The organism is Chitinophaga filiformis (assembly GCF_021646545.1).
Classification (GTDB): domain Bacteria; phylum Bacteroidota; class Bacteroidia; order Chitinophagales; family Chitinophagaceae; genus Chitinophaga; species Chitinophaga filiformis_A.
Genome location: NZ_JAKIRP010000021.1, coordinates 1 through 57671, shown reverse-complemented (window position 1 = coordinate 57671; position 57671 = coordinate 1). Strand labels below are relative to the sequence as shown.

Annotated in this window: 34 protein-coding genes (1 of these 34 running past the window's edge); 14 read left to right on the top strand and 20 right to left on the bottom strand. The window is 47.6% G+C overall.

Annotation, left to right across the window (positions count from 1 at the left end; genetic code table 11):
- The 8 genes from L3C95_RS31990 to L3C95_RS31955 form a co-directional block, all read right to left on the bottom strand.
- A protein-coding gene (locus L3C95_RS31990; protein WP_236394756.1) for a hypothetical protein crosses the window boundary here: on the bottom strand, window positions 1–768 show its 5' portion. Its footprint begins 912 nt before the window's first position; the window shows 768 of its 1680 coding nt (coding positions 1–768); the start codon lies at window positions 766–768; its stop codon lies off the left edge, out of view.
- A 15-nt stretch (window positions 769–783) separates the two neighbouring features.
- Window positions 784–1512, bottom strand: coding sequence for a TolC family protein (locus tag L3C95_RS31985; protein WP_236394754.1), 729 nt, complete (start codon window positions 1510–1512; stop codon window positions 784–786).
- 6 nt (window positions 1513–1518) lie between these two features.
- Entirely contained in the window at window positions 1519–2961 is a 1443-nt protein-coding gene (locus tag L3C95_RS31980; RefSeq protein ID WP_236394752.1) for an O-antigen ligase family protein, read from the bottom strand.
- Window positions 2942–3100 carry a hypothetical protein gene (locus L3C95_RS31975; RefSeq protein ID WP_236394750.1) on the bottom strand — a complete coding sequence of 53 codons (159 nt, stop codon included), beginning with the start codon at window positions 3098–3100 and terminating at the stop codon, window positions 2942–2944. The genes L3C95_RS31980 and L3C95_RS31975 overlap by 20 nt, the downstream gene beginning before the upstream one ends.
- The gene (locus L3C95_RS31970) at window positions 3093–4184 is read right to left on the bottom strand and encodes an acyltransferase family protein (RefSeq protein ID WP_236394748.1); all 1092 of its coding nucleotides are present in this window, start codon (window positions 4182–4184) and stop codon (window positions 3093–3095) included. Before L3C95_RS31970 ends, L3C95_RS31975 begins: the two co-directional genes overlap by 8 nt.
- Before the next feature lie 19 nt (window positions 4185–4203).
- On the bottom strand, window positions 4204–6393 hold the full coding sequence (locus L3C95_RS31965; protein ID WP_236394746.1) for an exopolysaccharide transport family protein: 2190 nt from the start codon (window positions 6391–6393) through the stop codon (window positions 4204–4206).
- A gap of 78 nt (window positions 6394–6471) precedes the next feature.
- Window positions 6472–13467, bottom strand: coding sequence for a fibronectin type III domain-containing protein (locus L3C95_RS31960; RefSeq protein ID WP_236394744.1), 6996 nt, complete (start codon window positions 13465–13467; stop codon window positions 6472–6474).
- A gap of 362 nt (window positions 13468–13829) precedes the next feature.
- Window positions 13830–15020, bottom strand: a complete 1191-nt coding sequence (locus L3C95_RS31955; RefSeq protein WP_236394742.1) for a glycosyltransferase family 2 protein — start codon at window positions 15018–15020, stop codon at window positions 13830–13832.
- 486 nt (window positions 15021–15506) lie between these two features.
- Between L3C95_RS31955 and L3C95_RS31950 the strand changes: the two genes are divergently transcribed.
- The 8 genes from L3C95_RS31950 to L3C95_RS31915 all read left to right on the top strand — a co-directional run bounded on the left by L3C95_RS31950 (window position 15507) and on the right by L3C95_RS31915 (window position 24328).
- Complete coding sequence (locus tag L3C95_RS31950; protein ID WP_236394740.1) at window positions 15507–15899, top strand: response regulator; 393 nt, start codon at window positions 15507–15509, stop codon at window positions 15897–15899.
- A gap of 46 nt (window positions 15900–15945) precedes the next feature.
- Window positions 15946–17106, top strand: a complete 1161-nt coding sequence (locus L3C95_RS31945; RefSeq protein ID WP_236394738.1) for a sugar transferase — start codon at window positions 15946–15948, stop codon at window positions 17104–17106.
- Window positions 17106–18317, top strand: a complete 1212-nt coding sequence (locus L3C95_RS31940; protein WP_236394736.1) for a glycosyltransferase — start codon at window positions 17106–17108, stop codon at window positions 18315–18317. The genes L3C95_RS31945 and L3C95_RS31940 overlap by 1 nt, the downstream gene beginning before the upstream one ends.
- Window positions 18301–19224, top strand: a complete 924-nt coding sequence (locus tag L3C95_RS31935; protein WP_236394734.1) for a glycosyltransferase family 2 protein — start codon at window positions 18301–18303, stop codon at window positions 19222–19224. Before L3C95_RS31940 ends, L3C95_RS31935 begins: the two co-directional genes overlap by 17 nt.
- Window positions 19212–21113 (top strand): asparagine synthase (glutamine-hydrolyzing), encoded by a 1902-nt coding sequence (asnB, locus tag L3C95_RS31930; protein ID WP_236394732.1) that lies wholly within the window; start codon window positions 19212–19214, stop codon window positions 21111–21113. The genes L3C95_RS31935 and asnB overlap by 13 nt, the downstream gene beginning before the upstream one ends.
- Before the next feature lie 3 nt (window positions 21114–21116).
- The gene (locus tag L3C95_RS31925) at window positions 21117–22253 is read left to right on the top strand and encodes a glycosyltransferase family 4 protein (protein ID WP_236394730.1); all 1137 of its coding nucleotides are present in this window, start codon (window positions 21117–21119) and stop codon (window positions 22251–22253) included.
- Window positions 22254–22265: 12 nt separating this feature from the next.
- The gene (locus L3C95_RS31920; protein ID WP_236394727.1) at window positions 22266–23000 is read left to right on the top strand and encodes a class I SAM-dependent methyltransferase; all 735 of its coding nucleotides are present in this window, start codon (window positions 22266–22268) and stop codon (window positions 22998–23000) included.
- A 230-nt stretch (window positions 23001–23230) separates the two neighbouring features.
- Window positions 23231–24328, top strand: a complete 1098-nt coding sequence (locus L3C95_RS31915) for a hypothetical protein (protein ID WP_236394725.1) — start codon at window positions 23231–23233, stop codon at window positions 24326–24328.
- 56 nt (window positions 24329–24384) lie between these two features.
- On the opposite strand, the gene L3C95_RS31910 is transcribed toward L3C95_RS31915, so the two are convergent.
- Window positions 24385–25722, bottom strand: a complete 1338-nt coding sequence (locus tag L3C95_RS31910) for a lipopolysaccharide biosynthesis protein (protein WP_236394723.1) — start codon at window positions 25720–25722, stop codon at window positions 24385–24387.
- A 511-nt stretch (window positions 25723–26233) separates the two neighbouring features.
- On the opposite strand from L3C95_RS31910, the gene L3C95_RS31905 reads away from it, so the two are divergent.
- On the top strand, window positions 26234–30421 hold the full coding sequence (locus L3C95_RS31905) for a PKD domain-containing protein (RefSeq protein ID WP_236394722.1): 4188 nt from the start codon (window positions 26234–26236) through the stop codon (window positions 30419–30421).
- Between the two features lie 4 nt (window positions 30422–30425).
- Here L3C95_RS31905 and L3C95_RS35165 read toward each other — a convergent pair whose 3' ends face one another.
- On the bottom strand, window positions 30426–31055 hold the full coding sequence (locus tag L3C95_RS35165; protein ID WP_317207725.1) for an acyltransferase: 630 nt from the start codon (window positions 31053–31055) through the stop codon (window positions 30426–30428).
- A gap of 4 nt (window positions 31056–31059) precedes the next feature.
- Window positions 31060–32262, bottom strand: a complete 1203-nt coding sequence (locus L3C95_RS35160) for a glycosyltransferase (protein ID WP_236394720.1) — start codon at window positions 32260–32262, stop codon at window positions 31060–31062.
- A gap of 133 nt (window positions 32263–32395) precedes the next feature.
- On the opposite strand from L3C95_RS35160, the gene L3C95_RS31885 reads away from it, so the two are divergent.
- A complete protein-coding gene (locus L3C95_RS31885; RefSeq protein WP_236394718.1) occupies window positions 32396–33943 on the top strand; it encodes a bifunctional GNAT family N-acetyltransferase/carbon-nitrogen hydrolase family protein in 1548 nt (515 codons plus the stop codon).
- Window positions 33944–34283: 340 nt separating this feature from the next.
- The gene (locus tag L3C95_RS31880; protein ID WP_149698772.1) at window positions 34284–34577 is read left to right on the top strand and encodes an MTH1187 family thiamine-binding protein; all 294 of its coding nucleotides are present in this window, start codon (window positions 34284–34286) and stop codon (window positions 34575–34577) included.
- 6 nt (window positions 34578–34583) lie between these two features.
- Here the strand turns inward: L3C95_RS31880 and L3C95_RS31875 are convergent, their stop codons facing one another.
- The 3 genes from L3C95_RS31875 to L3C95_RS31865 all read right to left on the bottom strand — a co-directional run bounded on the left by L3C95_RS31875 (window position 34584) and on the right by L3C95_RS31865 (window position 38492).
- The gene (locus L3C95_RS31875) at window positions 34584–35870 is read right to left on the bottom strand and encodes a glycosyltransferase family 39 protein (RefSeq protein ID WP_236394716.1); all 1287 of its coding nucleotides are present in this window, start codon (window positions 35868–35870) and stop codon (window positions 34584–34586) included.
- A 54-nt stretch (window positions 35871–35924) separates the two neighbouring features.
- A complete protein-coding gene (locus L3C95_RS31870) occupies window positions 35925–37169 on the bottom strand; it encodes a YeiH family protein (RefSeq protein WP_236394714.1) in 1245 nt (414 codons plus the stop codon).
- A gap of 90 nt (window positions 37170–37259) precedes the next feature.
- Window positions 37260–38492 carry a nucleoside recognition domain-containing protein gene (locus L3C95_RS31865; protein WP_236394713.1) on the bottom strand — a complete coding sequence of 411 codons (1233 nt, stop codon included), beginning with the start codon at window positions 38490–38492 and terminating at the stop codon, window positions 37260–37262.
- A gap of 144 nt (window positions 38493–38636) precedes the next feature.
- On the opposite strand from L3C95_RS31865, the gene ychF reads away from it, so the two are divergent.
- Window positions 38637–39740 (top strand): redox-regulated ATPase YchF, encoded by a 1104-nt coding sequence (gene ychF, locus L3C95_RS31860; protein ID WP_236394711.1) that lies wholly within the window; start codon window positions 38637–38639, stop codon window positions 39738–39740.
- 597 nt (window positions 39741–40337) lie between these two features.
- Here the strand turns inward: ychF and L3C95_RS31855 are convergent.
- Window positions 40338–41351 carry a phosphotransferase enzyme family protein gene (locus L3C95_RS31855; RefSeq protein ID WP_236394709.1) on the bottom strand — a complete coding sequence of 338 codons (1014 nt, stop codon included), beginning with the start codon at window positions 41349–41351 and terminating at the stop codon, window positions 40338–40340.
- A gap of 100 nt (window positions 41352–41451) precedes the next feature.
- Here L3C95_RS31855 and L3C95_RS31850 point away from each other — a divergent pair, with 100 nt between their 5' ends.
- The gene (locus tag L3C95_RS31850) at window positions 41452–42756 is read left to right on the top strand and encodes a GH36-type glycosyl hydrolase domain-containing protein (RefSeq protein WP_236394707.1); all 1305 of its coding nucleotides are present in this window, start codon (window positions 41452–41454) and stop codon (window positions 42754–42756) included.
- A gap of 515 nt (window positions 42757–43271) precedes the next feature.
- Here L3C95_RS31850 and L3C95_RS31845 read toward each other — a convergent pair.
- Window positions 43272–46028: a TonB-dependent receptor gene (locus L3C95_RS31845; RefSeq protein WP_236394705.1), complete on the bottom strand. Its 2757-nt coding sequence runs from the start codon at window positions 46026–46028 to the stop codon at window positions 43272–43274.
- A gap of 353 nt (window positions 46029–46381) precedes the next feature.
- On the opposite strand from L3C95_RS31845, the gene L3C95_RS31840 reads away from it, so the two are divergent.
- Window positions 46382–50416: a SprB repeat-containing protein gene (locus tag L3C95_RS31840; protein ID WP_236394703.1), complete on the top strand. Its 4035-nt coding sequence runs from the start codon at window positions 46382–46384 to the stop codon at window positions 50414–50416.
- A 78-nt stretch (window positions 50417–50494) separates the two neighbouring features.
- On the opposite strand, the gene L3C95_RS31835 is transcribed toward L3C95_RS31840, so the two are convergent.
- The 4 genes from L3C95_RS31835 to L3C95_RS31820 all read right to left on the bottom strand — a co-directional run bounded on the left by L3C95_RS31835 (window position 50495) and on the right by L3C95_RS31820 (window position 56530).
- Window positions 50495–53617 (bottom strand): efflux RND transporter permease subunit, encoded by a 3123-nt coding sequence (locus L3C95_RS31835; protein ID WP_236394701.1) that lies wholly within the window; start codon window positions 53615–53617, stop codon window positions 50495–50497.
- A 14-nt stretch (window positions 53618–53631) separates the two neighbouring features.
- Complete coding sequence (locus L3C95_RS31830; protein WP_236394699.1) at window positions 53632–54711, bottom strand: efflux RND transporter periplasmic adaptor subunit; 1080 nt, start codon at window positions 54709–54711, stop codon at window positions 53632–53634.
- Window positions 54712–54728: 17 nt separating this feature from the next.
- Window positions 54729–56027: a TolC family protein gene (locus tag L3C95_RS31825; RefSeq protein ID WP_236394697.1), complete on the bottom strand. Its 1299-nt coding sequence runs from the start codon at window positions 56025–56027 to the stop codon at window positions 54729–54731.
- 134 nt (window positions 56028–56161) lie between these two features.
- Window positions 56162–56530 (bottom strand): hypothetical protein, encoded by a 369-nt coding sequence (locus tag L3C95_RS31820; protein WP_236394695.1) that lies wholly within the window; start codon window positions 56528–56530, stop codon window positions 56162–56164.
- Between the last annotated feature and the right edge of the window lie 1141 nt (window positions 56531–57671).

Below are 57671 nucleotides of genomic sequence, written 5' to 3'. Positions count from 1 at the left end.
CATCAGTTGCGAAGGTCCGCCTGCCAGCTTGCTGGCCTTTAGTAATACGGAGTTGGGCAGGAAATATCCTCCATGACGTACAGAAATATATCCAAACACGATCAGTGGTAACAGGGATAGTACCAGCACTACGCTGGTCTGTTGCCAGCGCTTGTTATAGATACCGGCCAGTATAACGCCGGCCAGCAGGAATAAGGATTCGAAGCGGGCCAGAATGGCCAGTCCGGCCACCAGCGACAGTAACAAGACCTGGTTGCGGGTGGTATTGTCCGGCGTCAGAAAGGCGACAGACAGATACAACATCCACATGGTCAGGAAGGCATGCAGCATATGTTCCATGCCACTTGCTACCATCACCGGTACCGGTACCAGTATGACAAGCGAAAGCAAGGTAATGCATCTGACAGGGGCAGGAAGACTGAAACGCTGTAAGAGTTTGTCTGTCATCACTACCAGCAGGAAGGCAAAACACACATTGATATAAAACGGCATCCAGATGCTGTTGACGCCTGCTTTAAAAAATGTAGCCAGTATCAGGGTATACAAAGGGGAGGAGCTGGCTGCGCTGAATTCCTGCGCATTGATACCCCACACGCCATGCAATGCAAAGTTCTTCGCAATGGACATGTGAATGAAGGTGTCGTCCAGGGGGTAACAGAAATGGCCACCCGTCTGCACCAGCACCTGCCGGCAGGCTATGACCAGCAATACCGCCAGCAGCAGTAATGTAGCTATAACGGGGTAGTTTCTTTGAAGGTAATATCTCATTATCCGCTGATTACACTATTTGTTAAACGTACGTGCCTGCGATTGCAGTACCGCTTCTTCAAAGCTGACACCAATGATCCTTTCCAGTTCTATCTTGGCCTGCCTGATATCCCTTTCCAGCATCACCTTTCTCACCATCTCTTCATTGTAGCTTCTGTAGGCGATGTTCAGGGTCTCTACAGACACATCCTTGTCACCACTGGAGAATTTCTCTTCGGTCTGTTTGTAATGATTGTATACGTCTTCCAGCAATGGCACTGACAGTTCCATCATCTTTTTGTTGGCAGCATACAACTCGTAGGCGTTCAGTACATCTGCCTTTATTTTCAGCTGTTCTTCCTCTTTCATGTTCATGACCACTTTTCGCTCCGTTTTGGCAATCTTCACGTCGTTAGGAACTGACAGGAAACTACCAAGTGGTATGGTCAGTGAGAAGTTGTACCTGGGGAAGAAGGTAGCATTGTTACTGTTGTTTTTCAGTGTGTATTCGTTCAGGTTGCCTGATGCCTGGAACATATTCAGCCAGCCGGCGGTGGCTTTGTTTTGCTGATATTTGGCAATTTTCGCCTTGTTGTCATAGATCTTTAATGCGGGATTTTGCATGGCAAGTTCTACCAATACGGCTTTCAATTGTGCTACTTCAGGTGAATCGGTGAGAGGGATATAAAGGTTGGTTTCCCTTTTCTGTGCCTGCACAGATATACAGAACGCCAAGCCGATAATAAATAGAAGTCCCTTTTTCATACTGTATTATTTAGATGTTGAAAGATTATACCTTACTCTGATAGTGATACCCAGAATGGCGTTAAGGAAAATAGATGACTCCACGAGTCCTGCCGCTTCCTGGGCATACTGGGCCACAAGAATGGCATACATCACGGCAGCGATGCTTATCAGCAATAGCTTATTCAGTTCATTGTTCTCGCTGAAATAATTTTTGATAGCATAATGAATACCCATATAGGTATAGATACAGGTGATGATCAATCCTATCCATCCCAGTTCCAGTACTGCCCGCAGGTAGCCGCTGTCGGGCTGAAAGCCTGCCAGCCGGTGACCGGGATTGTAGGTCACGCCATCATTGCCCACCGTCATCACGCCCCCGCCGATCGGATGAGAATACATATAGGGCTGTATACTGTGGCGGTTCACATCACGCAGACTGAGCGATTCGTCCTGGCTGCCCATAAAGGCAGTACGGATACGGATAATGGTCGGACTGCTGTAAAAAGGTCCGAACAGGATGGCCAGCATCCCGAAGGTGAAAAAGGCGGCGGCGATCAGGGTATTCCTGTTATGCAGGTTCACCAGGAAAAACAATAACAGTCCAACGGGCAACATCACATATGCGGTACGGGTACCGGAAAATCCGAGCGCCAGCAAATGGACTGTTATGATAAAAAGCAACAATAACTTCCGGGGGTAGCTCACTATCTTCTGACTGGCAGTGAGCAATACAGTACCGATGATAGCGCCGCAGGCCATCAGTACGCCAAACGCCGCAGGGTCTGCCATAAAAGAGAAGATCCTTGCACGGCCCTGTATCATTACCGTCTTGAACTTGTCAGGGTTCATGGCAATGTAGGCCCTTTCAAAGGGCAGTAGTCCTACAGCCTGTTGCAGACAACCATAGAGTGCTGCAGCCGTGGACAGGACCAGCCAGAATTTGAAGAACTTATATATCTGCGACCAGTCGCTCAGTACTTTGATGGTGAGGAACAGGAAGATGAAGTTGCGGATGTATACCCTGATAAAAATGAACCAGCCTTGTATGGACAACATATTGGGATTGAAGAACTGTATGAGCAGGTATGCGGTATACAGGTACAATATCAGCAGGAGCGGGTCTTTGAAGTAAGGTACATTGGACTTCTCCTTGCTTTTTTTGTCGAAGATGGCGCCTGCAAGCATGAGCATCAGGAAGAGGTCCATAGCAACGCCCACAGGCATCGTAGCTTTGGCCATTCTCTCCGGTACATGTACGATCATCGAAACCGTGATGTATATGTAATAGCCGAGGCGGAAGTTCAGGGCGCTGATCACTGCCAGTGCCAGCCCGATGATACCGCCAAACACCACAATGCTGAATTTGGCATCCATGGACGATACATAGGCGATGGCAGGTACTGCCATCACCCAAAGCAGGATGAACAGGTATAATACGGTGTTTTTCTTAGCCTGTTGACTGAGCATAATATTCTGAATACTTTAAAAAAACATGATCTTCATAAATAGCATTATCATCGTCAGTGCCACAAAGAGCAGCAACATCGCCTGATGGAATTTCTTGCTGATGCCGGGTGTATATTTCTTTCTTACGGGCATTATACATGATTTTTTTTGGTGGCCATCTCCGGTTGCTGCGGATTGTATGGCTTAGCCTTAAAAGGGCCTGTAAACAGGAAGCCCAGCTTCAGCCGCATACATATCCGGTAAACGATGATGGAAAAGAAAATGGCGATAAATATCAGCAACAGTAACAACATCTCTATATGCTCTTTCATTATGGTACCCAGCAGGAAATACCTGATCACTGACACAATGGGTACATGCAGCAGGTAGATGAACAGGGAGTAATGCCCGAACGTTCTCAGGAAGGGCAATGCATTGTACTTCGATAGCTGGAAAGAGAGCATGATCACAAACAGGCTGCCTATCAGTGCAATGACTGCATACAGGAAGAGGTTCATCTGCAGATGATACAGGAAATAATACTGGCAGGCTGCAAAAACCGGCAGCAGCGCCAGCAATCCATAGGCAGAAGAAAGTTTGTCCTGCGTCTTCTCTGCAAAAAAGTAATTCGCTGTCAGGTGTCCGATGCAAAAAAAGATGTAGTGCAGTGCCACGTCATACAGCGTACTGATACTGTTTACCAGGGGCGCTATGGCAAGTAATCCCAGCGACACGAGCACCTGGGCGAACTTATCATAGCGGAAAAGTTTTGCTACAAGCAGGTACAGTAAGGTTACATTGAACAATGCAAATAAGTACCATAACTGGTCAAGATGGCGGGGTTGTATCAGGATGTTCAGATAGTCTGCGCCGGTACGGCGGGCGTTAACAAATGAAGAGAAGAGCATTTGCAGGGTGATCTGAATGAAAGCCCACAGAATGTAGGGATACAACAATGTGTTGACACGGGTAACAAAAAAGCCCATTTCTCCCTTCCGGGTAATACTTCTTTCGAAGAACAACCCGGACAGGAGAAAGAACAGTGGCATACGGAAGCTGTAGAACATGTTATTGCCGTCAATGATCCATTGACTGACAATCATGCCGCTGCTTTTCAACCCGTACAGCACATGTCGGTATACGACCAGGATGATAGCTATGCCTTTCGCATAGTCTATCCATCCCAACCGGTTGGCTTGTGGTGGTTTGAAGTTAAACAGTTCTTTAAATGTGGTTCCTGGCATTTTTTGGGTAAACTTTTGGTTATAATTCGAGGTATTCTTCCTGGACGTTGTTCAGTACTGCTCCCACGAACTTGTCACCAAGGGTTTCGAAAAACTGGGCCGATTCACGGTCTACCTGTGTCAGGGCCAGCTTGGATGAAAAAACTGCTATGACACCATCCACGTATTGCGCCAGCTCTTTACTGTCCGTATAGTCGTTCAGCGGTGCGCCCTCCAGCAGGATGAAGTCATAGTGGTTCTTCAGGAAGGGGAGATAGTTTAAAAGATTGTTCTTCGGCAGGATCTCTGAAGGAGTGTAGTCACCACCTTTACAACCGATCACTTCGATGCCCGATACCGGGTAGGTGGTCACAATATCCTTTACTTTTTCAATGTTCAGCTCTGACGGCGGAACGGAAAATGACTCCAGTGTTGGCGCTGCCTTCATCTGTATAGTAAGGTCATTATTGCAGAAATTCGTGTCTATGACCAGTACATTTTTGTTGCTCAGGCTCAGGCTGTATGCAAGGGCCTGCGTGAGGGTGGTTTTACCCTGACGCGCTTCCGTACTGGTGATCAGGAATACTTTCTTACCGCTGCTTTCCACCTCATATCGCAGTTTGCGCAACAGCTCCCGGAAAGTGTTCTGCCGTTGTTTGGAATGTTTGTCAGAGATGGTTGTTTTCTGCAACACCTCCAGGATGCTGTATTTGTTCAGGTCAGCATGGTTCACACTACTGATCAGGCGGAGGTCCAGATGTTTTTCAAACACGGAAGGCGATTTCAGGGAGCCGTCCAGGAATTCCATCAGCAATACAATCAGAGACGTCAGCAGGAAGGTAGAGATACCTGCCATACCCATGATGATGATGCGCTTGGAAGACTCCGGCCTGAAGGCTGGCTGTCCTTTCAGGATCTGTTTGAAATTTACATCAGGGGTAGTCTGGTTGTCCTGCGCAGCATTAAGTTTCTCCTTCAGCTTATTGTACTCTTCCTGGGCCATGTCCACTTCAGCCTGCAAGCTACTCACTGTAGCTTCCTTAGTGGCATACGAACCTACGGAACCTTTCAGCTTGGCAATCTGGCCCTGCAAGGCACGCATGTTCAGGTTAGAGGCGTTCAGCTGCGCTTCAAGATTGGCTTTCTCCTGTATTAATTCGTCTTTAGTGGTAGCCGTCTGGGTACCGGTAGTGGAGGCGCCCAGTTTCTTCTGCAGCTGCGCACGCAGCCCGGCCAGTTTTGCATTGCCCGCTTCGTCATTGCCACCTTTCCTTGTCAGTTCTGTATTGAGGTCATTGATCTGTCTGCGTAATTCTATGATCTCACTGTTATTGTTGGTGAAAACGGTTTTGCCCTGGCTGGCGGCAGCAAGGCGCTGGTTTACGCTCTGCAGGGAAGAGTTGATAGTATTGTAGTTGGCCTTTTCATCTGACAGTCCTTTTTCAAACTGTTTGATCAGGTCCAGTTCATTACCACTGGCCACTTCCACATTGAGCAGGCCTTCAGATGATTTATACAGACGCAGCGCTTCTACTTTTTTATCCAGTTCGGCTTTCTTTTGTCTTACCAGTTCATCGAACGATTCTACACTTTCCACTGATCTTTCGGTACGCATACTTCTGTAATAGCGGAGGAACTCCCGGTAGATCGTATTTACGGTGTAGGCCGCCTGCTCCGGATTTTCTGCGGTGGCTACGATCGCCAGGTAGTCGGTACGCTGCACACGGGAGGCATTCATCCTTTTACGGATCGATTCGTAGTCATATTTAAACAACTTGAGAAAAGACAGGATATTCTTTTCCACCGGGTTGTAGGAAGAGAGTACCTGGAGCGAGTCCAGCTTGCCGCGAAGGATCTCCACTGCTGCCTGTTTGTCTACTGCTCTATAAACGTCTGAAGCCAGGTCTTTTTCTTCCAGACGAACAAACGGTTTATTGCTCGTCAGGTCATGAATAAGCAGGTCGTAAGACAACATGCCAACTACCACGGGGGAGTTGATGATTTCGATCACGTTGTCAAACTTTACGTCTGCTTCAAAAATATTGACATTCTCATCACGAAGTTTCACCTGATCATTGATAGTGAATCCGGTTGCAATCTGGGTTACGGAAGCATACATTCTGGGCTTGCCGAGCGTGAAGAAAAGGGCGGCAACAACGGCAATGATGGTACTGATAATGATCCACCATTTCTTTTTCAGCAGGGCCTTTACGAAATATATTATATCCATATTAATTGTAATTATTTAACATCTGTAGCGTGCAAAAAAATCCGGTTGCCCGGACTTTTTGGGAGAAACTGGTAAAGCTTAACGCTTTACCAGTTTGACCATCTTGGTTTCCCCATTCTTACCGCTAATGCGGAGCAGGTAGATGCCAGGCGCACTAATCCTTGAACCGGTATTAATACGCAGGGTGCTGGCGCCCGCCGGAACGGAACCCTTGTAATCTGAATATAACAGCTGTCCTGCGACATTAAATATCTCTATTCTAACAGCTGTTTCGGCTTTCAATACTATGTCTATGTTGAACTGATTTTCATATGGGTTCGGATATACCTTCGCATCTCCGAATTCAGCCTCTTTGTTGATCAGGGCTACAGGCGGAGCCGCCATCGCCATTGTGTTGTCGCCTATTCTGGCCGCCTGACCACCAGCAGGATCGATCGGACCATCGTCGTTCTGGGTAGCGGGATCCAGATGGCCTTTGATGATCATAGCTGCGATCAGTCCATAGCGGGATGTTGCCGTACCAGGATCAACATCTACATGGATCCTGCCGTAAGCATCAGGAGATACGTCACGGATGGTGACTACACCGCTCTTGTTCAGAGATGCATTCAGTAATGCCATCTTCGTTCCGTTCACAGTGTATTTACCTGTGATATCTTCCCATTCTACGGAGCTGCCGAAGAATACCAGGTCATATTTCAGTGCCTGGTTCAGGCCTGTGATGTAGTAGTCTGCATGGTTGCCCGGGAACAGACCATAGTTTTCCACCATCACATTGTCCGGATAGATACCGCTGTTATTGCCTGTATTGATACCCGCAGAGTACATACCATCGAAGTTTTCAAGGATGGTGATACCGATGCCGGTTACATTGTTCTGGCCGTCCTGCATGTTACTCTTCACGACGCCCTGTTGTGGACGCATGCCGGTATTGTTCCATGGAGCAGGTGCGATCAGCAGTTCACTGAAGTTTACATTTACACTGAATCCAAGGGTGGTCGCATCTGCCGCATTACTGTAATCAGAATTGCTCAGACCTCTTACCGCACGCACTTTATAGTAGTATCTCTTGCTTACGGCCAGGTTATTGTCGGTATAGCTTACTGAGTTGGCCGGGAGACTGGCTATCTGTGTGTAGCTGCCACCGGAAACTGCACGCCATACCTGGTATCCTGTTTCAGTGTTGGACCTGTCTGACCACTGCAGTGCGATCGTCTTGGCGCCGGTTGCGTTTGCACGCAGATTGATCGGATTCAGGACGGTTGTTGCACTGTCGTAAGCTTCCAGTACCATTGCGTTCATATGCATATAGTAACCTGCCTGGGTTTTGTTTACCAGTACATTGATCTCTCCGTTAGCGTTTGGCAGGATGCCATTCAGCTGTTTGGTGATGGAGGTATTGTATGCAGGATCTATTACCACGCTGTCCGCATTGATAGTGTATCTTACCTTGGAAGCAGCACCGAAGTTCAGACTGCTAAAGAACACAACATTATAACGTTTCGCTTTGTTCAATCCAGCCAGTTTCACGGTATGGGTGATGTTCCTGCTGTCGTAAACTGCAGACTGCATCACCAGATCAGGATAGATACCGGAGTTGTCGTAAGTGCTCTGACCTACTGCAGGCTGGTCATTTTCCCATGCTTCGTTAAATGTTACGCTGATACCGGTCGGATTACCTGATTCATCCAGTGCATTGGCCAGTCTTACACCCTGGTAAGGGAATCCTGCCACATTGTTCCATGGCGCAGGAGCCGGACTGCTGGAAGAGAAGTCGAGGTATATACTGGTGGTATTCTTATCAGTAACGAGCACGTTAAAGGTATTGCTGGAGGCTGCACCCTGATTGTCGGTGGCTGTCACTGTCACAGTATAGCTACCCAGATTGTTGGCGGTCGGACTGAAGCTGAAGGAGCCTGTACCGTTGCCATTGTCTGTGAAGTTACCGAAGGCCGGCAGACCGTCTACTGTCAGGTCCACGGTATTGCCCTGGTCAGGGGTAGCCGTCACGTTGAACTGGGTAGAAGTACCTGCTTTCAGTTTCACATCAGCGATATTGTTGATGGTAGGCGGTTTCACCGGTACATTCACACCGGCAATGTTGCTGTAACCAGCAGATACGCCTGTTGAATTGGAAGCACTAACCTTGTAATAATAACGGGTGTTGCCATGTACGGTGTTATCCACATAACTGTCGGCTGTTGCACTGTTCAGACTGCCCAGTAAGCTGTAAGCGCCCAGGCTGTCGGTAGCACGGTGGATCCTGTAACCGGTAGCGTTGTAAGCAATATTCGTCCAGCTGAGAGATACTGTGCCATTGTCTTCTGTAGCGAGCAGTTCCTTAGGTGCAGCTGGCAGTGTACCATCATCCAGTACGGCATTCACCTCGAAGGCGTTGAGGTAACCAACCGGTGTGCCATCGGCTACGGCCATATTGAAGATGATCTCACCAGCGCCGTTCGGACTTATATTGTCAAAGTTTGCAGTATTGGAAGTGTTGTTCTGTACATTCAGCGGCTTGCTGACACCATTTATTGTAAAGACGGTGGTGCCGTTGTTTGCCTGTACAGACCATGAACTACCTGCAAGGAACTTGAAGGAGTATTTCCTGTTTGCATCCAGTCCGCTCAGTCTCACGTTGATAGAATTGTCGGAAGTGAAGATGCCAGGCCATGATCCGAAGAAATAATATTCTTTCAATACTACATCCGGATAGATGCCATTGTTGTTGCCGGCCGGACCTTCGTTCCAGGTGAACCAGTTGCCGGTCAGTAACTGCAGATCTACATTCGTCGTTTCTCCTTTATCGTTCTTCAGGTTGCTGGTAGATACCGAAGTGATGTTATTCCATGGCGCCGGCGCATCTGTCTGATGTTTGAAGCGTACAAAGAACTTATAGTTCGGATCTTTCTGGTTGACAGTTACGGTGAATGTCTGGTCGTCAGTACCACCGTTACCATCAACAGTAGTCAGCTTCACTGTATAAACACCCGCGTCAGCATAACCCGGATCAACCTTCAGGCTGGCAGTACGGTTGCTGCCGGTAAGAGTGATGAATGAGGGCAATGATGCTCCAGACCATGTAAGTACATCGGAAGCATTCTGATCAGTTGCGGAGAGAGAAAGCAACTGGTCAGCGCCCTCATTCAGGGAAATGTTGGCAATAGAGGCTATGACAGGGCTGAAATTATCGTTAATAGTCAGATTGAAAGTAGCAGTATCCTTGCCACCAAACGGATCTGCCGCATACACTGCCAGGTTACTGTATGTACCCTGCACACCGGCATTTGGCGTTACCCTAAGGAAGGAGCCGTTGGCGTCGGAGGCCAGTGTTACAAATGGAGGCAGATTAGCGGTGGTCAGCGTGAGCGCATCTTCATCCACATCTGTAGCTACGATTGGAATGCGTGTTTCCACGTCATAACGTGCAGACCTGTTGCCGATGGCATCTATTACCGGCCGGTTATTGCCGGTAACGGCTGTTGCGTTGGCAGAGTATGCAGAGTTACCACCGTCGCCTGTTGTACGTACGCGGTATACATACTGCTGATTAGCGTATAAAGCAGTGTCTGTATAAGTGCCGGAAGCACCTGTTACATCACCGGATTTCACCAGTACGAAAACATTACTGCTGCCGAAGGCGCGCTGGATTTCATAACCTTTAGCATTTGCCAGGCTATTGGTCCAGGTCAGTTTGATGCTGGACGGAGAAGTAGCGCTGGCCACCAGGTTGGTTGGTGCAGCCGGAGCTGAAGGCAACGTTGGTGTCAATGCACTATAGAATGGCAGGTTTTGTCCGGCCAGCTGAGTGATTTCAGCCTGTGTTAATGCCTGGCCTATGATAGCCACTCTATCCATGTTTCCTCTGAAGTGAATACCATTTGCGGTGCTGACAGAGCTGAATGCAGTAGTATTATTATAAAGACCGATCCTGGCGTTATCAGTGGTTGCACTGATGCTGCTAAAGCTGGTAGCAGTAGACGCTGCGAGGTCGCCGTTAATATACAGCCGCAGAGAGCTGCTGCCATATACCACAGCTACATGCGTCCATGCAGTGCTGGTGAAAGGAGCAGATATTGACACACGGGTACTGTTGTTGGCTGCACATGCTTCCAGTTTATTTGCATTGATACGCAATGCCAGACCGCTGGTGCTGCCGCCGATGTCAAATATTGTACGGATGTTGTCTGTTACCACCGGCTTGATCCAGGCAGAAACTGTGCGTGCGGAGAATGCATCGTGCAGGAAGCCGCTGGTGTTGCCGCCAATGGTCACATAACCGCTGGTTCCATTAAAGACAGCGGAATGCGTGCCTTCCACTTCGTCAGCATTTGTATAAGTCATCGAAGTTGCAGCACCGCCATTATTATTGATGCTGACATCTGCAACGGAATTGTCGAACGGATATACCGCCAGGTATGGATAACCCACTGACTGTGCAGATTCGCCTGACAAGCCTACTGCACGCACCTTATACCAATAACGGGTATTGGCATCAACAGTATTGTCTGTTAAAGTGGTTGCATTGGCGCCTGCTTTTCCTATTACTGTATAAGTACCATTGTAGGTTGCGCTACGATATAACTCAAATCCTGTTTCGTTGTTACTGTTGTCGCTCCATTTCAGATCTACTTTATTGAATGCAGAAGCAGTAGCGCCCAGTATCACCGGTGCAACAGGAGCTGATCCCGGGATAGTCATGGTGTCACCCAGGTACTGGTCCGGAATATTGACTAAGCTGTTCTGGTTAATGGCACTGGAGCTCCAGCGGAGGTTCATAACCTGGCTGCCGGTACCCTGGAAGAAGGCTACCGTGATAGGATACACACCCGCTGTCACGAACATTGGTAAGCTGCTTACCTGCCTTGTACCGTGGGCACCATCATTGTTTACGGTAGCGGTACCGCTAAAGCTGTAAGGAGTATTGAACCACAGCTTGCTACCATCGTCAGAGTTCGTAGCAAAGGTGTAGAAGCCTGATGCAGGAATGGTCAGGAAACCAGTCCACAGAATGGCGTAGTTGATATCCCTGTTCCTGATACCAAGGTCTATATTGTTGGATCTTCCGGTTTCTACCGGTACAAGTGTATTGAAGTTAGGCAATGTGCTCCATGTGCCTTCATAATACTTGTAGGCAATACCCTTATTGATAGCTGCAGCAGTCACCTGGTTGCTTGGTGGGGATGCATTACCCGCAGCATCTTTTGCCACTACGTAGAAGTTATATACCTGCCTGTCGGTCAGACCGTAAGCTACCATCGTAAGTTTGCTGCTTTCAACGGTATATGACTTCTGGTTGTTGACATAAATATCATATGAAGCAACAGCTACGTCATCTGTAGCAGCCGTCCAGCTGAGTGAAACAGAGCTGGAGCTGGTGCTGGTAACTGTCAGGTTTCTCGGCGCAGTAGGCGCAAGGGCATCTGTCTCGGTTGTACCACTGGCTTCAGCTGATACAGGAGCAGCGCCGTTGGCATTTACCGGACGTATAATGTAATAATATTTCGTATTGGAAGCTAATCCCTGGTCAGCAAATACCAGCACATCAGCGGGTATCTTAGCCACCATTTTGTAACCACTGCCTGATGTAGTGCTACGATATACTTCAAAGAGCGTCTCGTTGTTTGCCGGATTCGCTTTGTCGTTCCAGTTCACAGTCAGCTGTGTTTCTGAAACGGGAGTTACAGTTACACCACCTACCGGATCCGGTACATTGGTGCCTGTAGCACTTATCACTTTATACGGAGCGGAGAAGCTACTGGTACAGCCGAACTCCTCTGTTACACGTGCAATGTATTGTCCTACGCCGGCAACAAATGTGTTGGTGTTCCCCAATGAGGTGGTACCACCCACAGTGCGCCATTCGTAAGTGGCATAACCTGCAGGCAGTTTCAGGGTAACAGTAGTGCTGCCATCAGGAGCAGGCAATACGTTTGAAACAAGGTTATCTATTGTAATAGGCGGCGTAACAGTACCCGCTTTTGTTTTAACGACAAGTGGGGTGGGAGAAAATTCAGACCAGGGGCCGCCGGCTGTTCTCCTTACCCTTACCGCATAGGTACCGAGTGTGGTAATGTTAATACTGTTGCCGGTGGCGCCGGGAATGGTCGCACCGTCTTTCTGCCACTCATAGGCAGCAAATCCCGGAGGAATACCGGCCGTAATGTTGAATGACTCACCGGGACAGAATTCTGAGCGTCCTCCCAGTGGCCATGGGGTCAGGATATTATTCCTGTTCATATAGGGAATGAAGTCCGGCTCAACCCAGGCTGTAGTCCAGGTACCATGTCCCAGATTGGGGTATAGTGTATAAGTGATATGAGCACCTGCATTCTGATATGCGGTGATCACTGTATTGGCGGTATAAGGGGCAGGGGAGTTGTCTTTACCTCCCTGGAAATACCAGGTGGCGGTGTATTTAAGATTATTGACGTTAGTGGCGCTACCATCGCCGTTAGCGATACCGCTCATCGGCATAATGGAAGCAAAATAATGAGGGTATCGTTCTGCAAAAAGCCATGAACCATAACCACCGGCAGAAAGACCATTAACGATCACTCTGTTCAGATCACCCTTCACCTGTATAGCGAGACTATCTAATAATTCTTTGATGATGTCATACTGACCATTGCCCCAGTTACCATCCGCTGTTTGTCCATAGAGCAGGAAGCCGTCGAAGTTGCCATTACTTGTTTGGGTATCAAAATGCTGTCCGCCGTGTAATAGCTGGTATTCGTTGTCATAAACACTACCGCCTTCACCACGGCCGTGAAGGAAAACGAAGATGGGGTATTTCTTTCCATCAGCAACATTGTGCTGGTAACTTTTAGGGAATTTCAGACGGAAGTCGAGTCCCTTGTAAATGTAACATTTATAGTTAGACGTGTTCCAGGCCAGCCTGTTGGTTTTAACCCATTTCCCGATACGTCCGTAAGGTGGAGGTGTAGGGGGGGAGCTGGAGTTGTACACAACAATGGGGTCTGCGGGGTTTAAGGCCTGCTGTGCGCCAGCCGGACCCGCAAAAAGCATCAGAATGCTCAGAATGCTGAATAGTAAGTGTACATTTCTTTTCATAAAAGAAAATATATATTATGGACAATCGGGTTCGACCCGGTGATTAGCCGAAATAATTAAACGTTAGCCCAAAGCACTAAGGGCTGGCAGATCAGAGGAGATGGCAAAATTAAAATTGATAGTCCCGAAAAGAGAATTACTACCAGATTGGCTTTTATGTAGGATGAGGTTAGGATTAATTCACACTATGGTAGCTTTCTTATGTAATCAGATAAGGCATAGTGTACTCGGTTCAGCCCCAAAAGTAAGCGTATATTTTTACAGTTGACAATTTTTTTAGCGAAAATCCGTTTTTTGTGGGTGAACGATATAAAACAATTGGTGAAATAGTGTAACTAAATGGTAAGCGTAAAAAATACGTCTCACCCGGTTGTTAACTGACGTTGTGAACGGTCCCATACTGCTGACTGTTTCTTTCTTAAAAAACGGCCAAACCCTTGATACACGGCCACATTCATAAAAACGAAATAAAAAGGTATATAGAACACTTTACTTTTTACCTGTCTCTTCGCCAGCATATATCCAACGAAAGCCATGCCATAAAAAGCTACCTGCATTAACAATATAAGCCAGTAGATAAGGGGTGCGCCGGATGCACATAACACTACATTAGTTAGTAGTGCAAACAATAAACAAAGTGGGGCAACTGTCCAGCGAAATACACGATGTGAAACATACTGCCACGTAATTTTAGGATAACGGAAAATGTTCAGTAGGTCCGCCAGCCGGCTCATTGACTGAAAACCTCCTGCACTGATGCGCACCTTACGTTTATATTCATCTTCCAGTGAAGCAGATGGTGTTTCCTGGGCATAAGCGTCAGGCGCATAGGCCACTTTATACCCTTTTTTATTTATACCGAAAGAGATCATAAAATCGTCCAGGATGGTATCGGCAGGTATATCCTCATATAAGGAGGTGCGTATAGCAAACAGTTCTCCGGCAGCTCCCATTACGCTATACAGCTCCGCGTCCCATTTCTTTAGCAGGGACTCGTATTTCCAGTACATGCCTTCCCCGGCGCCTTCTGCTTCTGCCTGTTCTGCTACGATAATCTTTTTTTCTCCTGCCACTGCACCGGTCTGTTCATCCCTGAAGTGACGCATGAGGCAAATAAGGACATCCTTATTTAATAAGGTGTTCGCATCAGAAAAAACTACAAATGGCGTCTTAACATATTTCATCGCCCTGTTCACTGCCATCGTCTTACCACTGCGCTTAGGCTCATAGAGCAGTGTGATCCGCGGGTAACTCCGTATTATATTATTGGTATTGTCGGTGCTGCCATCAGTTACAAAGATGATCTGTACCTTATCCTCCGGATAATTCAGGGAGAGCGTATTGACAATCTTTTCCCTGATAAAAGCCTCTTCATTGTAAGCAGCGACCATCAGGGTCACTTCAGGGGTGAAGGGAGTGCTGTCTTCCGCATGGCGGGGTTTTACGAAGTAACGGCGCAATTTAATTACTATATAAAGTAGTATACCATACCCTACATAACTATAGCAAACAAGAAGTAGGCTGCACCAGAAGATCACTGAGATCAGAGTCATAATATATAACGATTGAGGGGATAAACTGAGCGTTGTAGCACGTTGTGGAACAATCCCATAAGGGGGTTCAACGCAAAAGTATAATAATTGTGCAGTATTTTTTCAGCTGCGTATGCTACATTTAAAAAAAAGAAGCGGGCAATTAGCAGTGAACATCCGTTTACGATAATTTCTTGCGCATTCACCCAAAAAAAACAGCCGTTTACCAAAAACATATTGGGAAATGAATAAAGTATTATATTTTTACATTGTTGTTTTTTGAAGGACAATACTAGTGCGAAAATTTACAGCTTGTAGTTAAGAATTACTTTCGTATTTTAGTGCCAGCATTTTAAAAGAAACCATATTTGAGTCTTTTCTTTCATATCCCCTGAGAAACTGTTTTTTGAATTCCGTAAACCTTATCCAATTTAAAGCCAACGAACACTAATTTTTCCGATGCTTAACCGTATTGGGATCTTATTTGTAATATTAAATTGGTTAAAGGTGAAAAAAACAGTTTTAATTATTGACGACAGTTTACCCATCCGATATCTACTAGAGGTGATGCTAAACAGGACCTACAACGTTGTTTCAGCGTGTGATGGTCTGGCTGCAATGGCATGGCTGAAAAATGGCAATATCCCCGACCTGGTGATCACAGATCTCCAGATGCCCAACATCAATGGATGGGAACTCATAGAGTTCATGACCGAAAGTAATCTGTATCAGCATATACCTCTCATGGTGCTTTCGGGTGTACATGATACCAAAGAGTCATTTGCGAATGTACGCCCCGGCAACATCAAGACGATCATCAAAAAGCCTTTTGATCCCGTAATCTTACTGGATACGATTGATCATGTGTTGAGAGCTCAGCATGTACCTGCTTTTTCGTAGCACTTAATGATATAATCAGTATGTAACCATTAATTCCTTTGTTAGCATGAATACATTTACACCTGAACTGAGCGTATTGAAGAATGCGGCCCCAAAGCAGTTTGAAGAGCGTGAACAGGCAATGCCCCGCCAGATAGCTGCAGACAGCCATATTGTGCTGTTTGTAGGGCAACATATGAATGCCCCGGAATTTGAGGCAGCGGGATACAAGTGTTTCTTCGCACAGGATTTTGATACCGCCACGGCAACGATGGAGCAACTACAGTCTGTCTTCCGAAGAAGGCCCGGCGTTATTATATATAGGTCGCACACTGAAGATCAGAAAGGACTGAACGCCTGGAAAGAATACCTGAAGAAGGAAATCTGTTACTCCTGTATCCCTTTCCTGTTGTATGTGGATGTTGAAGAGATTACCCCCGAAATGAAAGCTGCCGTGAAGAAATATGCCTTCATCGATGAGATCATTACAGCTAAATGCCTTTCAAAATTACCATCTAAAATATCTTTCATCAGCAAATTCAAACAGCTGAATACTTACCCCCCGCTTACAGTAGTCAACGGCGGCAAGAGGATCAGGACTAAGAGAACCCTGAACGCTGTATTGAAAAGAACTTTTGATATCGTTGTCGCCAGCTGCCTTTTAATTATTATCAGCCCCCTCTTATTGTTAATCGCCGCCATCATTAAACTGGAATCCAAAGGGCCTATTTTTTATGCAGCACGCCGGGCCGGCAGGAACTACCAGGTGTTTAAATTCTATAAGTTCAGGACCATGGTTGCAGATGCAGACAAAAAACTGCAGCAGCTGCAACACCTGAATCAATATAAGGGTGGCAATGGTACGGTTTTCTATAAAGTGTCCAATGACCCCAGGATAACACGCTTCGGCGCCTTTTTAAGAAATACCAGTCTCGATGAACTTCCCCAGCTGTTTAATGTATTAATAGGAGATATGTCGCTCGTTGGCAACAGACCCTTACCACTATACGAAGCTGCCGCACTGACCACAGATGAATGGGCACAGCGGTTCCTCGCACCCGCAGGCATCACTGGTCTCTGGCAGATCAGCAAAAGGGGAAAGAAAGATATGTCTGTAGAAGAAAGAATTGCATTGGATATCGACTATTCCAATTCGCATAGCTTCACCTACGACATGTGGATTATGGCGAACACCCCCAAAGCGTTAATACAAAAAGATAATGTATAATGATCCTGACGATTGAATTAATCATATTCGGATACCTCGGAGGCTGCGTACTTTATAACCTCCTGTTCTCTGTTGCCGGTAAGCTGTTTCCCAGGAAGACCAAAGCTACAGCGGAAGTTACCGCTTACTGCAGGATCGCCATCCTGGTGCCTGCCTATAAAGAAGATGAGATCATCCTTCATGCCGCCACCAGTTATGAGTCGCTGGACTACCCGGCCGACAGCTATAAAGTGATCGTTATTGCCGATTCCCTGAAACCGGCAACTATCCAGACATTGGAGGAGGAGGGCATCTCCGTGATTCCTGTCTCTTTTAAGAAAAGCACAAAAGCGAAATCACTGAACGCAGCATTTGCACAGCTGGATGATAATATTTATGACATGGCAGTGATCGCTGATGCAGATAATATCCCGGCGCCCGATTTCCTGCAGAAGATCAATATTGCTTATCAGCAGGGGCACCACATCATTCAGGCGCAGCGTGTGGCAAAGAACATGGATTCGCCTTTCGCTATCCTCGACGCTGCAAATGAAATAATCGCCAACCACATCAACCGCAAGGGCGCCAATGCACTTGGCCTTTCTGCCTCGATCATCGGTTCCGGCATCGGCTTCGAATATCAGCTGATGAAACAGGCCCTGCTGGAAACGGAGGCTACCGGTGGTTTCGATAAAGTGTTGCAGCAGCTGCTGGTAGATAAAGGGTATAAAATACATTACCTGGAAGAAGCACTCATATTCGATGAGAAAGTGGCCAACGCTGCAGCATTTGAAAACCAGCGTAAGCGCTGGCTGTCCAGCCAGTTCGTATATCTCCGCCATTACTTTGTACGTGGGTTCCAGGCATTACTGAAAGGAAGGATAGACTATTTCTATATGTCCGTAGGACAGAACATGTTATTGCCACGTATGCTATTGCTGGCAGGCGTACTGTTCATGACAGCCCTGTACCTGGTATTCGGTAGTTACCTCACATTACCAGTATCTGCCTGGACGATCTGCCTGGGTGCATTTGCTATCAGTATGATGCTGCCACTTCCCGGCAAGTTTTACTCAAAATACCTGTTCACTGTATTAATGAACCTCCCTCATGTAGTAGGTATCATGCTCTCACTGGTATTCAAGCTTAAAGGTGCTGATAAGACCTTCATTCATACTAAGCATTCCAAAACAACCATCGATAATCCACTGGTCAATGTTACAGGAAAGTAAAATAACACCGCTTGTTTCCATTGTAACGGTCAACTACAATACAAGCAGCGTTACATGTGAATTGCTGGCTTCCATCAGCAAAAACAGTTACCGCAATGTGGAAGTGATCGTTGTGGACAATGCTTCCGTAGAAGATCCAACGGCTGCACTGCTCGCGGCTTACCCTGCAGTGAAAGTGATCAGGAGCGCTACAAACAGAGGCTTTGCGGGGGGTAATAATCTTGGTATACGCGAAGCGACAGGTGAATATGTTTTCCTCGTGAATAACGATACGGAATTTACAGACGGCCTCATAGAAGGTTTGCTGGAAGTCTTTCACGCACATCCCGATGCAGGGATGGTGAGCCCCAAATTTCATTACTTCTTTGACAAGGGCATTATCGAATATGCCGGCTACCAGTCGGTGGATGTATTCACCGGCAGGAACAGCATGATCGGTTGTAAAGAGCCTGATCAGGGCCAGTACGACCAGATATCTGCTACCAACTATGCACACGGCGGCGGTATGATGACCAAAACCTCCATGTTGCAGGAAGTGGGGCTGATGCCGGAAGTATACTTCCTGTATTATGAAGAGTTTGACTGGTGCGAACAATTCAAACGTAAAGGCTATAAGATCTATTATCAGTATAAATCACTTATCTATCATAAAGAATCAATGACGACGGGCAAAAACAGCCCATTAAAGACCTACTACCTTACCAGGAACAGGATACTGTTCATGCGGAGGAATGTGGCATTACCTAACCGGATCATCTTTTTACTGTACCTGACGTTGTTTACCATTCCCAAGAATACATTACAATTCCTTCTGAATAAAGAGAAGGAACACTTAAGGGCTTTCTGGAAAGGCATTATGTGGAACGTAAAGCATCGTCAACTAAAATTATTACCATGTGTGGCATAGCAGGGTTTATTGATTTTTCCAAAAAAGCGAGCCTCCCCGTGCTGAAAGACATGACCGATGCACTGTTGCATCGGGGGCCTGACGACGGTGGCTATGAAGTGTTTGAACACCCTAATGCATTAATAGGACTGGGCCAGCGCCGTCTGTCCATCCTCGACCTTTCCAGCGGCGGGCATCAGCCGATGCATTTTAAACAGTATACCATGATCTTCAACGGAGAGGTATACAACTTTAAAGAAATACGCCGGGAACTGGAACACCAGGGGTACCGCTTTACTTCCAGCAGCGATACAGAAGTATTGATCAAAGGATACGATTGCTGGAAAGAAAAGATAGTAGACCGCTGCATCGGTATGTTCGCCTTTGTGATCTATGACAGGGAAGAGCAGCAGGTCATCTTCTGCCGCGACAGGGCAGGCGTAAAACCGCTGTATTACTACTGGCATAACAATGTACTGCTGTTTGCTTCCGAACTGAAAAGCTTCAGCCGTTTCCCCGATTTCGAGAAAAAGATCGATGTGAACAGTGTGTCACTGTTCCTCCAGTATAGCTATATCCCCGCGCCGTATACCATCTTCGAGCATACGCATAAACTGAAGCCGGGGCATTTCATGCATCTGTCCCTGAAGAATAAGGCACTGACCACCTCCGAATACTGGAGCGTACTGGATGCCTACCGCCAGCCGCTGACAGGTATGTATGAAGGCGATATCATCCGTCATACCAAAGAACTGATGGAAAGCGCGTACAAGTACAGGATGGTAGCCGACGTTCCCGTTGGCGTATTCCTGAGCGGAGGTTACGACAGCTCCAGCGTGGCAGCCATACTACAGGCTTCTTCCGGCAGCCGCCTCAAGACCTTCACCATTGGTTATAAGGAAGCGCAGTTCGACGAATCCAAAGAAGCCCGCAGGATAGCACAGCACCTGGGCACTGACCATACAGAATGGATAGTGGGTGCCTCAGACGCACGCGACATACTGGAACATCTGCCGGAGATCTATGATGAGCCTTTTGCCGATAACTCTACCGTTCCTACTACGCTGGTCAGTAAACTGGCCGCTAAACAGGTGAAAGTGGTGCTGTCTGCCGATGGAGGTGATGAGCTCTTCGCAGGTTATAATAAATTCAACCAGTCCCTGCATTACACGGAAAGTATGCCCAAGTCGCTGCAGGGTGTGGTAAGTAAGGTCATGAAACTGGTAAATCCGGCCCATATTCCTTACTTCAATAAACAATACAACTTTGCCAGCCGTTATGAAAAGATGAAACTGATCTGGGCATCCGGCAAATCGCAGCAGGCATTGAAATATATCAGTCAGTATATTACTGAGACAGAAGCGGCCAGTTACCTGGGCGGTACGCGTTGTACCTACAAGACGAATTTTGATATGAACGGTGAACTGAACAATATCAATGATTCGCTAAACCGGCTGCTGTCTGTTGACTATAAAACCTTCCTGGTAGACAATAACCTGGTGAAAGTGGACAGGGCTACGATGTCGGTAAGTATCGAAGGCCGTGAGCCAATGCTGGACCACCGCCTGGTGGAGTTCCTGGCCAAAGTGCCCGCACATGTGAAAGTGAAGAACAAGATCAACAAATATATTCTGAAAGAAATCGTACACCAGTATATACCGAAAACACTGATGGACCGCCCCAAGAGGCCGTTTATCGCGCCGCTGACGCATTGGTTCAGAGACGAACTGAAGGAACAGATGGCGTATTATTTATCGCCCGCCAAACTGGAACAGACCGGGCTTTTCGATCCGGCACATATCCAGACATTGAAGCAGAATTATTTTGACGGCGGAAAGGTGAGTCACCAGAAACTCTGGAACATCCTTGTATTCCAGTTGTGGTATAGCCGGTGGATGGAACAATTGTAACAGATGGAAGCGACTAAGAAGATCAGGGTATTACAAACGATCCGCCAGGGCAAAATAGGAGGAGGAGAAAGCCATGTGCTCGATCTCGTCCGCTACCTGGACAAAGGGCTTTTCGAGCCGGTGGTGCTATCCTTTACTGACGGCCCCATGATCACATCCCTTGGCCAGCTGGGCGTGCCCGCCCATGTCATTCATACCGAGAAGGCCTTTGACATCAAGGTCTGGATGAAAGTAAAACAATTCCTGAAAGAGCAACGGATGGATATCGTACATGTGCACGGTACCCGCGCTAATACCAATGTACTCTGGGCAGCCCGTTGCCTGGACCTGCCGGTAATATATACTATCCATGGATGGTCTTTCCATGACAGCTTGCCTTCCTGGAACAGAAAGGCAAGGATCATGGCGGAAAAGTTCATTACGCAGCGTACTCGGCTCAATATAACGGTTTCTGATTCCAATCACCAGACAGGAGTGCGCGCATTTGGGCGTTTTAAGTCGCTGGTGGTCAGAAACGGCGTGAACCTTGAGAAGTTTAACCGTTTTGGTGATTATCCCGATGTAAAGGCTTTATATGGCATTCCTGAGCATCACCTGGTGATCGGGTATATTGTCCGCATCACGGAACAGAAAGATCCGCTGGGAATGTTGAGAGCTTACGCAAGGGTATGCAGCAACTTTAAGGACCTTACCTTGTTAATGATAGGAGAGGGCGACCTGAAAGATGCCGCCGTACAGCTGGCAAAAGACCTGGGTATCAGCGACAGGGTGATCTTCGACAATTTCCGTCAGGATGTACCTGCTGTATTGAACGCAGTGGACATCTATTGCCTGCCTTCACTCTGGGAAGGATTCCCCATAGGTGTGCTGGAAGCCATGGCAATGGGTAAAGCGGTGATCGCATCCGATGTGGATGGCACGCGGGAAGCAGTAGAACACGAAGTAACAGGCCTGCTGGTGCCGCCAAAAGACGAAACTGCGCTGGCAGCTGCTTTAGAAAGGCTGATACAGGATGATGTACTACGGAGCCGCCTGGCGGAAAACGCCGGTAAGTGTGTGAAAGCGAACTTTGATGTACGTGACATGACCCATAGAATAGAAACGGTGTACCAGCAGATGCTGGCGCCATTACACGATTAATAAACTTTACGCATGAAAATCAGAAATCCCCAATCCCGTTTCGACCTGAATATTAAAAAAACGGACAGGGTACTTGAGGTGGGAGGCGGCCACAATCCGCATCCCCGATCAAATGTGGTGGTAGATAAGTACGTAGACGACAATACGCATCGTAGCGGCGATATAAAAGTGCTGAGAAATCAGCAGTTCCTGAAAGCGGATGGGGAGAACCTGCCATTCAAGGACAAGGAATTTGACTATGTGATCTGTAATCACGTACTGGAACATGTGGAAGACCCGGTGGCTTTCCTTAATGAACAGTTCCGCGTAGCGAAGAGAGGTTATATCGAAACGCCATCCCTGCTGGGCGAACATCTTTTCCCTAAAAAATCACACAAGTGGGTACTGCTGGAAATAGAAGGAAAAGTAGTACTGGTAGATAAAGAAAGGATCTCTTTCCCTACCAGTTTCGACTTCGGGGATCTGTACCTGGAATACCTGCCCAAGGCCTCCATCGGTTATAAGATCATGGAAAGGACTCACCCCAACCTGCACACGATGCGTGTGGAGTGGGAAGGCAGCTTTGAGTTTATTGTGAATCCGGAAGACAAAGACATTCTCAAATATTTTGAAGAACCGTGGACCCGTGAAATGGTACTGCGTTATTTTCCGCAACGTTCCCTCGGAAGAGAACTGGCAGAGGCCACAAGGGCATTCACGGATATCTGCAAAAGCATTATCAGATCGAAAGTGCTGAAAAGAATTTAGTCTAATACAGGATTGTTTTTAAGGAGCGAAAGGCTTCCGGGCGAAAGCCCGGAGGCCTTTTCATTTTGATGATACGTGCATATACACTGCAGTTTTTAAGAGATAGCAACAAATTTAAATGCAGATATCACAAGTATTCAGGCGCGTTATATTGCAGGTGTCTATATTACAGCAGCCATAATGAATAATTTTATGCCCGACAGAAAACCCCTAACTTAAAACAAACCACAATGAAATCCTTTTCCCTCACCGCGTGGAGCGGCTTGTGCATAGCCGCACTCACTTTTGTATCCTGTTCTAAAGACGCCAAACTGCCACGTAACAACGACATGGCTGCCGTACAGGCCGAGGCAGATGCCGATGGAGCTATGCTGGCAAAGCTGTTGAAGCAAAATGGTCCACAGTATGAATTTTTCAGAATTGAAGCCAGACAGGGAGGTAGAATCAAAACAAAACAAGGTTCTGTTTACACCTTCAGTCCGAACTCCCTCACCACGCAAAGTGGCGCCCCGGTTACAGGTGCCGTAGACATCGTCATTAAGGAGATCTTAAAACCCAGCAGCATGATCTTTGCCAGCAGGCCCACGGCTACCACTGGCGGGGCCCAGCTTACTTCTTACGGTGAATTTTACGTACGTGCTACTCAGGCAGGACAGGACCTGAAATTGCGTGTCGACAGCGCCATAGCCGTACAGGTACCAGCTCCTAAAAGGCCAGCACAGGATGGTGTACCGATGTGGGGTGGTGATACGACTATTATTATCACTACTTCCGGTCATAACGATTCAAATCAGCCTGTAACCCTCTCGGTTGCTGCCAGCGCTAATCAGGGTGTTTCCTGGAATCCGGCGCCTGGATTTGCATTATTCGATGGCACTACCAGCACGCTGAATTTCCGTCTCGACAGCCTGATGAACTGGAGAAACTGCGATGCGCTGAGCAGCCTGCCTGGTCCGAAAACCACTGTACTGGGTTATTTCACCAATTTCTACAACCCGGCTACGCAAACCAGCTACGGTGGCGAAGAGCCCTGCATGCTGTTCTTTAAACCTGCCGGTTCAAATACGGTGGTGAAACTGTACAATGTGATCCTGAATGCGCCTGTTGGTCGCCAGGGTTTACTAAGTTATCAGAATTCTGTGCCTATTGGTCAGGCAGGTACCTTCCTGGCCATTACAGCGCTGAACGGTAACTTCTTCGCTCAGAAACTGCCTGTCAATATTCCGGCGCCTTCCGGTGGTCAGAATTTTGTAGGAATTAATTTCACGTTGGCCCCGGTAACTCCGGCCGCCCTGGTTGCGTTGATCCAGAGCATGGACACGCCCTGATCGTATTATAAAGTGGTTGCCTGTTTTCTTTCTGTCGGGAAACAGGCAACTCCCTGTTACTTTACCAGCTTTAATTTCCCGCTTACCTTCCCCAGCATTACCAGGCATTCTGCCCATCCCAGCCTGATAATCTCACCCGTCGTGAATGGCACATATTTCCTCAGCATATAGTAACCTATCACTACACAAATGATCATATTCAACAGCGAGCCGAATGCAACCCAGCGTACATCATGGAAGAGTAATATGAAAACAATATCGCCGATAATGTTCAGCACCAGTTTGATGAAGTTTTTGTAGAAATTGGTCAGCGGCCGGTTGATCATATCCAGCGCCACCCCAATGAAGCGGTCAATAGGATAGAGGAAGGCACATAACAGAAAGATCCGCACCACATCTGTTGCCGGCAGGTATGCACGGCCTGCGAGAATGATGATCAGTGGTTTGGTAAAGATGATCATACCAATGATAAAGGGAATGATCACGATGCTCACAACGCCCGTATAGCGGCTGAAAGCCCGTGATACTTCTCTCCAGTCATTCCTGTTGGCAGCCCCGGAAAGCGTAGGCTGCGCCGTAGCCACGAAGCTGCGGAGAATGATCTCTATTACCTCCATGAATTTCTGCGGAATGCTGTAAATAGCCACTGCCGCAGGACTGATCATAGTACGGATCAGGAAATTATCTGAGTAGTTGAGGAAGCCGGAAGAGATCATGCTGCCTACAATGAGCCAGCCGTATTTCACCAGCACGATCACCTGTTTCTTAGTACTGTGTACAACGCTACGCACCTTGGTCCATCCTTTTATCAATGTGAAAGCGCTGGTAGCCGCCAGCCCTGTCATGTATGCAATCAGTACATGCGGAAGTGTAACAGTGCTGAAGAAATGAAACAATAATATCAATACCAGGAAACCCCCGTTCTGCCAGAAACGTATCTGCAATATCTTGTCAAAGCGATGTTCCGACTGCAGGAACCAGCTGGCTACGTTGAAGGGTACAGACACCACCATCATGAGGCCCAGCCAGCGCATAAAAAAGCGCCAGGTTTCATCAAAATAGTTGTACAGTACAACTCCTGCAATGAGATTTAAAACCAGGTAAATGCCCGTTAAAATGAGCACGAGGTACCATGCGCTGCCGGCAACCTCCCGGCCCGTTTCTTTATCAGCACCGGTATAGAATTTTATGATGCCCGATTGCAGCAAAGCCGTACGGATCTGATCAAGTACAGTATAAGTGCCTATAAACAATACCCATTCCCCGAATGCGGAAAGCGATAGTAAACGAACGAGTATGGCAAACGATAATACATTCAGAAAAGCAGAGACGAGATTACCTAATAAGGAGTGAAAATGCCTGTTGTTAAATACCGATAATAATTTAAATCCCATGTATTTGATATGAAAACCAATAAATTGAAATTTGTGCGGTCTTTTTACAGGATAAGATTATTGGGGGAACGGTGTATTCCGATGCCCACAATATTACCATAATGTAAAAGGTTAACAAAATTTAATTTCGCCCAGCCCCAGCAATAACATATCTGCTACCTATTTACGTATTAGTTTTTATAATGCTTTATTAATTAATATAATTACATATAAAAAATATTCTATTTGATTGTGAAAATAGTGTACTTTGCCGCCGAATCTTTATATAACATTTAAGTTGTACAAGGACCATCAGAAGATTGGGGACACACCAGCTTAATCAGACGCCCTTATGAAGAACCAGGCGAGTAGCGGAAACATCACGACGACCTTGAAGAGAACTCTGTAGGAGAACGTACACGATTACATCCAGCGTGAATTAACCATTTTCAACTGATCGCTTTGCATTTTTAGCAGAAGGGGCTACACCCCTCCAGGCGCACCATATATGATAATTTGAAAAACCTGACTGATGAAACATTTGTACACAACTTTGTTCAGGAGGTTCACTGTATGCCTTGCAGTGATACTGTACACTACGCTAGCAACAACCGCTCAGATGACAGCGGTATCATTAGCCGGAACCAATGTTACAAATTCCGGGGGGTATTATGAATACGTTCCAAAATCCTATGCGAACAGCAGGGAATCTTTTCCACTGCTGATCTTCATTCATGGGATAGGAGAACTGGGTAACGGTACCACACAGCTACCTGCTGTGCTGAGGAACGGCATACCTAAACTCATTACCAACGGCACGTTTCCAGCCTCTTTTAACGTCAAAGGCAAATCGTATTCATTTATCGTAGCAGCACCGCAGTTTAAGAAAATTCCGTCCCCGGTAGATGTATTAAGTCTGATCAATTATCTGAAAGGCAAATTCAGGATTGACCCTAAACGCATCTACATAACAGGATTGAGCATGGGTGGCGGTGTCACGGAAGATTTTGCGAGTGCAGGCGATTCCTACGCTCAGGTAACTGCCGCTGCTGTACCTATTGCGGGCAATATGAACCCGAAACTACTTCCCAGAGCCCCTAACACAGTAGCTAAGAATGATGTGCCGATGTGGTTCCTTCATAACGATGATGACCCTATGGTGCCCTCACAATATTCGAAAGACTGGGTTTCCATGATAGAGGCCTATACACCCGCTGCAAATCCGGAACCTAAACTCACCATTTTCGACGCAAAAGGCCATGATGCATGGTCTAAAGCTTATGATCCTTCCTATAAGGAGAACGGCATGAACGTATACGAGTGGATGCTGCAGTACGAAAAAGGCACACCCGTAACCAATCCGCCGGCTCCTCCTCCTTCAGGCAATAAAAAAGTAATGGCAAAGCCGAATATCGGTAACGGTATGTACTATACGGATGCCATGAGCGCCTTCAAACTAAACCCAGGCGATACACTCTGTATACCTGCAGGCGAGTATGAGTTTATACAGCTTGGTAACCTCGTTGGTACGGCCGCTAAACCTATCGTTATCACCAACTGTGGCGGTGTGGTAAGAACAGGTATCAAGACCCTGAAAACAGATGTTTCATTCGGTATCATGGGTGGTAAATTCCTGCACATTACAGGTTCCGGTACGCCCGGCATAGAATATGGTTTCGATGTGAATGGTAAGAACCTGATCGGTGTTAAAATGCAGGGAATGTACCTGGGTTCAGGCAGTTCTGATATCGACGTACACAACTTCTATATCCACGACGTAGGCTCGTTTATCGTAGCCAAGACCACACAGGAATGTAACAATCCGCAGTTCTGGGAAGGTAAATACGTGATGAAGAACGTGAAGATCCACCACATCAAAGGCCGTTATGCTGCCTATGAAGGATTCTATATCGGTAATACACACTACATCATGGATTACCTTCTCTGTAAAGGCATCAGGTCCCACCACATCCAGGACCTGGAAGTATACGACAACGACCTCCAGTACATGGGCCAGGATGGTATTCAGGTAGCCATGGCTGATATGGGAGAGAATAGGGTACACAACAACGTTGTCCGTAACTACGGTACTAACCGGCTGGATGCTCAGAGTTATGGAATGCTGATGGGTGGCGGCTCCCGCGTGAAGCTGTACGACAACGTGGTGGACAACGGCTATCTGCCCGGCATTGCATTATTCGGATCCGGCGTCTCTTACGTATACAACAACACTGTTTCCAATGTAGAGAACGGGGAAGGTATACAGGTGGCAGATAAGCTGATCCTGGAACCTGTAACAGCCTACATCTACAACAATACGATCTATAATACCGGCAATAGCGGTATCAAGATATACGCCTACCTGACCAAAGTAGGCCATAAAGTATACAACAACCTGATCATCGAAAAATCGCTGGGAGGCAGTTATCCCACTGACGGTATCTATATCAGAGGTGCGCAGAACATTAAATTCGACCACGGTAATAACCTGTTCTCTACCATTGCGAATGCTGCTAAGGTAGTCACAAACGTAGCCGGCGGCGATCTGCACCTCGCCAGTAATTCCAAAGCGATTGATGGCGGTAAATCAGTGAGTGACCTGGGCCTGACTGACGATCTTGATGGTAACAGAAGGCCCGTGAACAAAGGGTTTGATGTGGGGGCCTATGAATACCAGGGTGCTTCCGGTCCCGGTAAAGAGAACGATAACCCGGTTGCCAATGCCGGTAAGGACGTTACCATCACCCTGCCAACAAATACCGTAACACTCGATGCTGCTGCTTCCACCGATGCAGATGGTAAGATCAGTAAATATGCATGGAAGAAACTATCCGGACCAGCCGGAGGAACAATTACTAATGCGGCTATTGCCACAACAAGTGTGACGGGACTGACCGCAGGTACTTACATCTTCACGCTGACCGTTACTGACAACAAAGCGGCTACAGACGTAGACAGTGTTATCGTAAAAGTGAATCCTGCTGTAGCCAATAAAGCGCCGGTGGCTAATGCAGGCGCGAATGCCACCATTACGCTACCTGTAACTTCAGTAGCGTTGGATGGTTCCGCATCCAAAGATGCTGATGGTAAGATCATGAAGTATGCATGGAAGAAAGTAAGCGGTCCTGCCGGTGGTACACTATCCGGTGCTACGCTCGTTAAAACTACCGCAACAGCTCTGGTGGCAGGTACATATGTATTCTCCCTGACCGTGACAGACGATGATAATGCAACAGCTACCGCGAATGTGACGGTGACAGTGAACCCTGTTGCACAACCAAACGAGGCCCCTGTGGCTGATGCGGGTGCCATGCAGAGCATCACATTACCAACCAGTAGTGTAACACTCGATGGTACGGCTTCTACAGATGCAGATGGTAAGATCGTTAAGTACGCCTGGAAAAAAGTAAGCGGTCCTGCTGCCGGTGGTGTAGTCACCAGTGCTAACACCGCTAAAACAACCGTAACAGGCTTGGTAGGCGGTACTTACACCTTCTCCCTGACCGTTACCGACGATGATAATGCTACTTCCAGCGCCAACGTGGTGGTGAGAGTGAGTCTTGCACCCGAAAACAAAGCTCCTGTGGCCAATGCCGGACCTGACCAGACCATCACACTGCCCAACAATACAGTAGAATTGAATGGCAGCGGCTCAAGAGATGCAGACGGCAGAATCGCGAAATATGCGTGGAGGAAGCTAAGTGGTCCTTCGGGAGGTACCTTCACACAATCGAATGTAGCTGTTACTAAAGCAACAGGCCTGATAGAAGGCACCTACGTGCTGACACTCACCGTTGCCGATGATGATAATAAGGTTGATACCGATACAATGCGAGTAGTGGTGAAAAGGGCTGCTCCCGCTACCAATAAGGGACCTGTTGCTAATGCTGGTGCGGATGTGACCATCAAATTGCCGGTGAACAGCGTGATCCTGAATGCTGCAGCTTCTTCCGATGCAGATGGTGTGATCACCAGCTATCACTGGCTGAAGGTATCGGGTAAAGATGTACGCTTCTCCAATTCCCAGGGCATCATCAACGTGGTATCGGCACTGACAGAAGGTACATATGTATTCGAACTGACGGTGACTGACAACAATAAGGTGACAGCCACTGACCGGATAACTGTGAAAGTATTGCCAGCCCAGACCACCGACGATAACGACAAGGCGCCTGTGGCCCGCACGCAGGGTGACCTCACGCTCAAGTTGCCGGCAGCAAGCATGAATGCGGATGGTAGTACGTCTTACGCTATTAACAGCACCATTACTGCCTATGCATGGAAACAGGTATATGGCCCGGTGCAGGCTGTATTCTCCGCACCTAATGCCAGGAGTACGAAGATCTCTGGTATGGACTTCCCAGGCAGCTATGTGTTTGAACTGACCGTAACCGATGCCAATAAGCTGAGCAGCCGTTCTACTTTCGAGGTGACTGTACTGGAAGCGGATGGAGATCCGTTCGTTGCAGAAATCATGACCTATCCGAATCCGGTTGTCAGTACATTGTACTTCAAGCAACGTATGAAAGATGCCACACAGGGTACCATCACCATCTTCAACATATCAGGTAAAGCGCTGAAGAGTTATATACTGCCGGCGGGAGATAACCAGCAGCAGACGCTGGATGTATCATCGCTGCCCGCAGGTACATACATCCTGCAGGTCGTATACAAGAACAGCACTTATAAATGGAGTACGAAGTTTATAAAAGCTAATTAAAAGATCAGGAAGCCTTTTCCCATAATTTTGTAGCCGGGTTATACTGTTTGATGATTCTTGCAGGATTCCCGGCTACAATACTGAATGGGGGCACATCTTTGGTAACAACGCTACCCGCTGCTACCACTGCATGTTCCCCTATTTTTGTGCCCGCAGTGATCACGGCGTTAGCTCCGATCCAGCTGTCTGCGCCAATCCTGATCTCACTGGTAGTACAAGGCTGCATGCCGATCGGAACAGCAATATCCTGGTAGCCGTGATTCAGCCCCGACATCACCACGTTCTGGGCAATGATCACATTGTCGCCGATGGTAACGGGACCTATCAGCACATTTCCCATACCCACCTGTACATTGTTACCGATCAGTACATCGCCCATTCCGTTATTGACGGTGGCAAAATCCTCAATGATGGACTTAGCGCCCAGTGTGAAGTTGTTGAAGGGGAATACGTCCAGCCGGGTATAACGGCGTATAATAGCGCCTTTCCCTCTTTTATGTATAAAGCGGTTTGCCACCAGTCTTACCCATAAACGGGGCCTGGCCTGACCCTTGGGCATGATCATACGGTGTGCAAATTGTTTGAGGCCGGGATTACTTTTGATCTTTTCTTTCAGGCTTGAAAATGTGCTCATTTGGTCATGCGGTATTTAATATTGCCTCATAAATGGCTGTTACAGAGTTTTCCCAGCTATGAGAGCGGGCAAACGCAATGCGTCTTTCCTGCAACGCAGGACTATCTTCTGCAAGCGCTTTGCCGATCAACGTAACATACTCATTTGCATTCCGGGCAAGGTAGGTGTGTGAATCGAAATATTCCATTGTCCTGGTGGCGGTTGCTACCACCGGTTTCCCTAAAGCGAGGTATTCGTCTATTTTTAGTGGATAATTGCCTACAGTCAGTACATTCACCTGCTGCGGATTGATGCATACATCGAAGGCCTTGATATAGGCAGGCAGCTCCTTTAGCTCCTTCCTGCCAAGGAAATATACATTAGGCAACTGGTGCAGCACGGACTTCTGGAAGAACTCGTCTTCCGGTCCAACCAGCACTATCGACCAGTCTCTTTTTTCCCTGGCGATATGCTCAATGATATTCAGATCCAGCCGGTAGCCATTCAATGACCCGACATAGCCTATTCGTGGTCCCTTTATATTTGCCACATCTGCAGGTACAGCATACTGTTGCGTAACGTCAAACAGAGAAAGATCACATCCCTGTCCTACATAAAAACTGTTCGAATTGTATTTTTTAAGTATATCTGTCAGATAAGGAGAATTCGCCAGGGCTACATCCGCTTTTGCGATGTGCTGCGGCTCCAGTTTTTCGCCGTGTTTTTTCCAGTAATCCACGCCCAGCAGGTAGTCCCGGCTGTAATAAATGTAAGTAGCCGGTTTGAGCAATTCTTTCATATAAAAACCACGGAAAATATCGTTATCATTGAAGAGGATAACGTCGGAAAAACCCAGTGCTGTGATCGCTTCTTTAATGCTGGCAGCAAACTTCCTGTTGTTCCGTTTGTTTAACCAGGAGAAGAGTGGCTGTGCCCTGGCCGGCAGCCAGTTGATAGATTCAAGTATGGAAGATGGATAATAAGCCCACAGATTTTCCCCCACCGGTACGATCGCAGGTTCTTTCTTCTGTAAAGTTCTGAGATGATAAGAGATATTTGGATCATCCTTCTGGTGTAGGATGGTTCGGCGGTCAAGTGGTGAATTGACATACAACACACGGTTGTGGCGCGCGAATTGTAACGCTATATTCTTACAATTACTTCCTATTGGGGTATACCACTGCTGTAAGCCAATGATAACAATATCCCGGTTCCTGATGAGTGACACTGCAGTTAAGAATTATGGTGATATAATTGCTTATTGAGGTCTCAAGGGAGCATGGCTAAAAACGACCCAAATATAGCTACTTTTTTTACATTATGAAAAGCAGCAGTAAAAGATAAAAGTGAACTATTATTTTATGACTTCGAAACACATTCCCGAAACGATCGATATCAGGCAGTTGACTCCTGAAGATTACCTCGACCTGAAAGAATCTATGGTTTCTGCATATGCAGACATGGAAGGCAGTTACTGGCGCGAACCCACTATCCGCCGGCTGGTGGAGCTCTTTCCCGAAGGGCAGATCGCTGTTACCGTCAACGATAAGGTGGTAGGCTGCGCATTGTCTATCATTGTTGATTATGGAAAATTCGGTGACGAACATACGTATGAACAAATAACCGGTTATTATACCTTTAGTACACATGATACTAAGGGTGATATACTCTACGGTATTGAAGTGTTCGTACATCCTGACTATCGTGGCCGGCGCCTGGCCCGGCGATTGTACGATGCCCGCAAGACCCTTTGCGAAAGACTCAACCTCCGTGGTATCGTGGCCGGTGGCCGTATTCCCAATTATCTTAAGTATGCAGATGAAATGTCGCCCAGGGATTATATCGAGAAAGTACGCGATAAAGAGATCTATGATCCTACATTGACTTTCCAGTTCTCCAACGACTTCCAGGTAAAGAAGATCCTGAAGAATTACCTTCCGCACGACGAAGCCTCCAGGGGCTTTGCCACTTTGCTGCAATGGTATAATATCTACTATGAAAAAGATCAGGACACCATCCGGTACAATAAATCCACCGTGCGCATAGGGCTGGTGCAATGGCAAATGCGCGACTATGGTAGCCTGGATGGTTTCATGCAGCAGGTTGAATACTTTATAGATGCGGTGAGTGATTATGGTTCTGACTTTGTTGTATTCCCCGAACTGTTTAATGCACCGCTCATGGCCGAATTCAGCCAGCTCGACTCGGCCGGCGCTATCAGGGGTGTAGCAAAGTATACGGAACAACTACGAGACCAGCTCATTCAGCATGCAGTGTCATACAACGTGAATATCATTTGCGGCAGCATGCCCATCGTCATCGAAGAATCCCTCTACAATATCTGTTACCTTTGCCGCCGTGATGGTACCTACGAAGAATATATCAAAATGCATCCAACACCCAGTGAAGTATATGCCTGGGGCGTGAAAGGCGGCGACAAGCTGAAAGTGTTCGATACTGATTGCGGGAAAATAGGCATCCAGATATGCTATGATGTAGAGTTTCCGGAACCATCGCGTATATTGGCAGAACAGGGAATGCAAATATTGTTTGTACCTTTCCTGACTGATACCCAGCATGCCTTCAATCGTGTGAAGTTTTGTGCACAGGCCAGGGCTATAGAAAATGAAATTTATGTCGCCATTGCCGGCTGTGTTGGTAATCTGCCAAAGGTCAATAATATGGACCTGCAATATGCGCAGAGCGCGGTGTTCACGCCTTCTGATTTTGCATTCCCTGTTACTGGTGTGAAGGCAGATGCTACAACCAATACGGAAATGGTAGTTATTGCAGATGTGGACCTGGTGCTGCTCAAAGAGTTAAATGCCTTTGGCAGTGTACAGACACGGAAAGACATGCGGAGGGATCTTTATGAGGTGAAATGGAAGAAGCCTGGCAGGAACAGTTGAATACCGGGATGCATATCTCGTTTATAGGCGCATAACGGGATCATTCACCACATAACATAACACGATCATTCGCGTCGATCGGCTCCGCTGGGTGCCGTGTGTTTGTAGCGCGGGGTTTTCAACCCCGGAGATGAAAACGAACACCCCGGTACAACCCGGAAACAAACGAATACCGCGGATATAACACCGGGCCACATAACACGATCATTTGCGTCGATCGGCTCCGCTGGGTGCCGTGTGTTTGTAGCGCGGGGTTTTCAACCCCGGGGAATAAAAAACGACCGCCCGGTACAACCCCGGGGGAATGAGATTAAACATAAAACAAACAGCATAAACACATATGGCACACAAGATCAATTTAGCACTCCAGATCCTTCCTTCCGTTCCCAGCGATCAGGTATACGCCGTGGTAGACGAGGCTATCGCCGTGATACAGGCCTCCGGTCTGAAATACAGGGTATGTCCTTTCGAAACGGTAATAGAAGGAACTTATGACGAATGTATGGATGTGGTTCGCAAGGCACAGGATGTCTGTTTCAAAGCCGGTGCCTCACAGCTGCTGGTATACGTAAAAATGCAGATCAAAAAAGATGCGGACGTCAGCATTGAAGACAAGACCGGCAAGTACGACTAGACGATATTACCTGAAAAGGAAATAGGTTTCCAGCGATAACAGACCAATGATCATTCCGGCAGCATACCTGGCACACTGCTCTCTGCTGGCCTGGATATAAGGCGCGAGCAGTACGATGAACAGGGGTGCGACCAGCGCTGCATACCTGAAGCTGAAAAACGGCGTCTTGAAACCGGTGACCAGTATCAGCAAGGTAGCCAGTAGTAAGAAAAGAAAAAAAGGCTCCGTACGACGTTCCATCCACTGAAGGAATGCGCTGTATAGGAAGTATAGCGCAATAACTATCAGCATCGAGGAAATGAAATAGGAGGAAGGCTGTACGACAGCTGCCGGAAAGATCTTTTGCAGTCCCTCATTCAGCGGGGCATATTCAGCCTGCAGCCAGAAATAGTTGAGGGGTAACACGATAACAAATAAGCCTATCAACGCCAGCAATGTCGGGCGATTATAAGCAAACCAGCCCGGCGCAACGATGAACACGATCAGGGCGCTATACGCAAATGCCAGTATGCCATGCCAGTGCATAATACCGCCGGTACTCATCACCGCCTGCTTCGGTGGTATGAAACCTCCCCAGATCACAAATACCGGTATACAGCAGAGCAGCGCCACGCCCATGTATATGCTGACAATTACCCAGCGCTTCCATTCTCCGGCCGATTGCAGCAGCAATAACAGTGCAGCAGGAACGATCATCACAAAAGGCGAACGGCCCAGTGCCGCCAGTCCCAGGCAAAATCCTGCCTGCAGGGATAGAAATATACCCAGTGCCCAGGGTTTTCGGGTATAATCCAGCGCCAGTTGTAACAGCCAGATAGATAATGTAGCAAAGAATATCGCAGGAATTTCTGTCAACGCCATCCCTGCTACCTGCCATATCATCGGTACCGCCATGATGTGTAATGCAGGCAGCCATGCGCTTTTCTTCACCCGTCGCTGCATCTTCCGTATAATACCTGTCAGCAGTAGAATGATGATGAGCAGCATAACAGTATTCACCAGCCGGATGCCCGGTGTCTGTAAGCCTGTAACAGGCTCCAGCGCATAATGCACAAACTGATATAAAGGCCCGGCCGCCTGATTGTCGATGTTTAACAGGAAAGTGCGGGACAGGCCGTATTGCTTTAAAAGATGAACATTGGAGATAAAATATGGCTCGTCAAATAAAGGTTGTTGCCAGTGCAGGAGCGTGATGAGCAGCAGCAGGAAGTAACCGGCAAGACCGGCAATCAGCAGTATCCTTTCGTATATATTGGGGCGCAACATGTTCGTTTTCGGCAACAGACCATCCACAGACTGTAGTGAAGGCCCTCACTTGCGGTTCTGTGGATGGTCTCCTGTTATTTATCAACCGAACACAAGGTAAGCTATCACCAGCGTAAATATGATATTGAAGAGCTGTGCAATGATAAAAGCCATTGCAGGACGGCCATTCTCCATTTTAAAGATATCAGTGAATTTAGTTTCCAGTCCTATACAGGTAAACGCAATAGCGAACCAATATGTTTGCAATTCCTTTAAAGGACCTTTTACAGCAGCTACTGTTGCAGTAGGCAGTACAAAGGAAAACAGGAGGGACGCCAGTACGAAACCCAGCACGAACTTCGGAAAACGCTCCCAGATAGTACGAAGGGTAGGCTTTTCATAACCTGCTTCCTTACGGGAATACGACCAGTAAAGAGAGATAAAGAAAGCTGCCAGTCCAAGCAGCACATTCTGTGAGAATTTAACCAGGGTGGCATATTTTAGCGCTTCTTCTCCGAGGATGGTGCCAGCCGCTACTACCGCGCCGGAAGTATCGATCGTGCCGCCCAGCCATGCACCGGCTACTGCGGGCGACATATGCGCCCAGGTAGCGATATAAGGCATGAACAGCATCATTGGAATAGCCACGATGAGCACCAGGGAAATGACATGCGACAATTTCTTGTTATCACCCTCGATGGCGCCAGCCGTAGCGATAGCAGCAGACACGCCGCAGATGGATACCGCACTCGAGATCATCATGCGGAACTCGTCATCCAGTTTCAGTTTACGGCATACCCAGAAACTGAAGTACCATACGGTGAACACCACGGCCACAGATTGCAGGATACCCAGTCCGCCGGCTTTCAGGATGTCCTGGAAAACTACATTGGCGCCCAGCAGCACCAGACCAATCTTGATGTACAGCTCTGTCTGTATGGCTGGCCGCAATATGGCTGGTATGCCCACCAGGTTGCTGATCAGCAATCCCAGTATGAGGCTGAATAATACGACCTCTATACCGAAGTCCTTCACTGTTTTGTTGCTGGCAATGAACTGCGCCAGCAGGGTGATAAAGACGATAAACAACAGCGATACAAGCAGTTTCACGAACTCAACTTTTCCTGTAAAAGCCTTTGCCAGCAGCAGGCTGCCAAAGACCCACAGAAATAAGATACCCGTTTGTTTCCAGACCGCTACTCCTCCGAACTGCGCCGTCACAAAGGAGGCGTCTGTCCACACGGCGAGCTTCGGGAATACGGGTTTGAGACCTAAAAGCACCAGGCCAATCGTTAAAAAAGCAATGATAACAGCAATCCAATCTTCGTGCAGCGTTTTCTTAGGCATGATAGTTAAGTGGCATTAAATGTTTTAAGAGTACCTCTTGGTGGAAGCGGATCTATTGGTGGTAGGCCCCAAGTTAGTGAAAGAATTTATTTAATGAAAGAAAATGTATCCTATTACGATGGCTGCGATCAATCCCACCACATCAGCGATCAGGCCGCATGTCAGCGCATATTTCGTCTTCTTGATGTTCACAGAACCGAAATATACCGCCAGTACATAGAACGTTGTCTCTGTTGATCCCTGTATAATACTGGCCAGGCGTCCTGCGAAAGAATCCGGCCCGTTCGTTTTCAGAATGTCTACCATCAGGGCGCGGGCAGCGCCTCCGCTGAGCGGCTTCATTAGACCGACGGGGAGTGCAGGCACAAAATCTGTATTCATGCCCATGGCTGCAACCAGGCTGGCGATACCATTCAATACATAGTCCATACAACCGGTATTCCGAAAAGCACTGATCGCCACGAGCATGGTGACCAGGTAGGGAATGATGGTGATAGATACCTGGAAACCTTCTTTCGCCCCCTCTATAAACACATCATATACGTTGATTTTCTTAACAACCCCCAATGCCAGGAAGCCTACAATAATGGCAAAAATGGTGAAGCCGCCCACGAAGGCGGTGTATTGTGCCAGCTGCTCTGTTGTGAGATAAGGCATTATATAATAAAGCCCCAGCAGTGCCAGGCCGAACACAGCGAAGGTCAGCAGGATAGGGGCCTTCAGGAGATTAATACGCTGGTACAGCGCTACAGCGATCAACCCGGATATAAAAGAGATAATGGTGCCGATCAGCGTAGGAATGAAAATCTCGGCCGCATTATGGGAACCGGCAGCAATACGCAGGGCTATTACCGAGGTAGGTATCAGCGTGATGCCCGCCGTGTTCAGTACCAGGAACATGATCTGGGCATTGGTGGCAGTGTCCGGCTCGGGGTTCAGCTCCTGCAACTGTTTCATTGCCTTCAGTCCAACGGGAGTTGCAGCATTGTCCAGTCCCAGTGCGTTGGCGCTGAAATTCATGAGAATAGACCCCATGGCAGGGTGTTTTTTAGGTATTTCCGGAAAGAGCTTCGAAAAGAAAGGGTCTACCGCCCTGGCCAGGATAGCGATCATTCCACCTTTTTCCCCGACTTTCATGATGCCCAGCCAGAAGGTCATAATGCCCGCCAGCCCCAGCGAGATCTCCGCCCCGGTTTTGGCGCTCTCAAACATGCCATTCATAACGGTGGAGAACACGGCAGTATCCTGGAGGAAGATCAGCCGGCAAACAGCCACAACAAAAGAGATCAGGAAGAAAGCCAGCCAGACGTAGTTTAATGCCATATGGTGTGAAATGATTGAATGCCAAATCTAATGGCAAAAATTTAATATTAAAAGCATAAATCTGTGTTATACCAGATGACTCGTCGCGCTGACTTGATATTGGTAGTTAAAAAAGCATTATCTTCGCGCAAATTTTTTTAAAAAATGGCGTTACAAGTAGGAATTGTTGGATTGCCGAATGTAGGAAAGTCGACTTTATTTAATGCGGTAAGCAATAGCGCAAAGGCGCAGGCCAGCAATTACCGCTTCTGTACCATTGAACCTAACGTCGGACTTGTAGACGTACCGGATGAAAGGCTGGCAAAGCTGGAAGAGCTGGTGAAACCCAACCGTGTAGTCCCTACTACTATTGAATTTGTAGACATAGCAGGCCTTGTAAAAGGGGCCAGTAAAGGTGAAGGTCTTGGTAACAAGTTCCTGGCCAATATCCGTGAAGTGGATGCCATCGTTCACGTGATCCGCTGCTTCGAAGACGATAACATCCTCAGGGAAGAAGGCGCTATCAACCCTGTAAGCGATAAAGAGATCATTGACACCGAGTTACAACTGAAAGACCTCGAAAGCGTGGAGAAAAAGATCGCACGTACCGAGAAAATGGCTAAAACCGGTGGCGATCCTAAAGCTAAAAGAGAATTCGAAATCCTCAAACAATGCCAGGAGCACCTGGAAAAAGGTAAAAATATCCGTGAGCTGGGACTGAGCAAGGAAGATCGCGTAGCGATCGCCGACCTGTTCCTGCTGACTGAAAAACCAGTACTGTATGTGGCGAACGTGGATGAAGCTTCTATGCTGACCGGCAACAAATACTCCGAACAGCTGGCGGCTTCCGTAAAAGCGGAAAATGCTACAGTAGTGGTGATGAACAACAGCATCGAAGCACAGATCTCCGAAATGGAAGATCCGGCAGATAAAGAATTGTTCCTTTCCGAATACAACCTGACTGAACCTGGTCTGAACCGCCTGATCCGTTCCGCTTACAGCCTCCTGAACCTGATCACCTACTTTACCGCAGGTGTGCAGGAAGTAAGGGCATGGACCATCCACACCGGCTGGAAAGCGCCACAGGCTGCCAGTGTGATCCACACTGATTTCGAGAAAGGTTTCATCAAGGCCGAAGTGATCGCCTATGATGACTACGTTAAGTTTGGCTCTGAAACTGCCTGCCGCGATAACGGCCGCTTACGTATAGAAGGTAAAGAATATGTCGTGAACGATGGTGACGTAATGCACTTCCGTTTCAACGTATAAAGATACTCAGGGTTTTAATCCACTGAGGGGTACAACAAATCTAAGACGCTCCAGGGACGGCCCTGGGGCGTCGCTATTTTAGGGATACCTCGTCATGGAAATAATGTAGATTTCGACCGCGGAAACGCCCGGTTTCAGTATGGGATGTTGGTCGGCGCCTCTCTGGAATGCTATTGGGCGTTATCAATCGAATAGCATTTGGGATATGGATTTAGCAGCACCGGTCGTGTCACCGGAGAGCCGAAGGCCCGCCATTCCCATCTGAAACCGCTGCTACTTCCGCTCTCCCCATGACATTTATAGGGCTTGCTTATCACGACGATAATGGTACATCGTTTCATCATACCCGACCCATACCCGACGTATACTGGACGCATCCCCGACGCATCGCTGGACATGAACACCTCAAAAGGAGGCCTTGCCTTTCTTCTCCAGGAACCCCACAGATAACTGTCATGATGGCATCAATCAACCATGAATACTATCTATCGCCCCATATTTTCCGGTATGCTAAAGGCATATCAAAGGCATAGTAAAGGCATGGTAAAGGTATGGTAACAAGGTCGGAATTGACCTACCCTAAAATCACTGACAATATTACCGCTCCACCGGAGTAGTCTCCTCCCATGCCCGCTCCAACAACTTCCGCACAACCGCAAACCTTCCCTGTAACATATGCGATTGCATTAACGGATAGAACTGATCATGTGTAGCATGGAAACCCATGTAAAACACCCAGAATCCCAATCCCAGGTAAGGTATCGCCGCCAGTTCTTCTTCACTAAGGGCGCGTTCGGAACGGTAGGCATCCACGAAAAGAGACCAGGTCCTTTCCCGCTGTTCCGCCGTCAGGCGGCCGAGGTGGGTATCTAAGAGCAATTGTTGCTGGAAGGTCATGAGGTCATGGGCCAGCCAGCCTTTTCCGAAGAAATCAAAATCGAAAAAGGTAATGTTATCCTTTGTGTCAAAGTGGAAGTTCTTTGGCAGGAAATCAAAATGGCAATAGCCGGAAGAAAAATGGGAAGTATCCAGTTGCGAAAGGAAAGTCTTCACTTTATCTGCCGACTGTAATAACCACTCATAAGTCGCCGGATCTTCATTGAAATAATCTTTTACGGCAGCCAGTGGTTGAAATAAGGTCGTTTCCAGGTCAAATGTCCATCGGTCATTACTCAACTGTATCTGCGATGAGATGTTATGAAAACGGGCCATTTCCCGCCCAAAATTATAAAGCTGGATATCCGACAGTATATTATGGGAACGCCCTTCGGCATAACTGAACAGTACTGCATGGCGGGTGCCTTCAGCTCCCGGCAGCGACTGGATATAATGACCGTCTTTATCTGCCAGGGGATAGGATACGGATACCTGGGCCGTATGTAAGGCCGTCAGCAATTCCACTTCGGCTTGTATATTACCCAGGGTGCGGTGAGATGGCCTGTAAATGCGCAAAATGAATCGCTCGTTGGCGGAGCTGACCAGGTAAGTATCACCTACACCGCGTACGATAAACCGGCACTCAAGGGATCCGATTGTATACTGCTGACTGATATAAGAGGCTAAGGCAGTAGGGCTTAGGGTCGAATAAAGGGTCGGGAAAACAGTTTGCATGGCGCAAATATAAGATTCTTTACTTGCCCTGATTGTATACAATGTTTGTACATTTGAATACATGTGCGTACATTTGTCTCAGGTCTTAACAAACAGATATATGAGGATATTCACCACGTTCTTAATTATTTCGCTTTTCCTATCAGCCTTCGGGGCACCACTCTCTGCACAAAAAACGGATAACAGGGAGCTTTCACTTACTATTCGCAACGATGCGCGGCTGGACTCGATACAGGCCCGTGCACTGCGGCTGCTGACGGGCTTCAATGCCGGTACGTCTTATGGGGAGGTCTGGATCAGGGACCTCAATACCTTCATTAAAGGTTCCCTGAAGGTACATGCTGCAGAGAAGGTTCGGGACATACTGCTGCTCTTCTTTAAAATGCAGGGTAACGGCGGAGATATAGTTGATGGATACATAGATATCAAAAAAGCATCGGCCGGTTACGAATTCCGCTATTTTCCCGCCGCGCCTGAATGGGTAGCGCATAAAAATACCGTGGAAACCGACCAGGAATCTTCTCTCATCCAGGCCATCAGAAAGTACATAGATGTAACAGGCGATACATCTATTCTGCAGGAAAAAATAGGAGAGAAGACAGTTATCCGGAGGATGGAGGAAGCGCTCATCTACGTTCACAACGAGCGATGGTCAGAAAAGTATGGATTGGTAAAAGGCGCCACCACCGTTGACTGGGGTGATGTACAGCCGGAAACCGGTTGGGGCGTAACCATTAATCATAAAACGAAATGGGCCGTTGATATATACGATAATGCCATGTATCTGATTGCCATACAGGATTTCCTGGCAATAAAACCTGCCACCTATCAGCCCACTGAAAACTGGACAAACATTGCCCGGCAGATCAGTGAGAACGTACGCAAACATCTGTGGGAATCAGCAGCGCAGAAGTATATTCCTCATCTCTACCTGGATGGAAGTCCTTTCCACGCTTCATTCAACGAAAAGAAAATACTTTACACCGGTGGCTCTGCCTGTGCTATATTGGCCGGTTTGCACACCCCTAAAGAAATTGCCGCTATTAACAGGCAAATGGTGGATGCTGCTGCCAAAGAGAAATTCGCCACCATTGGTATAACAGTCTATCCGCCTTATCCCGCAGCGGAATTCCCGAACATGCACCCTTACATTTACCAGAACGGTGGCGACTGGACATGGTTCGGCGGCCGGATGATACAAGCCCTCATCGCCAACGGTTTTATGAAGGAAGCCTGGGACGAACTCCAGCCGATCATCGCCAGAACTATCGCCCGTAACGGCTTCTACGAATGGTACGATGTACGTACCGGCGAACCGAAAGGCTCGGGCGATTTCAGAGGTGAAGCAGGCGTCCTGTTTGACACAATCACGATGTTGAGGGAATGGGCCGAAAAGAATAAATAGCAGGCATTACTAATCCAGACGGTATACGAACGAAAAGCAGGCGTCCTGTTTGATACCATCACGATGCTGAGGGAATTGGCCGAAGAGAATAAATAGCAAGCACACTAGTGGGACGGTATTCAGACGAAGAAGCAACCGGTTTGAGGCGGACTTAAGTGAACTTATGCCGCTGGAGGGCTTAAATACAGTAGCTCAGGCCAATAACAGGAACTCACTAAGTATAACGGTTTCAGGTGGGAATCACTGGCCTTAGTTGTTTGAAGCGCTCACACGATTGACAGGGGTTTAATACCTATTCTATCGCCCATACGATTCCCAATGCTTAATCGTCCGTAGCTTCAAAGAACTACAGCCAGTGATCCCAGCCTGAAACCGAAGTATCGTAATCAATAGCACTTACATAGCAGCACATAATCGATAACTTAGATCCAGCCTGAAACGGAAGTATCGTAATCAATAACACTTAAAAAGCCCCGGGAAATACATCCCGGGGCTTTCTACACTGAAAGAAATTATTATTTCAACAGATCATCAAACAGGATCGCTGTATAATAAATACCCCCTGCTTTCGGATTACCATAAGAAGTCTGGAAATAATGGTTCGTAATGTTAGAACCACCTACTTTGATAGTAGCCCTGATCTTCGGTATCCTGTAATTAACCTGCGCATCCACGGTGCTGTAAGCAGACACAGTACCTCTTACAAAGCTGGAACTCCATACAAACGCATCCTGCCAACGGTACATCACATTAAACCCTAAGTTCTTCGCGATGTTCTTATTTGCAAGACCGATATTGAAACGGTATTTAGGCGTGTTGAAGGCATTGTCAAGTTCTCCTTTATTGTTCGTAAGGTCGTTGTAAGAGAAGTTGCCCGACAGCGTCCAGCTATTGATCAGGTAATCCAGACCAATCGCACCACCCTGTGCCTTAACTGTTTCCGGATTATTTACGTAGGTCGCAAATATCCTGGCGCTGCTCAGGGTCGGATCCTGTGCCAGTGGAACAGTAGGCTGTATCAGTGCTGTATAGGACAGGAAGTTCTTATAGGCGCTGTAGTAGTAATAAGCATCGATCAGCAGGCGGTTTTTGATGAGGCCCTTGTACCCGATCTCATAGGCGCTTACACTTTCAGGCCTGAACTTACCGAAGGTATATTGCTGCAGTTGGGTAGGATCGCCGGTGGCAGCATAACGCTGTACGCTCGCCTGCGTATAACCTTTGTTGTTGTAGAGGTTATACTTGGTCAGCAGTTCCGGTAAACCACCTATCAGACGGGTGTTGGCGCGGATAGGCAGGTCGATGTACTGATCCTGGTTGGTAGGATTGCGGTAAGCTGTCTGGAATGACAGGCGGATATTGTGACGGGGAGCTACAGTAAACACACCGGATATACGAGGTGTAAACCTGCCGTCGAAATTTTCGTTCTTATCATAACGAACAGAACCAGTCAGCTTGATCCTGTCATTCACCAGTTTCTTACCCACCTGCAGATAAGCACCTATTTCATCGATCTTGATACGGCCGGCGCCATCATCGAAGATGGTACCGTCAGAGTTCAGGGAATACCTGCGGAAAGCAGTACCTGCCTGTACTTCCAATACTTTCAGATGATCGGTGAAATCATAGAAACCTTCGTAGTGGTACAGGTTTGTTTTATCGTTGAACTTAGCTCCGTTCCTGCCTGCGCCGAAACCGATATAGTTGCTGGTGATAGTCTCTTTCGCCAGGTTGAATTGCGCGCTGCCAGGTACCAACCTGTTCCTGTCAGCTACAGACCGGGCAATAGCATGTGCCTGCGCATCTGTCTTTACGCCTGGTGCAGGCTGGAAGACACCTGCACGTGCCTGGTTGTAAACAGTAGCGTATTCTGCAAACCATCCACCGGTTACATTACCGTCATTGTCCCTGATCACGCTTGGATTATAAGCTTCATTCAGCAGGGTACCCAATGCAGTGGCATTGTACGCTTCACCGGAACGTTCCTGGGTAGTATAACCACGTACGAAGAAGCGTTTACCTCTTACTTCGATCTTATACTGACCCAGGTTAAATTTGCGCAGGGAATAACGGTCAGAGCCGGTATACACAGTAGTACCGGTTCCCCAGTTACCCTGGATGATGGCCTCCGTATTGTCTGTGATCTTATAATGGAATGCAGCGCCTGTTTTCAGGCTTTTTGTGCTGTAATCAACCAGGTCTCTTTCAGCGTAACCTGTACGGGACACTGCCTGTCCGTTGAGCAATCCCCCTGCAGCACCAAAAGTAGTGGTGATCTCATCACCGTAAACGTTGACACCGTCGTAATTAGGATCCGCAGCATTAGAGAAACCTGCTTTTGTACGCAGGTTTAACCTGTCAAAATTCGTCGAATCCACCGCCTGCCAGTCGTCGGCCTTCATGTACCCGAAATTGAGCTTAAAGGCGAACTTACCAAAGGCTTTGGCGTATCGTGCGGTGATGTCAGGAATGAAGCCGATCTGGTCCTGCTGCTTTTTGCCTACATGGTTAATACCTGCCTGCAGTTTCAGGCTCAGGCCCTGGTAATCGAAAGGGCTTTTACTGGTCATAAGTAATGTACCGTTCATGCCTCCTGCACCATAGAGTGCGGAGGATGCGCCCGGCAGCAGTTCCACACTGGCTACGTCCAGTTCGGAGATGCCGACAATGTTACCTACTGAGAAGTTCAGGCCCGGCGCCTGGTTGTCCATACCGTCCATCAGCTGATTAAAACGGGTGTTACCATTGGTATTGAAACCCCTGGTGGTAATGGTACGGAAGGTAAGGCTCTGTACGCTGGATTCAACGCCTTTGAGGGAAGGCAGGGCATCATAGAAACTAGGGGTAGGAGATTCCCGTATGGCCGTCGCATTGAGCTTCTCAATAGATACCGGCGATTCCAGTATACTTTGAGACACACGGCTGGCGGCAACTACGATCTCTTCTCCCAGGATCTCCGTAGAAGCGAGTTGCACAGTAATGTTGCCCGCACTGTTCACCACCACCGGGGCGCTGCTGTACCCCACGGAGGAAAATACCAGCGTGATCGGGAACTGGCGGGTCGTGTTGAATCTGAAATTTCCGCTACCATCAGTGATGGTACCGGCAAGTGAGCCTTTAACACTGACAGTGACTCCCGGTAAAGGGTTGCCAGTTGTTTTGTCTGTTACAGTACCTGTTACTGTCTGTTGTTGCTGTCCATAGACCCGTGTAGACAAGTTTATGAGCAACAAAAGGGCGCACAAACAGGTGAGTTGTAGATAGTTCTTCATACTGTGGCGATTTAGGATGATCTTGGGATTACGTATACGTTTTGATGAATGTAAGGAAAATAGTTGAATAGTCGACAGGCGACATTTTATAGGTAACAACCCACTTCTTATTATGTTTGAAGTGCAATAAGAATCTGTTGCAGACGATGTTAAACCACATGCATCTGCTGATGCTGCATAACCCCACTGCCGGTTCCCCGACTGTGTACTAGTACTTCATTTTGAGATGGCCTGATTGATTTCCAGTTATTTGCCTCAGCTGATAATATTATTTTTCTTTCTATGTGTCTGCCTGCTTATATTTAGGTATTATTTAAGAGAATACAGTACACGAATATCACCACTGTTACCCTATGCCTGCACATCAATTAAGCCCTATAGCCGTTATACGGTTATTCCCGTTGCCTGTTGCGTTACGTAGTTTATCCCGCACGAAATATGTTGCCCGGATCATCTTTTGGTTTGCCGTGATATGGTCCTGTTTATTGCCTGGCAGAACGCGGGCACAGGCATATCCTAATCCGGAAGTTACCATGTATATGGTGTTTGAAGGTAGCATCAACGCGCTCTATGTAATGGACGCCGACCAAATGATGCGCTATCCCACCTATGTAGGTAGTAATGGCAGCAACAATATCATGAGGGTTACCAATGTTGTATACCCCGTTGCCAGTTTAACTTACCTCGGTGCGGGAGTAGAATATTGGACAGTAGCCGTATCGCCTACCGGTCCATCAGAATCCTTATGCTACCCGATCACAGAGAGTGCCTTGAACAATACCAGTCTGCTCGCAGATATTCCGGTATACAAGTGTACGCCCCTGGTGGATGGTACGCCCACAGAATCCTTGTCCTCCCGCGTCCGCTTCATGGTGGTGATGATCACCCCTCCGCCGCTCGAAAGCAGCTCTTTCAATAAAACGATCTGCGCGGGAGCGTCCGTACAGTTTTCCGAAACCGGTACTGTTGTAGGCCCTTCAGACAGGTACATGAAGAAAACGGTAGAGTGGGAGTATTCGCTGAATGGTGCTGGTTGGCAGCCAATGGGGACATCAGCGAATGAACACCTGAATTTTACTCCGCTTCAGCGGATCCCCGAAGTAAAGAACGCCAGGCAGTCGGCAAGATTTCATTACCGGTATAAAATAGAATATCCGAGCGCTACTTTGTATTCTCCCTATAGTCCGGCTTCAGACCCTATCGATATCCTTCCGGCGCCTCCCTCGTTACGCGATCGTAGTGCCGTTGATAGCACCGCTTCCTGTAAAGGAATGGAGACCGGCAGCATCCGTATAGCGGGCAGCAATATTGCCAGTGCATTCGGTGAAATGAGGTGGCTCCTGCGCAAAGGCAATGTTACCGAACCATGTGATCCTGGCAACCCCACGAGTTGTGGTAATCTGGACAAATGGAGCCCGGGAAACGTACGGGTTTCAGACGGTATTGATATCCGCGGACTAGCGCCGGACGTCTACTCACTCTGGATAATCAATCCCGGAGAAAATGCCGGAAGCTGTTATGCCCCGGTTGTCATTACAGTAGGGGAACTGGCAGAACTTACCGCGGCTGAAGATAATACCCGTCATAAGAACGTAAGTTGCTACGGTGGTAACGATGGTACGATCGGTATCACCGCAGCAGGAGCCGATCCTGGTGGTACCTACACGTTTACGCTCTTATCCGGCGGTGTGCCAATTATTACAGACAGGCCGGGAACAGGAAAAAGCGTTTTATTTGAACAACTGCCGGCCGGTACTTACAGGGTACAGGTAAAGAACAGTACCTGTAACACTACCATTGCTGTTACCGGAAATATCCTTATCACACAGCCACCACGTGTCAGCGGATACCTGGCAGCCACTTCTCCGAAATGTGTCTCTCCCGGTGATGGCGCTATCGATATACAAGCCAGTGCAACAGATGGTGCTGTAGCTAACTATGCATTCAATCTCTATCGCAATGGTGATCCTGCTCCGTTTAAACAATCAGGTGCCGTGATGACAGACCGCTATACCTTCACAGATCTGCCGGGAGGTAATTACCGGGTAGAGGTGCTTAACAGCGATGTAAATTGTCCCGGATGGGATAGTACGGTAACATTGAGTACGCTCATTCCGCTCACACTGAATATCGATCCTGTAGATTCTATCAGTTGTTATGGCGCACGTGAAGGCAGGCTGGTATGTACTGCTACCGGAGGCTCCGGTGCATACGAATACACGCTGCTGCAAAACAATACATCCATCGCTACAAATACAACAGGCGTCTTCACAGATCTTTTTGCGGGCAATTATACTGTCACCGCGAAGAATCAGGGTAATACCTGTAACGATCAGGCAACAAAGAGCATCAGCATCTACGAACGGAGCGCATTGCAGGTAAACCTGCAACAAACGCCTATCAGCTGTTATGGTGAAGATGATGCGCTCATTAAGTCGGTCGTAAATGGTGGCTCAGGTAGTTATTATTATCACTGGCAGGAACTGAAGAATGGCGCCTGGTCCGACAATACGATCTGGCTCGGCACAGATACGCAGATAGAGGCCTTAGCTGCCGGCACCTATCATCTCATCATCACTGACAATAAAGCTCCGGGCTGCTCTGCAACTTCTACGGAAAGCACTGTACAGGCGGCAACAACAGTGAAGATCGCAGGTATCACTGTACATGATGCGGTGTGCCTTGCCGATGGTGCTCATATCGAAATGACCGGAGCGGGTGGTACAGGTACTTACCTGTATGAATGGTCAGTCGACGGCGGCGCCTATCAACCTTTCACGGCTGACACAGATATCCATACTGCCGGTACTTATAAACTTCGTCTATCAGATGGACATGGCTGTATCGTAGATGCTGCTGCAAGTTATGCGATCATCATGCCAGCTGCACCGGTAAGTTTTACCAGCACACTGTCTGACTATGCCGGATATAACATTTCCTGTAAAGGTAATGACAACGGTTTTGCACAGATCACCGCTACCGGTGGCAACGGCGGTAATTACAGTGGTTACCTGTATGCGTTGGACAATAACCCTTACAGCGATGCAGCGCTGGTAGAACATATCAATGCCGGTACACATACGCTCCACGTAAAAGATGGCCGTGGCTGTATTGTATCCCAGCAGATCACTATGACAGAGCCAGCTGCTATACTTGGTTTAACAGTAAGTAACAAAGAGCACAACGGTTGTGGCGCTGACCCTATAGGAACGATCAGCGTAGCACCACAGGGAGGCACTGCCCCTTACAAATATGCAATTGCAGATCAACCATGGCAGGACAATCCTGTTTTCACGGGTCTTACTGCGAAGGACTATCGGCTGCAGGTGCGGGATGCTGCTGGTTGTACAACAGATATCACCACAACATTGACATCTCTTTATACATCATTAACTGCCACCGCCGATATTACCAACGTGAACTGTTACGGTGAATCCAATGGAGCCCTGAAACTCCATGTCAGCGGCGGTGATGGCAATTATAACTATCAATGGAATGATCCCGCCATCTCTGGTGATGGCGCCGAAAATATCGCAGCAGGCGATTACACCGTGACTATCACAGACAGTAAAGGTTGCAAACAAGCGCTTACCTACACTGTTTCCCAGCCAGCACTTTTAACGCTGGAAGTCAGTGCACCGCCTGTATGTGATGGTCTTGGAGACGGTACGCTCAGTACACTTGTAACAGGAGGTACTACGCCATATCAGTATGCGCTGGATCAGAGCAGCTGGTTGCCTGCGGGTACGTTCAACGGATTAACGCCGGGTAATTATCACATCGCAGTAAAGGATGCCCATAACTGTACAGTAGATCAGGATGTCACAATCAGCAAGGCGAACACAAAACCGGATATCAACTTCCTCGTCGCCTCCCGTAAGAATGCCTTCGATACCCTTGTCATTAAAGAGATCAATGTACCAGCACCGGACAATGTGAGCTGGAACTATCATCCTGCTGCTGTGCTCTTAGGTAATGAGAACGGCACGCCGCTCATTAAGTTCACCGATCCCGGAAGCTATTGGGTAGAAATGACAGCCACTTTTGGTACATGTACCTATGTGCTGCGCAAGGACCTGGAAATAGGTAACTACGATCCCAATGCCGGACCAGGCTACAGTGTGCCGGTGCATGTTATCGACACCGTGACGCTGTCACCCAATCCCAACAACGGCAATTTCAACTTTAAGATAAAACTGAACCGTAAACAGCAGGTTGTTGCTTATGTATACGACATGAATGGCATCATAGCGGGTAAGAAACAGTATGCACCAACGCTGCTGATAGACGATTCTTTTTCTGTAGGAGGATCGATGACAGGCACATTCATCCTCAGGGTGATAACAGAGACTGAAAGCAGGGATGTGAGGTTCATCATCTCCCGATAGAAAAAATAAAATACTACAAAAAGGAAAAGTCTGCCGACCGGCAGACTTTTCCAATTACATAAGCACAGAATCAACCATTCAATCCATCTTCTGACCTACTTTCCTGTAACCGAGGTAGAAGAACAGTGGGAACACCAGCAGCGTGAGCACGGTGGCAGTGATCAAGCCACCTATTACTACGATCGCCAAGGGTTTGGAAGTCTCAGAACCAATACCTTTGGATAACGCTGCTGGCAATAAGCCAATAGCCGCCATCAACGCTGTCATGACCACAGGGCGTACTCTCGTACGTACCCCATCCCGTATTGCTATTTCAAGAGTGTGATGATTAAATTCATGCCGCTTCACCATTTGCATGTTGTTCTTGAATACCGATATCAGTATCACCCCGTTTTGTATACAGATACCGAACAATGCAATGAATCCGATACCGGCTGAGATGCTGAAGTTTGTCCCTGATATCAGCAAGGCCGCAATGCCCCCAATAATAGCAAATGGCACGTTCAGTAATACCATACCGGCATCCTTCACATTGCCGAACATGACGAACAGGATCAGGAAAATGATCAGGAGACTGATAGGCACTACCTGCGTCAGGCGTTTCGTTGCACGCTGCTGGTTTTCAAAGTCGCCAGCCCACTGCATTTCATAACCTTTGTCCAGTTTAACCTGTTTGTCAACTTTGCCCTGGGCTTCGGCTATAACGCTACCCATGTCGCGTCCCCGGATAGAAAATTTAACGGCCGTATATCTTCTGTTATCGTCCCTGAAAATGATACTAGGCCCTGTTAAGGTACGGATGGTGGCAATGTTCTTAATAGGTACCCGTGCACCGCGTAGGGTAGGGACCATTAAATTACTGATTGCTTCTGCGTTGTTGCGGTATTGCTCTTCATAACGTAAACGCAACTGGAATTTGCGCTCTCCTTCATAGATCTGCGTGATAGCCTTACCGCCGATCGCCATTTCGATGATAGCGTTCGCATCCGCTGTAGTAACGCCATAAAGGGCCATTTTATTTTCGTCCAGGTCAATTCTCATTTCCGGCTGACCAATATTCCTGATCACACCCAGATCTTCCACGCCCTGGATGTTCTTCATAATCTCATATACCTGGTTGGCCTTTGCCTCAGTATACGTAAGACTATCCCCATATATCTTCACACAAAGCGAACCTTTTACACCCGATACCGCCTCTTCCACATTGTCCATGATCGGCTGGGAGAAGTTCAAATTCACCCCCGGATATACTTCCAGCTGTTTCTGCATCTTGTCGATCAGCTCTTCTTTTGACAGACCGCTCTTCCATTGTTTCTTCGGATAGATATCTACATGGAATTCAATGTTGTAGAAACCGGTAGCATCTGTACCATCATTCGGACGGCCCGTTTGCGACATCACCTGTTTCACTTCCGGGAAGGCCAGGATGATGCGGCGCATCTTGTTAGCCAATACTTTAGACTCGTCCAGCGATACACTCAGCGGACAGGTAGCACGAATATAGATCGCTCCTTCATCCAGTTCCGGCAGGAACTCCGTTCCCAGGAACCTGAACATGAACAGGCCTACAGCCACCAGCGCCGTCGCTATAATGAGCGTGATGCGCTTATACCGGTAGGTGCGTGAAAAGAGCTTCATCACACCATTAGTGATACCTTCTACAAAGATATTGTGTTTCTCCCGAACATTCTTCCTCAGCAGGATGCTGCTGAGCAGCGGGATCAGCGTTAATGTCAGCACCAATGCTCCCAGCAGGGCAAAACCCAATGTCCAGGCCAGGGGAGAGAACATTTTACCTTCCACTTTCTCAAAAGAGAAGATGGGCAGCAAACCGGCAATGATGATCAGCTTGGAGAAGAAAATGGCCTTACCCAGCTCCCCACCGGTATTTTTGATCAGTCCCAGTTTAGATAGCTTGTTGAAGCGCTCCATCCCCAGCTGGTGCTGCTTCTGATCCAGCAATACAAAGATCCCTTCCACCATCACGACGGCGCCGTCAATGATGATACCGAAGTCTATCGCCCCCATCGATAACAGGTTGGCCGACATCCCTTTGAGAGTCAGGCAGATGAACGCAAATAGCAACGCAAGTGGTATCACAATGGCCACAATTACCGTCGTACGCCAGTCGGCCATGAACAGGAACACGATCACTGTTACGAAAATGATCCCCTCCAGCATGTTGTGCAACACCGTGTGCGTAGCAAACTCAATCAGGTTGTTACGGTTGTAGAACGTATTGATCTTCACATCTGAAGGCAATACTTTTTCATTCAGATAGTTGATCCTTTCCTCTACACGTTTGATCACCTCACTGGGATTCTCTCCCTTACGCATTACGATGATACCTTCCACCACATCGTTCTGCTTGTCGCGACCCACCTGTCCCAGACGGGGCAGACTGGATACCGACACCTGTGCAATATCTTTGACAAGTATGGGTGTGTTGTTGATGTTGTCAACAATGATATTGCCTATCTCTTCCTCATTGTTCAGCAGACCGATACCACGTACCACATAAGCCTGTGAATTATCTACGATCACATCTCCGCCCACATTGATATTGCTCTTCGAGATAGCGCTGTATACATCCAGTGGCGTAATATCATAAGATGCTAGTTTCTGCGGATTGACGGTGATCTCGTAAGTCTTCACTTCACCGCCAAAGCTTACCACATCGCCGACACCCGGTACATTCAGCAAACGGCGCTCTATCACCCAGTCCTGTAATGTTTTGAGTTCTTTCACCGTTTTGGTCTTGCTTTCCAGCGTATAACGGAATATCTCTCCCGTTGGTCCTGTAGGCGGCTGTACATCTGGTTCAGCGCCATCAGGGAGTTCCACATCGCGCAACAGGTTGTTGACCTGCTGGCGCGCAAAAGGATCATCTACATTATCATCAAAGATCACCTTCACTACAGACAAACCAAATACAGTAGTAGAACGTACGGAGGTCTTTTTCTGTACAGGGTTCATGGCTATTTCAATAGGAACGGTCACAAACTTCTCTACTTCCTCCGCACTTCTGCCGGGCCATTGTGTGATGATGGTGATCTGTGTATTCGTTACATCCGGGAATGCTTCAATAGGTATATTTCTGAAGGCTATGACGCCCCATACGATGAGGACGACCGTAGCAAAACCTATGAAGAGCCTGTTCTTCAGGGAAAAGGCAATGACTGATTTTATTATTTTCTGCATGAGATCCGGCTTGGCTAGTTAAGGTTAAGAGCATCATAAATAAAGACCTGTGAACTGGTTACCACCTGTTCACCTTCCTGCAGACCGGTGATGAAGGCCCGGTCATCAATGCGGCGTAGAAGGTTGATCTGGCGTATTTCCAGCCCTGTCGGTTTCTTTACGATCACATACTGTTTACTGTTGTCCATCACCATGGCTTTAGCAGGAATGCTCAGAACAGCGCCGGTAGGTTTGGCGCTCACCTTCACTGTGGCAAACATCTCCGGTTTCAGTTCACCGCTGGCATTCGGCATGCTGATACGCACCTGCATAGTACGGTTGGCAGGATCCAGTACATTGTACACCTTGTCTATTTTACCTGTGTATTCCTTATCGGGATCAGCGAGTGTCTTTACCTTCACTTCGTCACCCAAACGGATATTTGAAATATCTGATTCATATACATTGGCGATGATCCATACGGTGGATAGATCGGCAATGGTGAACAGCGCATTGCTGTTATCCTGGCGTACTTCAGAGTTGTTGGAGATGTTCTTTTCTATAACATAACCGCTGATAGGTGCTTTCAATGTATATGCAGCGCTGCTGGCGCCGGTGATATTGGCTACCTGGCGGGCCCTGTTCAGTTCTGATTGTGCTTTCTTATATTCTATCTGTGCAGACAGATAATCCTGCTGCGTAGCGAGGTTGCCTTCGAAGAGGGATTTCTGCGTCTCCATATTTTTCTTTGCCATCTCCAGGCTCGATTCTGCAATAGATACATCGTTGGAAATACCCGCCACTTCAGAGCTTTGCAGTACTGCCAGCACCTGTCCCTGTTTTACGTAGTCGCCCAATTCCACCTGCACACTTTTGAGCTTACCGCTTACCAGGGCATATACTTTGGATTCCTTGCTTTCATCGGGCTGTATCTTGCCATTCAGTTTGATATTTTCTGATGGTTCTTCCATCTTTGCAGCCGCGGTTTCTACGTGTTTGAACAGGCTGTCGGAGATGGCAGGATCATCTTTTTTAACTTCCGGTTCGTGTGAGCCGCAGGCAGAGAGCATGCATACAAAGGCTACGGGAAGAAGATATATGATAAAAGGTTTCATGACTATTGCTGTTATTGTTATTTGTTGAACAAAGTTTTACCGATCGCGAAGTTGAGCGTCTCTATCGCCTGCATCCTGTCATTCTGTAGCTGGTTCAGCTGAAGGATGTTTTCTTTATAGGAATCGTAGAAGTCTGTAAGCTCCAGCAGGCTGATATTCTTCTTCATAAAATTGTCTGTAATGCTATGCAGCAGTTGCTCAAACTGTCCGCGGAATGCAGGATCCACTGACTCCAGCATCTTATCGGTATTGATCGCTTTTACATAGGCCGTCTGTACTTCATTCTCTACGGCCTGTGTCTGTTGTTGTACCAGTAATTTTGTCTGGTCAACACTGAACTTTGCCGCCTTGATATTCCCCTGATTGCGGTTGAAGAAAGGAAGATCTATTCCCAGGTTCAGGAAGGAGGCGTTGTTCACAAAACTGCCTCTCTTATCAAAACTGGCGCCCAGCGTAAGATCGGGTACTGCCATGGCCTTCTGCAGACTATAATTTTGTTGATTGTACTGCAGATTGTTCTGTGCCAGCATGAGGTCCTGCCTGTTGGCATAGGCGCTGTCCACCAGGCTTTGTAAACTGGTCTGCCGTACTTCCGGAATACCGGCGATCGCATTGTCCGGCATATCAGGCGCAAACCAGGAGTGATTGTTCTGCAGCAGCAATTGTAACTCCGCTTCCAGATCATTCACCTGGTTTAACATATTGGTACGCTCTGCCCGCAAACTATACAACAGGGAGCGCAGGCGTACAGCGTCTTTCAGCGTCACCAGCCCTTTCTGCTGCAGATCTTTATAGGTAGCATCCATCTTCTCCAGCGATGCTATCTGCGCTTCATATGCTTTTATAGAGCTCTGGAGATAATACGCCTGGTAGAAGTTGCTACGCAGCGTGAACCTGAGCGTACGCAGGAGATCGAAGAAGGCATTCTCCGCCATTGCTGCATTGGTACGCGCCAGTTGTACCTGTTTGTTTCTTTTTCCTGCCAGGGAGATCAGTTGTTGTATACCGATCTCGTACTGGCCCGTCTGATTACTGATATCGAAGAATTTCTTTCTGTCAGGATTATAGAGGTTACCACTAAGGGTAAGGTTAGGGTTGTTATACAACCGTGCCTGAATGATCTGTGCTTTTGCGATAGAGACATTATACTTTTCCGCCAGCAGCTGCAGGTTCCTGTCAAGGAACTGTTTCTCTGCATCCTCGAGTGTGATGTGCAAGGTATCCTGCGCCTTGGCTGAAATACCGGCAGCGAGCAGTAACAGACAGCAGGTAAGGATCCGGAAAAGTGATGCTACATTGAAGTCCTTACTAGACATATAGAATCGTTTATATTGATATTTGTAAGAAATAGTTGATAATGAGATCGACAATACAGGCATATAAAGGTTTATAGTCAGCCGTTGTAGGCTGCCATAGATACTAGCATGCAGAGATCTTTAGCGTATGTGTATTAAGCCTTGGGTGGGGGTGTGAGGATATCGTAGGCTATTGTACTGATTTTCTGAACGAGCGCCCGGGGGTAAGCAATTGCCAGATCAGTGGTAGATGGTTCTTCTCTGGAGAGGATGATCTGTTGCGCATTAGGCACGTAACTGGTGATACCGGCGCCTGTAAAGTAATGCGCGAGATCATCATCCTCATCCTGTCCGGCAACATCTGTATTGCCCAGCATTACCTCGTTGATCAATTCGAAGAAGGTGTTGATGTCGTTGATCTGGCGTCCGCAGGCGTCATATACGTCTTTCTCATCCGCCACCGGGATGAACATCGTCGTGTTGATGTGAATAAAGAGTAATATGTATGCAATTAGCCTGATCATAGTATTTCTGATACAAATATATATTTGACTATGTAGATAATGCCCTGCCTTAATGAAGTTTAAGGCCATTTTAATCGGATTTTAACTGCGGATGCGGGTGCGCGTAGATTGGTTGATAGCCGTTCTTGGCTGGAAGGTTATTCACGCTAAATAGCCTCAGTTCCCGCATGGGAGGCTGTTGGAGGTTGTTAGTTATTCACGCCAGGCAGCTTCAGTTCCCGCATGGGAGGCTGTTGGAGGTTGTTAGTTATTCACGCCAGGCAGCTTCAGTTCCCGCATGGGAGGCTGTTGGAGGTTGTTAGTTATTCACGCTAGGCAGCTTCAGTTTCCGCATGGGAGACTGTTGGAGGTTGTTAGTTATTTACGCTAAGTAGCTTCGGTTTCAGTATGGGATGTCGGTCGGCGCCTCTCTGGAATGCTATTGGGCCTTGTCAGGCGAATAGGATTTGGATACCGATTTAACTTCGTCGGTCGTGTCGCCGGAGAGCCGAAGGCCCGACATTCCCATCTGAAACCGGTGCTACTTTCGCTCTCCCTCCTGGAATATATTGTCTCTCACTGTAATGGTGGGAGAGTACTTCCGTATAAGACATTGTAAAACTTAAATTGCATATCTGTAAAGCGCATAAGGATTTGAGATCACGTGTAAAGTCAATTCTGCACCTTCATCGTAAAACTGTAACGTTTTCTGTACTAAGACAGCTACAATGGGGGCTGGCCACATATGAGCGGTAATGATCTGATGCCAAACAGGTATGTACTAAGACACTATTCTGTTTAATGCCGTCTTGATACCGCTTTGATACCCATTATCCTACGTTAATCCTACGTTTTAAAACGTAGGATTAACGTAGGATAATGGGTATCAAAGCGGTATCAAAAGCGGTATTAAAGCGAACCGAAACCGAGGTGTCTTAGTACAGAAAAACTTTACAGTTTTTGCAAGAAGTTTCAGGATTGACTTTACAGGTTATTGAAATAATTCATTATTTGCTTTACAGATGCGCAAATTAAGCTTTACAGATGTGCAAATTAAGCTTTACACTGCTATTTCTGTTGTTTTTACCTTCTTTTTAGCGATCCATCTTCGCTTTAATGCTCCACTGGCTAAATGAGCCTGATTAGGCGTCAGATTATTGCA

Bases quoted from the DNA above. Each gene is read 5' to 3' on its own strand.
- L3C95_RS31985 (WP_236394754.1), bottom strand. From the start codon at position 1,512: ATGAAAAAGGGACTTCTATTTATTATCGGCTTGGCGTTCTGTATATCT.
- L3C95_RS31980 (WP_236394752.1), bottom strand. From the start codon at position 2,961: ATGCTCAGTCAACAGGCTAAGAAAAACACCGTATTATACCTGTTCATC.
- L3C95_RS31975 (WP_236394750.1), bottom strand. From the start codon at position 3,100: ATGTATAATGCCCGTAAGAAAGAAATATACACCCGGCATCAGCAAGAA.
- L3C95_RS31970 (WP_236394748.1), bottom strand. From the start codon at position 4,184: ATGCCAGGAACCACATTTAAAGAACTGTTTAACTTCAAACCACCACAA.
- L3C95_RS31965 (WP_236394746.1), bottom strand. From the start codon at position 6,393: ATGGATATAATATATTTCGTAAAGGCCCTGCTGAAAAAGAAATGGTGG.
- L3C95_RS31960 (WP_236394744.1), bottom strand. From the start codon at position 13,467: ATGAAAAGAAATGTACACTTACTATTCAGCATTCTGAGCATTCTGATG.
- L3C95_RS31955 (WP_236394742.1), bottom strand. From the start codon at position 15,020: ATGACTCTGATCTCAGTGATCTTCTGGTGCAGCCTACTTCTTGTTTGC.
- L3C95_RS31945 (WP_236394738.1), top strand. From the start codon at position 15,946: ATGAATACATTTACACCTGAACTGAGCGTATTGAAGAATGCGGCCCCA.
- L3C95_RS31940 (WP_236394736.1), top strand. From the start codon at position 17,106: ATGATCCTGACGATTGAATTAATCATATTCGGATACCTCGGAGGCTGC.
- L3C95_RS31935 (WP_236394734.1), top strand. From the start codon at position 18,301: ATGTTACAGGAAAGTAAAATAACACCGCTTGTTTCCATTGTAACGGTC.
- asnB (WP_236394732.1), top strand. From the start codon at position 19,212: ATGTGTGGCATAGCAGGGTTTATTGATTTTTCCAAAAAAGCGAGCCTC.
- L3C95_RS31925 (WP_236394730.1), top strand. From the start codon at position 21,117: ATGGAAGCGACTAAGAAGATCAGGGTATTACAAACGATCCGCCAGGGC.
- L3C95_RS31920 (WP_236394727.1), top strand. From the start codon at position 22,266: ATGAAAATCAGAAATCCCCAATCCCGTTTCGACCTGAATATTAAAAAA.
- L3C95_RS31915 (WP_236394725.1), top strand. From the start codon at position 23,231: ATGAAATCCTTTTCCCTCACCGCGTGGAGCGGCTTGTGCATAGCCGCA.
- L3C95_RS31910 (WP_236394723.1), bottom strand. From the start codon at position 25,722: ATGGGATTTAAATTATTATCGGTATTTAACAACAGGCATTTTCACTCC.
- L3C95_RS31905 (WP_236394722.1), top strand. From the start codon at position 26,234: ATGAAACATTTGTACACAACTTTGTTCAGGAGGTTCACTGTATGCCTT.
- L3C95_RS35165 (WP_317207725.1), bottom strand. From the start codon at position 31,055: ATGAGCACATTTTCAAGCCTGAAAGAAAAGATCAAAAGTAATCCCGGC.
- L3C95_RS31885 (WP_236394718.1), top strand. From the start codon at position 32,396: ATGACTTCGAAACACATTCCCGAAACGATCGATATCAGGCAGTTGACT.
- L3C95_RS31880 (WP_149698772.1), top strand. From the start codon at position 34,284: ATGGCACACAAGATCAATTTAGCACTCCAGATCCTTCCTTCCGTTCCC.
- L3C95_RS31870 (WP_236394714.1), bottom strand. From the start codon at position 37,169: ATGCCTAAGAAAACGCTGCACGAAGATTGGATTGCTGTTATCATTGCT.
- L3C95_RS31865 (WP_236394713.1), bottom strand. From the start codon at position 38,492: ATGGCATTAAACTACGTCTGGCTGGCTTTCTTCCTGATCTCTTTTGTT.
- ychF (WP_236394711.1), top strand. From the start codon at position 38,637: ATGGCGTTACAAGTAGGAATTGTTGGATTGCCGAATGTAGGAAAGTCG.
- L3C95_RS31855 (WP_236394709.1), bottom strand. From the start codon at position 41,351: ATGCAAACTGTTTTCCCGACCCTTTATTCGACCCTAAGCCCTACTGCC.
- L3C95_RS31850 (WP_236394707.1), top strand. From the start codon at position 41,452: ATGAGGATATTCACCACGTTCTTAATTATTTCGCTTTTCCTATCAGCC.
- L3C95_RS31845 (WP_236394705.1), bottom strand. From the start codon at position 46,028: ATGAAGAACTATCTACAACTCACCTGTTTGTGCGCCCTTTTGTTGCTC.
- L3C95_RS31840 (WP_236394703.1), top strand. From the start codon at position 46,382: ATGCCTGCACATCAATTAAGCCCTATAGCCGTTATACGGTTATTCCCG.
- L3C95_RS31835 (WP_236394701.1), bottom strand. From the start codon at position 53,617: ATGCAGAAAATAATAAAATCAGTCATTGCCTTTTCCCTGAAGAACAGG.
- L3C95_RS31830 (WP_236394699.1), bottom strand. From the start codon at position 54,711: ATGAAACCTTTTATCATATATCTTCTTCCCGTAGCCTTTGTATGCATG.
- L3C95_RS31825 (WP_236394697.1), bottom strand. From the start codon at position 56,027: ATGTCTAGTAAGGACTTCAATGTAGCATCACTTTTCCGGATCCTTACC.
- L3C95_RS31820 (WP_236394695.1), bottom strand. From the start codon at position 56,530: ATGATCAGGCTAATTGCATACATATTACTCTTTATTCACATCAACACG.